At 61.8% G+C, this 56680-nt stretch carries 52 protein-coding genes (1 of these 52 only partly in view); 29 read left to right on the top strand and 23 right to left on the bottom strand.

Annotation, left to right across the window (positions count from 1 at the left end; genetic code table 11):
• Nucleotides 1–125: 125 nt before the first annotated feature.
• The 4 genes from cls to HMPREF0308_RS06270 are packed head-to-tail and all read right to left on the bottom strand — an operon-like array spanning nucleotide 126 to nucleotide 4077.
• Nucleotides 126–1595: a cardiolipin synthase gene (gene cls / locus HMPREF0308_RS06255; RefSeq protein ID WP_005529805.1), complete on the bottom strand. Its 1470-nt coding sequence runs from the start codon at nucleotides 1593–1595 to the stop codon at nucleotides 126–128.
• Between the two features lie 15 nt (nucleotides 1596–1610).
• Nucleotides 1611–2420: an exodeoxyribonuclease III gene (locus HMPREF0308_RS06260; RefSeq protein WP_005529807.1), complete on the bottom strand. Its 810-nt coding sequence runs from the start codon at nucleotides 2418–2420 to the stop codon at nucleotides 1611–1613.
• Nucleotides 2421–2423: 3 nt separating this feature from the next.
• Nucleotides 2424–3434, bottom strand: coding sequence for an N-acetylglutamate synthase, CG3035 family (locus HMPREF0308_RS06265; RefSeq protein ID WP_005529809.1), 1011 nt, complete (start codon nucleotides 3432–3434; stop codon nucleotides 2424–2426).
• 22 nt (nucleotides 3435–3456) lie between these two features.
• Nucleotides 3457–4077, bottom strand: a complete 621-nt coding sequence (locus tag HMPREF0308_RS06270; RefSeq protein WP_005529811.1) for a peptide deformylase — start codon at nucleotides 4075–4077, stop codon at nucleotides 3457–3459.
• On the opposite strand from HMPREF0308_RS06270, the gene HMPREF0308_RS06275 reads away from it, so the two are divergent.
• The 3 genes from HMPREF0308_RS06275 (at nucleotide 4076) to HMPREF0308_RS06285 (ending at nucleotide 6342) form a co-directional block, all read left to right on the top strand.
• A complete protein-coding gene (locus HMPREF0308_RS06275) occupies nucleotides 4076–4357 on the top strand; it encodes a DUF3263 domain-containing protein (protein ID WP_005529813.1) in 282 nt (93 codons plus the stop codon). The genes HMPREF0308_RS06270 and HMPREF0308_RS06275 overlap by 2 nt on opposite strands.
• A gap of 17 nt (nucleotides 4358–4374) precedes the next feature.
• Nucleotides 4375–5124 carry a LytR C-terminal domain-containing protein gene (locus tag HMPREF0308_RS06280; RefSeq protein WP_050765420.1) on the top strand — a complete coding sequence of 250 codons (750 nt, stop codon included), beginning with the start codon at nucleotides 4375–4377 and terminating at the stop codon, nucleotides 5122–5124.
• 72 nt (nucleotides 5125–5196) lie between these two features.
• Nucleotides 5197–6342, top strand: coding sequence for a glutamate--cysteine ligase (locus HMPREF0308_RS06285; protein ID WP_005529817.1), 1146 nt, complete (start codon nucleotides 5197–5199; stop codon nucleotides 6340–6342).
• Nucleotides 6343–6380: 38 nt separating this feature from the next.
• On the opposite strand, the gene HMPREF0308_RS06290 is transcribed toward HMPREF0308_RS06285, so the two are convergent.
• From HMPREF0308_RS06290 to HMPREF0308_RS06325, 8 genes are all read right to left on the bottom strand, one after another.
• Entirely contained in the window at nucleotides 6381–7661 is a 1281-nt protein-coding gene (locus HMPREF0308_RS06290; RefSeq protein WP_115340907.1) for a glycosyltransferase 87 family protein, read from the bottom strand.
• Nucleotides 7662–7676: 15 nt separating this feature from the next.
• Entirely contained in the window at nucleotides 7677–8066 is a 390-nt protein-coding gene (locus HMPREF0308_RS06295; RefSeq protein WP_005529821.1) for a monovalent cation/H(+) antiporter subunit G, read from the bottom strand.
• Complete coding sequence (locus HMPREF0308_RS06300) at nucleotides 8063–8338, bottom strand: monovalent cation/H+ antiporter complex subunit F (protein ID WP_005529823.1); 276 nt, start codon at nucleotides 8336–8338, stop codon at nucleotides 8063–8065. The genes HMPREF0308_RS06295 and HMPREF0308_RS06300 overlap by 4 nt, the downstream gene beginning before the upstream one ends.
• Nucleotides 8338–8856, bottom strand: coding sequence for a Na+/H+ antiporter subunit E (locus tag HMPREF0308_RS06305; RefSeq protein WP_005529825.1), 519 nt, complete (start codon nucleotides 8854–8856; stop codon nucleotides 8338–8340). The genes HMPREF0308_RS06300 and HMPREF0308_RS06305 overlap by 1 nt, the downstream gene beginning before the upstream one ends.
• Nucleotides 8853–10628 carry a Na+/H+ antiporter subunit D gene (locus HMPREF0308_RS06310; RefSeq protein WP_005529827.1) on the bottom strand — a complete coding sequence of 592 codons (1776 nt, stop codon included), beginning with the start codon at nucleotides 10626–10628 and terminating at the stop codon, nucleotides 8853–8855. Before HMPREF0308_RS06310 ends, HMPREF0308_RS06305 begins: the two co-directional genes overlap by 4 nt.
• The gene (locus HMPREF0308_RS06315; RefSeq protein ID WP_005529829.1) at nucleotides 10621–11121 is read right to left on the bottom strand and encodes a Na(+)/H(+) antiporter subunit C; all 501 of its coding nucleotides are present in this window, start codon (nucleotides 11119–11121) and stop codon (nucleotides 10621–10623) included. Before HMPREF0308_RS06315 ends, HMPREF0308_RS06310 begins: the two co-directional genes overlap by 8 nt.
• Nucleotides 11122–11123: 2 nt before the next feature.
• Nucleotides 11124–14129: a Na+/H+ antiporter subunit A gene (locus HMPREF0308_RS06320; RefSeq protein ID WP_005529831.1), complete on the bottom strand. Its 3006-nt coding sequence runs from the start codon at nucleotides 14127–14129 to the stop codon at nucleotides 11124–11126.
• Between the two features lie 480 nt (nucleotides 14130–14609).
• Complete coding sequence (locus tag HMPREF0308_RS06325; RefSeq protein ID WP_034657097.1) at nucleotides 14610–15992, bottom strand: dipeptidase; 1383 nt, start codon at nucleotides 15990–15992, stop codon at nucleotides 14610–14612.
• 123 nt (nucleotides 15993–16115) lie between these two features.
• Here HMPREF0308_RS06325 and HMPREF0308_RS06330 point away from each other — a divergent pair, with 123 nt between their 5' ends.
• From HMPREF0308_RS06330 to HMPREF0308_RS06350, 6 genes are all read left to right on the top strand, one after another.
• The gene (locus HMPREF0308_RS06330) at nucleotides 16116–18110 is read left to right on the top strand and encodes an OPT family oligopeptide transporter (protein ID WP_005529834.1); all 1995 of its coding nucleotides are present in this window, start codon (nucleotides 16116–16118) and stop codon (nucleotides 18108–18110) included.
• A gap of 312 nt (nucleotides 18111–18422) precedes the next feature.
• Nucleotides 18423–20069, top strand: coding sequence for a chaperonin GroEL (groL, locus tag HMPREF0308_RS06335; protein WP_005529836.1), 1647 nt, complete (start codon nucleotides 18423–18425; stop codon nucleotides 20067–20069).
• Nucleotides 20070–20851: 782 nt separating this feature from the next.
• Entirely contained in the window at nucleotides 20852–21031 is a 180-nt protein-coding gene (locus tag HMPREF0308_RS06340; RefSeq protein ID WP_005529837.1) for a hypothetical protein, read from the top strand.
• Between the two features lie 47 nt (nucleotides 21032–21078).
• Nucleotides 21079–21225, top strand: coding sequence for a hypothetical protein (locus tag HMPREF0308_RS13655; protein WP_005529838.1), 147 nt, complete (start codon nucleotides 21079–21081; stop codon nucleotides 21223–21225).
• Between the two features lie 154 nt (nucleotides 21226–21379).
• Nucleotides 21380–22279 (top strand): polyphosphate kinase 2, encoded by a 900-nt coding sequence (gene ppk2, locus HMPREF0308_RS06345; RefSeq protein ID WP_005529839.1) that lies wholly within the window; start codon nucleotides 21380–21382, stop codon nucleotides 22277–22279.
• A 44-nt stretch (nucleotides 22280–22323) separates the two neighbouring features.
• Nucleotides 22324–22992, top strand: a complete 669-nt coding sequence (locus HMPREF0308_RS06350) for an enoyl-CoA hydratase-related protein (RefSeq protein WP_236251978.1) — start codon at nucleotides 22324–22326, stop codon at nucleotides 22990–22992.
• Nucleotides 22993–23191: 199 nt separating this feature from the next.
• On the opposite strand, the gene HMPREF0308_RS06355 is transcribed toward HMPREF0308_RS06350, so the two are convergent.
• From HMPREF0308_RS06355 to HMPREF0308_RS06375, 5 genes are all read right to left on the bottom strand, one after another.
• Nucleotides 23192–27142, bottom strand: coding sequence for a Pls/PosA family non-ribosomal peptide synthetase (locus tag HMPREF0308_RS06355; RefSeq protein ID WP_005529841.1), 3951 nt, complete (start codon nucleotides 27140–27142; stop codon nucleotides 23192–23194).
• On the bottom strand, nucleotides 27143–27595 hold the full coding sequence (locus HMPREF0308_RS06360; RefSeq protein ID WP_005529842.1) for a MarR family winged helix-turn-helix transcriptional regulator: 453 nt from the start codon (nucleotides 27593–27595) through the stop codon (nucleotides 27143–27145). It abuts the gene before it with no gap.
• Nucleotides 27596–27660: 65 nt separating this feature from the next.
• Nucleotides 27661–27963: a rhodanese-like domain-containing protein gene (locus HMPREF0308_RS06365; protein WP_005529843.1), complete on the bottom strand. Its 303-nt coding sequence runs from the start codon at nucleotides 27961–27963 to the stop codon at nucleotides 27661–27663.
• Between the two features lie 203 nt (nucleotides 27964–28166).
• On the bottom strand, nucleotides 28167–28988 hold the full coding sequence (locus HMPREF0308_RS06370; RefSeq protein WP_005529844.1) for a hypothetical protein: 822 nt from the start codon (nucleotides 28986–28988) through the stop codon (nucleotides 28167–28169).
• Between the two features lie 179 nt (nucleotides 28989–29167).
• The gene (locus HMPREF0308_RS06375) at nucleotides 29168–29641 is read right to left on the bottom strand and encodes an inorganic diphosphatase (RefSeq protein WP_034657157.1); all 474 of its coding nucleotides are present in this window, start codon (nucleotides 29639–29641) and stop codon (nucleotides 29168–29170) included.
• Between the two features lie 83 nt (nucleotides 29642–29724).
• Between HMPREF0308_RS06375 and dacB the strand changes: the two genes are divergently transcribed.
• Genes dacB through HMPREF0308_RS06440 form a run of 13 tightly spaced genes read left to right on the top strand, consistent with a single transcriptional unit; the run spans nucleotide 29725 to nucleotide 40916 of the window.
• Complete coding sequence (gene dacB / locus HMPREF0308_RS06380) at nucleotides 29725–30999, top strand: D-alanyl-D-alanine carboxypeptidase/D-alanyl-D-alanine endopeptidase (protein ID WP_005529846.1); 1275 nt, start codon at nucleotides 29725–29727, stop codon at nucleotides 30997–30999.
• Nucleotides 30989–31954: a tRNA lysidine(34) synthetase TilS gene (gene tilS / locus HMPREF0308_RS06385; protein WP_005529847.1), complete on the top strand. Its 966-nt coding sequence runs from the start codon at nucleotides 30989–30991 to the stop codon at nucleotides 31952–31954. Before dacB ends, tilS begins: the two co-directional genes overlap by 11 nt.
• Before the next feature lie 12 nt (nucleotides 31955–31966).
• Nucleotides 31967–32554, top strand: coding sequence for a hypoxanthine phosphoribosyltransferase (gene hpt, locus HMPREF0308_RS06390; RefSeq protein ID WP_005529848.1), 588 nt, complete (start codon nucleotides 31967–31969; stop codon nucleotides 32552–32554).
• A 6-nt stretch (nucleotides 32555–32560) separates the two neighbouring features.
• On the top strand, nucleotides 32561–34813 hold the full coding sequence (ftsH, locus tag HMPREF0308_RS06395) for an ATP-dependent zinc metalloprotease FtsH (RefSeq protein WP_005529849.1): 2253 nt from the start codon (nucleotides 32561–32563) through the stop codon (nucleotides 34811–34813).
• Nucleotides 34803–35393 carry a GTP cyclohydrolase I FolE gene (gene folE / locus HMPREF0308_RS06400; RefSeq protein WP_005529850.1) on the top strand — a complete coding sequence of 197 codons (591 nt, stop codon included), beginning with the start codon at nucleotides 34803–34805 and terminating at the stop codon, nucleotides 35391–35393. The genes ftsH and folE overlap by 11 nt, the downstream gene beginning before the upstream one ends.
• A 2-nt stretch (nucleotides 35394–35395) precedes the next feature.
• A complete protein-coding gene (folP, locus tag HMPREF0308_RS06405) occupies nucleotides 35396–36292 on the top strand; it encodes a dihydropteroate synthase (RefSeq protein WP_005529851.1) in 897 nt (298 codons plus the stop codon).
• Nucleotides 36292–36657 carry a dihydroneopterin aldolase gene (folB, locus tag HMPREF0308_RS06410; protein WP_005529852.1) on the top strand — a complete coding sequence of 122 codons (366 nt, stop codon included), beginning with the start codon at nucleotides 36292–36294 and terminating at the stop codon, nucleotides 36655–36657. Before folP ends, folB begins: the two co-directional genes overlap by 1 nt.
• Complete coding sequence (gene folK, locus HMPREF0308_RS06415) at nucleotides 36657–37124, top strand: 2-amino-4-hydroxy-6-hydroxymethyldihydropteridine diphosphokinase (protein ID WP_005529853.1); 468 nt, start codon at nucleotides 36657–36659, stop codon at nucleotides 37122–37124. The genes folB and folK overlap by 1 nt, the downstream gene beginning before the upstream one ends.
• Nucleotides 37121–37585: a DUF3180 domain-containing protein gene (locus HMPREF0308_RS06420; protein WP_005529854.1), complete on the top strand. Its 465-nt coding sequence runs from the start codon at nucleotides 37121–37123 to the stop codon at nucleotides 37583–37585. Before folK ends, HMPREF0308_RS06420 begins: the two co-directional genes overlap by 4 nt.
• A gap of 37 nt (nucleotides 37586–37622) precedes the next feature.
• Nucleotides 37623–38540 (top strand): DUF6779 domain-containing protein, encoded by a 918-nt coding sequence (locus tag HMPREF0308_RS06425; RefSeq protein ID WP_005529855.1) that lies wholly within the window; start codon nucleotides 37623–37625, stop codon nucleotides 38538–38540.
• Nucleotides 38541–39221, top strand: a complete 681-nt coding sequence (locus HMPREF0308_RS06430) for a 6PGD fold domain-containing protein (protein ID WP_005529856.1) — start codon at nucleotides 38541–38543, stop codon at nucleotides 39219–39221.
• Nucleotides 39218–39985, top strand: coding sequence for a pantoate--beta-alanine ligase (locus HMPREF0308_RS06435; RefSeq protein WP_005529858.1), 768 nt, complete (start codon nucleotides 39218–39220; stop codon nucleotides 39983–39985). Before HMPREF0308_RS06430 ends, HMPREF0308_RS06435 begins: the two co-directional genes overlap by 4 nt.
• A gap of 10 nt (nucleotides 39986–39995) precedes the next feature.
• The gene (locus tag HMPREF0308_RS06440) at nucleotides 39996–40916 is read left to right on the top strand and encodes a 2-dehydropantoate 2-reductase (protein WP_005529860.1); all 921 of its coding nucleotides are present in this window, start codon (nucleotides 39996–39998) and stop codon (nucleotides 40914–40916) included.
• A 344-nt stretch (nucleotides 40917–41260) separates the two neighbouring features.
• Here HMPREF0308_RS06440 and HMPREF0308_RS06445 read toward each other — a convergent pair whose 3' ends face one another.
• Complete coding sequence (locus tag HMPREF0308_RS06445; RefSeq protein WP_005529862.1) at nucleotides 41261–43357, bottom strand: PhoX family protein; 2097 nt, start codon at nucleotides 43355–43357, stop codon at nucleotides 41261–41263.
• Nucleotides 43358–43555: 198 nt separating this feature from the next.
• On the opposite strand from HMPREF0308_RS06445, the gene lysS reads away from it, so the two are divergent.
• Entirely contained in the window at nucleotides 43556–45133 is a 1578-nt protein-coding gene (gene lysS / locus HMPREF0308_RS06450) for a lysine--tRNA ligase (protein ID WP_034657100.1), read from the top strand.
• Nucleotides 45134–45139: 6 nt separating this feature from the next.
• On the opposite strand, the gene HMPREF0308_RS14355 is transcribed toward lysS, so the two are convergent.
• Nucleotides 45140–45262 carry a hypothetical protein gene (locus HMPREF0308_RS14355; protein WP_005529866.1) on the bottom strand — a complete coding sequence of 41 codons (123 nt, stop codon included), beginning with the start codon at nucleotides 45260–45262 and terminating at the stop codon, nucleotides 45140–45142.
• 54 nt (nucleotides 45263–45316) lie between these two features.
• Between HMPREF0308_RS14355 and HMPREF0308_RS06455 the strand changes: the two genes are divergently transcribed.
• A complete protein-coding gene (locus HMPREF0308_RS06455) occupies nucleotides 45317–46750 on the top strand; it encodes an MDR family MFS transporter (RefSeq protein ID WP_050765421.1) in 1434 nt (477 codons plus the stop codon).
• Here HMPREF0308_RS06455 and HMPREF0308_RS06460 read toward each other — a convergent pair.
• The gene (locus HMPREF0308_RS06460) at nucleotides 46747–47373 is read right to left on the bottom strand and encodes a hypothetical protein (RefSeq protein ID WP_005529869.1); all 627 of its coding nucleotides are present in this window, start codon (nucleotides 47371–47373) and stop codon (nucleotides 46747–46749) included. The genes HMPREF0308_RS06455 and HMPREF0308_RS06460 overlap by 4 nt on opposite strands.
• A gap of 13 nt (nucleotides 47374–47386) precedes the next feature.
• Nucleotides 47387–48763: a hypothetical protein gene (locus HMPREF0308_RS06465; protein ID WP_005529871.1), complete on the bottom strand. Its 1377-nt coding sequence runs from the start codon at nucleotides 48761–48763 to the stop codon at nucleotides 47387–47389.
• A gap of 248 nt (nucleotides 48764–49011) precedes the next feature.
• Here HMPREF0308_RS06465 and HMPREF0308_RS06470 point away from each other — a divergent pair, with 248 nt between their 5' ends.
• The 3 genes from HMPREF0308_RS06470 (at nucleotide 49012) to HMPREF0308_RS06475 (ending at nucleotide 53444) form a co-directional block, all read left to right on the top strand.
• Nucleotides 49012–51726: an ATP-dependent Clp protease ATP-binding subunit gene (locus HMPREF0308_RS06470; RefSeq protein ID WP_005529873.1), complete on the top strand. Its 2715-nt coding sequence runs from the start codon at nucleotides 49012–49014 to the stop codon at nucleotides 51724–51726.
• 231 nt (nucleotides 51727–51957) lie between these two features.
• Nucleotides 51958–52128 carry a DUF4236 domain-containing protein gene (locus HMPREF0308_RS13255; RefSeq protein ID WP_005529875.1) on the top strand — a complete coding sequence of 57 codons (171 nt, stop codon included), beginning with the start codon at nucleotides 51958–51960 and terminating at the stop codon, nucleotides 52126–52128.
• A gap of 47 nt (nucleotides 52129–52175) precedes the next feature.
• On the top strand, nucleotides 52176–53444 hold the full coding sequence (locus tag HMPREF0308_RS06475) for a threonine/serine exporter family protein (protein ID WP_005529877.1): 1269 nt from the start codon (nucleotides 52176–52178) through the stop codon (nucleotides 53442–53444).
• Between the two features lie 6 nt (nucleotides 53445–53450).
• On the opposite strand, the gene HMPREF0308_RS06480 is transcribed toward HMPREF0308_RS06475, so the two are convergent.
• Complete coding sequence (locus tag HMPREF0308_RS06480) at nucleotides 53451–54314, bottom strand: HhH-GPD family protein (protein WP_005529879.1); 864 nt, start codon at nucleotides 54312–54314, stop codon at nucleotides 53451–53453.
• A gap of 47 nt (nucleotides 54315–54361) precedes the next feature.
• Between HMPREF0308_RS06480 and HMPREF0308_RS06485 the strand changes: the two genes are divergently transcribed.
• A complete protein-coding gene (locus HMPREF0308_RS06485; protein WP_005529881.1) occupies nucleotides 54362–54988 on the top strand; it encodes a carbonic anhydrase in 627 nt (208 codons plus the stop codon).
• A gap of 104 nt (nucleotides 54989–55092) precedes the next feature.
• Nucleotides 55093–55809, top strand: a complete 717-nt coding sequence (locus tag HMPREF0308_RS06490) for a hypothetical protein (protein WP_034657103.1) — start codon at nucleotides 55093–55095, stop codon at nucleotides 55807–55809.
• On the opposite strand, the gene radA is transcribed toward HMPREF0308_RS06490, so the two are convergent.
• Nucleotides 55806–56680, bottom strand: partial view of a DNA repair protein RadA gene (gene radA, locus HMPREF0308_RS06495; protein WP_005529885.1) — the 3' portion only. It continues 502 nt past the right edge of the window; only the last 875 of its 1377 coding nucleotides appear in the window; the start codon falls outside the window, past its right edge; its stop codon occupies nucleotides 55806–55808. The two genes, HMPREF0308_RS06490 and radA, sit on opposite strands and share 4 nt — an antisense overlap.

The following is a 56680-nucleotide window of genomic DNA, read 5'->3' on the forward strand; positions in this document are numbered from 1 at the left end:
GGTGCCGCCGAGTTGACGGATCCGCGACCTCAGGGTCTGGGTAGCTAGGGCTGGGTATTTGCGGGAGGGAGGGAGCGGGAGGGAGGGAGCGAGAGCGGGGAGGGAAAGCGAGCCTCGCCGCGCGGCTACTGCAGCGCCGAAGTCAAGCGCATCACGTTATCAACATAGCGGCGGATAAAGCCGCGCTCGTTCCATTCCTCCAAAGTCAGCTCGTGGCTCACAGCGCGATAGTTCGACGCCAACTGGTTGAAATCCTCGAGCAAGTTGCCCTTGGCCACGAGCATGGTGGACTCGTAATTCAGGCCGAAGGAGCGCATGTCCATGTTTGAGGAGCCGAACATGCATAGCGGGTCGCGGCCGGGCTGGTCAGGGTCCGCAATGATGAACTTCGAGTGCAGTACGAAAGGTTCCGGGAACTGGAAGATGCGCACGCCCGCCTCCAAAAGTGTCTGGTAATAGGAGGACTGCGCGTGGTTGACCATAAACTGGTCCGCTTTCGCCGAGACATAAAGCTCCACGTCAACGTCGCGATAGCACGCGGTGGTGACCGCCTCGAGCAAGGACTCGTCCGGTACGAAGTAAGGCGAGACCATCACCAAGCGGTCTTTAGCGTGGTGCACCAAAGAGTTGAACATTCGCAGGTTCGGCTCCGTGGTGTAACCAGGACCAGACGGGATGAGCTGGAGGAAGTTGGAGTCGTCGGTGAGTGCGTCGTCGTAAGGCAACGGCTCCAGCGAGAGCGCCTCTTCCGATTCCAGGTACCAGTCCACCGCAAAGACCGCGGACAATGAAGTCACCACCGGCCCCGTGAGTTCCACCATGTAGTCCACCCAATAGCGATTCTTGGATTTATAGCTGCGCTTGATCATGTTCATCGATCCGATGAAGCCAGTGTGGCCATCAACCACCACGAGCTTGCGGTGATTGCGCAGGTCGGGGCGGCGGAAGCGGAACTTGTGCAGCTGCAGCGGCAGCATCAAGTGCCACTCGACGCCGATTTCCGTCAGCTTCTTGCCAAAGCCCCAGTAGCCCTTGTACTTGAAGCTGCCAATCTGGTCTAGGAGCAGCTTGACCTCCACGCCGCGGGCGCGGGCGCGCTTGAGCGCCTGGTAGAACACGTCGGTGACCTCGTCCCAAGACTGGATGTAAATCTCGATGTAGACGTACTTTTCCGCCTTATCCACCGCCCTAGAAATAGCCGCGATGGCTTCTGCATAATCGCTGTAAATGCCCTTGTTGTGTCCAATGAGCGCCGGGAAACCCGTCAGGTTGCGGTTGAGAGTAATCAGAGACTCGACCTCTGGGGAGAGCCGGCCGCGCGGATGGTTAGGAGTATTCGCGGTGACGTCTTCCAGCAGGTCATTGGCTTCTTGCTGGATGCGGTGCCGGCGCCTGTTGATATAAGGCGAGCCCATGAGCAGGAACAGCGGAAGGCCTACGAGCGGCAGCAACAAAATAGCCAGCAGCCACGCCGTGGAGCTGGAAGGGCGGCGGCCTTCAGGGACGAAACCGATGGCGACGATCTTGATGCCGTAATCGAGGATCAAGAAAAACAGCTGCCAGAATGACAGATCGATGTTCAGCGCCAAGTTCATGCCTGAGGAGTGCTCCTAACGCACGGAGTCGAAGTCGGGGAGGTCGTAGTCGGCCAAGAGCAAGCAGTGGTCCGAGGTCTTATCCCCGGCTCGCTCAACCATGTCTACCTGTGCGGACTGCACCGTGGCCGCCAAGGACCGCGACGCCAGTTGGAAGTCGATGCGCATACCCTCGTTCTTTTGGAAGCGCAGCGACTTGTAGTCGAAGTAGGTCCAGCGCTGCTCCTCAGTAAAGCGTCGTGTCACTTCCTCCAGGCCGGCCTCCTCGAGCATCTGGAATGCCGCGCGCTCCGGCTCGGTGACGTGAGTCTTACCGCGGAAGGCCTCGATGTCCCACACGTCTTCGTCGCGTGGGGCGATGTTGAAGTCGCCCGTAAGCAGCAGCTTCGACTGTGCGCGGGACTCCGCGTAGCGAGCCAGCGCGTAGAGGAATTGCAGCTTGTAGGCGTAGTGGCGGTCGGTGATTTCGCGGCCATTGGGCACATACAGTGACCAGATTTCCACCCCGCGAATGCGCGCACCCACCGCACGCGCCTCGAGATTCTGTGGCTTTTCTGGGTCTTTGGCAAAGCCCGGCTGGCCGGGAAAGGAGGTAAAGACCTCCTCCGGCTCCGACTTGGACACGATGGCCACGCCGTTCCACTGGTTCAGGCCATGGTGAGTTACGTGATAGCCCGCGGCCTCGAAGTCCATGACGGGGAACTTATCGTCGGCAACCTTGGTCTCCTGCAGGCACAACACGTCGATGTCGTGTTTCGCCAGCAGGTCCACCGCGCGCTGGACGCGGGTGCGGACCGAGTTGATGTTCCAAGTGGCTATGCGCATGGACTACAGGTTACCGCCTTTGCGCATGGCGTACCTATGTCGATGCTGTTCAATGAATCCGAGCTTGCCGTACATGGCCACGCCCGCGCTATTCGACGCCACCACCTGCAGGTATGCCTTTTCCGCGCCGTTGTCTTTGCCCCAGCCCAACATGTGGGAACCGAGGACGGTGCCGAGGCCGCGGCGTCGCCAAGCAGCAGCGACTTCGACGGCAGAGAATCCTAACCACACCGTACCGTCGCCAGACTCGGTGAGGGTGCCGCGGGTGATCGCGATGGTCTCGCCGCTCGGGGCGAGTAGGCGGCCAAATCCCATGGTGCCGTCGATGCGGCTGCGCAGATACTCCAGCGCCTCAGGCGGCAGAGCCCGGCCGCGGAAGTGGTAGAGGTCGAGCCACTCTTGGTCTGGCTGTGCGTCCACGCGGAAAGTGATGCCCTCTGGAAGTGGGGCGCCAGCTACCTCTCCCTCGAGTAGTCGCACCATGACGATGACCTCGGGCTCTAGCTCCCAGTTTTCTGGGGACGCTGCGATGACGCGCTCGGCAGGCTTGCCGATTCGCGCGGGAATAGCCAGGCGAGTGGGGAGATCGTGGCGGGCGTAGAACTCATCGATCTCGTCCATCGGAACCGGGGTGAAGCCCGCCGAGGGACCCAGTGGAACCGCGGAATTGGAGCGGCCAGTCACGCCGTCACCCGCGCGCATGAGCCACTGCCCATCCTTGGTCCACGTGTGTTCCTTTCCGGGGAACGCTGCGGCGGTGGCCACCTCGACGGCCCGGATGTCGGAGTTGCGGACCATGCGCGGGGACAGGCGTTTGATGATCTTCAGTTCCTCCGCCGGGATCTCCACCGCTTCCAGCGAGGAGGGATAGCCGCCCACTTCTTGGGGGCGGATGACCAGTGGATCGAGGGAGAGGACGTGGCCGATGACGTCGGTGTGCATGCCGTCGATTTCGCGCCGGGCGACGACGCGCTCGCCGACCTCGACGGCGTCAGAACGGAAGATGTAGCTCATGTCGATTAAGAGTGCGGCCTATTTACGCGCCGTGGCCGAAGGGATCTTCGTCCTCGCCCGGCATCCAGGTCCAGCCGGCCTCGGTCCACCCGTTGCGCTTGATGATCTTCTTGGCCTGGCGCTTGAAACGGCCGGTGAGCACGTCGGTGTAGACGAAACCGTCGAGGTGGCCGGTCTCGTGCTGGAGCATACGGGCGAAGAAGCCGTAGCCCTCGATGGAGATGTCATTACCGTGTTCATCCTTGCCGGTGACGCGTGCCCAGTCGGCGCGGCCGGTGGGGAAACCCTCGCCCGGCACGGAGAGGCAGCCCTCGTCCTCGGAGCCGTCGTCGGCAGGCATGCCCTCAGGAATCTCGGAGGTTTCCAAAACCGGGTTGATAACGCAGCCCTTGCGCATGCCGGCCTTGTCGGCCGGCAGCTCGGTACCTTCGGGGCCGTCGGTGTCAGGGCAGTGGTAGACGAAGAGGCGCTTGTTGATGCCTACCTGGTTGGCAGCGAGGCCGACGCCGTGGGCGACGTCCATGGTCTCGTACATGTCCGCGATGAGCTCCTGGAGCTCCGGGGAATCGATGGGCTCAGTGACCGGTTCAGTGGGATTGTGGAGAACCGGGTCGCCGTGGATAACGATGGGGCGAATAGTCATGCCCTACAGTTTAGGCATGCACTCCTTGTCAGACCTAGACGCCGCCATCTTGGAGTTCGAATCCCACGCGCCGCGCGGTATCGGACCCAAGGAGGAGGCCATCCGCACCCAGCTGGATATCTCACCGGTGCGCTATCACCAGCGCTTGAACGTGCTTCTCGACGCCCCCGCTGCCGCCGAGGCCTATCCGGTGCTGGTGGCGCGCTTGCGGCGGGTGCGTGACCAGCGCGAAGAGGTGCGGCGCGCCGCAAGGGGGAATGCCCCAGATCTCGACAGCTAGACGCTAGAGTTACTGTTGTGACTAATGTGAATTCAGATAACTCGGCAGAATCCACCCCTACTGATGCCTCGACCGATGCATCTTCTGGTGCATCGACCGGCGCTGCTGCCGGCGGAGCAAGCGGCCTGCCACTGCGCGGCCTTGCGATGGTGCTCATCGCCGTTGCAGTCATGCTCGGCATGTGGGGTCTGTACAAGTTGACCTCCGAGGACTCTAGCGATACCGCGTCTCAAACTGGTGCCTCTGAGGCCGCCACGCTTCCAGCTCCAGCAGAAGGCGAGCCGGGCGCACAGGGCGGAAAACCTGGATCCGCGGCTCAGCAGGCTCCGGGCGAGTCTGCGCAGGCTTCCGACCCAGCCGCCGCAGGTGCGGCGGGCGAGGGGGAAAACGCAGCAGATCGAGATGGCTACGATGGAGCCCAGGGCGAGGCTGCTAAGCGCGCGCCCAAAGATATTCCGGTCAACGTCTTTAACAACTCGGGCCGCGCGGGCTATGCAGATGAGGAATCCACCAAGCTCAAGGACCGCGGCTTCAAGGTGGGCGAGGTGGGCAACCTGCCTGGCGACGTCCTCACCGTCCCGCAGACCATGGTCTTCTACCCAGCCGGTGACAAAGACGCAGAGGCACTGGCTCGCCAGACTGCAGCCGAGTTTTATGGCGCTACTGCCGTCCCAGAAGGCGCTGTTGCAGAATACCCAGCTGAGCTAGGTGAAAACTACACCAAGGGCAACGCGGTTGTAGCTGTCCTGGCAATTCCGCAGGCCTAGTGCAGCAGGAATAAGTGCAGCAATATAAATTTAAATGCCCAGTATGGTGACTGTGAAAGTTAGACTGAACGGGTGAATACTCCGGAAGAGTCCTTCGCCCGTTCTGCTGAACCCACACTGGGCGTTGAGTGGGAAGTCGCCCTCGTCGACCCCACCACGTGGGATCTCGTGCCCCGTGGCGCTGAACTGATTGAACGCGTCCACGCCGCTGCGCCTGAGATTCACTTGGAGAAGGAATTCCTCCAAAACACCGTTGAGCTCGTCACCGGCATCTGCCACACGGTTCCAGAAGCCGTGGCTGACCTTGCTCACAAGCTTTCCCACGTCCGAGCCGCCGCCGATGAGATGGGCGTTAAGTTGTGGGCTTCGGGTGGACACCCCTTCACTGATTTTCGTGAAAACCCCGTCTCCGCTAAGGAGAGCTATTCCGAAATCATCAACCGCACCCAGTACTGGGGCAAGCAGATGCTGTTGTGGGGCACCCATGTCCACGTAGGAATTCGCCACGAGGATCGCGTCTGGCCCATCATCAACGCATTGATGACCAAGTACCCGCACCTGCTGGCAATTTCGGCGTGCTCCCCGGCTTGGGAGGGCCTTGACACCGGATACGCCTCCAACCGCACGATGCTCTATCAGCAGCTGCCCACCGCTGGCATGCCGTACCAGTTCCAAAGCTGGGAAGAATGGCAGTCCTACATGCGGGACCAGGCCATCTCGGGAGTGATTAACCACACCGGCTCGATGCATTTCGACATCCGCCCGGCTTCCAAGTGGGGCACCGTCGAGGTGCGCATTTCCGACGCCTCCTCCAATCTGCGCGAGCTCTCCGCCGTGGCGGCACTGACTCACTGCTTGGTTGTTCACTACGACCGCATGATTGATCGCGGCGAGGAGTTGCCAATTCTGCAGCCGTGGCACGTGGCGGAGAATAAATGGCGCGGCGCGCGCTATGGCATGGATGCCTTGGTGGTTACGTCGCGCGAGACGGATGAGCGCTGGATTAAGGATGAACTGGCAGACCTCGTGGAGGAGCTAACTCCGCTGGCCCGCGAGCTGGGCTGCGCCGAGGAGCTGGCCCTTATCCACGAAATTATCGATGATGGCGCAGGCTATGAGCGTCAGCGTGCCTTGTACGAAGAGACCGGCAGCTGGCAAAAGGTAGTCGAGGCGACCTGCCAGGAGATGCTGGACCGCCAGCCGTTGGAGCGCAATTAGCGCCCTTCAACGCGGGAGGCGGCGCTTCGGCGCGCAAGCTACTTGACGCGAACGGTAGGGATCCTGGTCGTAGGCGCAGCGTCTAGTTCGGTGGTGTGCTTTTGTGGCATGAAACCCCAAATTGCGTACACCGCGATGTAGAGGAAGCAAGCTAGTGGCCACACCAGGGAGGCCAATGGCTGGAAGGTTTCCAATGCGTCGAGGGTGCGCGAGGAGCCCCCTAGCCAGACCGGTGCGGCCACGAAAGGCAGTTCCACGATAAGCAGAGCCAGGAAGGACGCTACCGCGGCTAGTTGTGCGCCCCAGACTGTGCGCAGGCGCGTTCCGATGGCCTCGTTGACCGCCAGCATTACCCAAATGCCGAAGGGCACAACCCACACGAAGTGGTGGTACCAGGAGAAGGGCGAAACCAAGCAAGCGCTCAAGCCGGTTAGAGCAAAGGCTGCGGTGCTGTTCTTTCGAATCCACGCCGTACGCAGTGCCAACATGGTCACCATGACAATGATGACCACGCCCAGCAGCCACAGCGCGGTATCGTCTTCGCCGGTGAGACGGGCGAGGACAGAACGCAGGGACTTAGCGCCTGGGGCATCGATTTCCCCGATACGGTTGGAGTTGAAAACCTTGTCCGTCCAGAAATCCTTTGCGTCGGGGACGAAGGCAACACCGATGCCGATAGTGACTGCGAAAGCGGCAATGGAGCCAATGGCCGCCCACCAGCGCTTCTGGAAGAGCAACGCGAGGCCCATGTAAGCCGGGGTGAGCTTCATGCCAGCGGCAATACCAATGCCGATTCCGGGCAGGCGGAGCTTGGTGGGGAGGAGGAAATCCAGGGACACCAAGAACATCAGCAGGATATTGATCTGTCCGTAGTAGAAGGTGCCGTTGATTGGTTCGGCAGCAAGACTGCTAACCAGCAGCGCAATTCCCACCAGCCAGGTCAGCGGCCCGAGCCGATAGTCACGCTCGCGAATGACAAGCATGATGACAATGAAGAGGGCGATTCCCGTGACCCATTGCCAAATCACCATGAGATCGTGGTCACTGAAATCAGCCATCCATTCGAAAAACCAGCCAGCAAACGGCGGGTAGGTGAAGGGAAACTCATGGATATAGGGGGCGTCGTAAAGCTGGCCTCCCGCTTTCAAATCCTTGCCCGCCATTTGGTAAATCTTCAAGTCGAACGGGATCTTGCCAAAGAAAGCGCGGTCGCGGCCGGGATAAATGCTGAAGCGGTAAATTACCAAAGCCGTAAATGCCAGTAAAAGAGTCAACAGTGTGGGCATACCGTAGAGCTTCTTGCCCTGTTTTCTCTTCATTCTGTGCATTAGCTTCTATGAATCCTTTTTCCGACGCATTGAACGAGTCGCTGGCTTGTCGTTGCGAGACATATTTTCAGCGGTACCGTACAGGCCTTCACGTCGTGCAATTCGTGAGGTGCGCTGTGCAGTCACCGGGCTGGTGATCATTGCAAAGAGTACCAGTAACAATAAAATCCCTAAATCGCCACGCTCAGTCACGCTGAAGGAATCGGAGCCTGTGACGCGGAAAAACGCACCGAGAATAGTGAGAATCAAGCCGGTGGTTTGGGGCTTCGAAATGGCGTGCACGCGTGACATTGTGTCCGGGAAACGCGCCACGCCGATCGCTGCGGCGAGGACGAGCAAGGAGCCGATGAGAATCAAGACAATCGAGATGACGTCAGCGAAAAGGTGATAGCTCATTGCGGGTCCCTCTTTCTAAACCTGGTGACCGAAACAGTGGAGATGAAGCCCAGCAGAGCCACCACTAGCATCGCTGAGACCACCGTTGTGTTGAGCGTCCAGCAAATATAAGTGGCCAGCGCGCACTGGAACATGGCCACGAGGCCATCCATACCCACCAGGCGATCCAGCGAGTTGGGGCCCACGATGATGCGCCAGACAGTGATCAAGAACGCCACTACCAAAAGCCCTGCCGCAATGGTGAGCAAAATGCCATAAAGCTGCGGATCCATCAGGGGTGGCTCCTTTCAAAAATCTCAATCATGGATGCTTCGAGCTGTGCCACGTTGGCAACCTCCTTTTCGATCTCGGCTTCCGACGCCGCGTCCAGAATGTGGATAGTCAGCATGCGGTTCGCGATATCGATGTCGGTGACGGTTCCACCCGGCTGCAGGTTGTACAGGCTCACCGCGAGGGAGAGGATGAACTCGCTGTCGAGGCGCATCGGCAATTCCAGAATCGCCGTCTTGGGCGGTTCCTGGGGGCGCACCGCCAACCAGCCCACCTTCAGGGAAGCGTGGAAAAGGTCCCACGTCCAATGCAGCATGAAAAGGACGAGCTTGCCCCACGAGACTTTCACCCCGGAAATCGGCATCTTTGGAAGTGGTAGCGCTAAGACCACGAAGAGGCCTACCAACAAGCCACCCACGAGGTTGGCCACGGTGACCTCGCCCATGAGCAGGCACCACATGACGGTGATCCAAGCTATGAACCACGGGCGGAAGCGGTGGCGAATGCCAGAAAATTTCATCGCTGCCCCTCCTTCTTTTCTGGTGCGCCGGTGGGTGCGGCGGGAGCCACGGAATCGACGCCGGGCTGCGGCTGCTCAATGGGGGAGCGGCGCTGCTCGAAGGAGTCAGCGTCGTTTTTGTATCGATCCTTCTGGATCAGGGTTCGGGAAGGATTATCAGCGTTGTCGCCCAGCACCGCATAGCGGTAGATGGTGTCATCCTGCGCAGACTCGGCCGCGCGGCTGGTCACACCGGAAATGGGGCCGGCTAGGAAAGTAATTGATACTGACGCCAGCACCAACAGGGAGGTGGAAGCCAGCATGCCGAAAGGCACCTTGCCCACGTCCTGGCGCTCTTCGAGCTCGATGACATCCGTGACGTCGGAAAGCGGCGAAGGGTGCGCCAATGCCATGTTGCCTTCTGGGGCATCGGCGCGGTCGCGCAAGAATCCCTTAGCCCACACCAGAACCATGACGTAGAGCGTGAGCAGCGAGGTCAGGACCGCGCCGCCAATCAGGACCCAGGCCTGCCATGAGCCCTCGTTCGCGCCGGCCTGCAGCAAGATGACCTTGCCGAGGAAGCCGGAAAATGGCGGGATGCCGCCCAGGTTCATGGCCGGGATGAAGTACAAAATTGCGATGAGCGGGGCGCTGTAAATCAGCGAGCCCAAGCGGCGCAGGGAGGAGGTACCCGCCTGACGCTCGATGAGGCCCACCACCAGGAAGAGCGCGGTCTGGACCAGAATGTGGTGTACCGCGTAGAAGATGGCGCCGGACAGACCCTGTGCGGTGCCGAGGGACACCCCAAAGATCATGTAGCCGATGTGGCTCACCAGCGTAAATGACAAAAGTCGTTTGATGTCAGACTGCGCCATCGCACCTAAGATACCCACGAGCATCGTGGCCAGCGCTACCCACATGAGCAACTGATCAAGGCCGCCGCCGGTAAAGATGGAGGTGCGTGCACGAATGATGGCGTAGACGCCGACCTTGGTGAGCAAGCCCGCAAAGACTGCCGTGACCAGGGAAGGCGCGGTGGGGTAGGAGTCCGGCAGCCAGGCATCCAGCGGGAAGATAGCGGCCTTGATGCCGAAGGCGATGAGCAGCACCGAGAAGATCGCCGTACGGGTGCCCTCCGGGATGTTCTCCATGCGCATGCCGATTTGCGCCATGTTCATGGTGCCCACTGCCGCGTAGACATATGCGAGGGCGAGCACGAAGATGAGAGAGGAGGCCATCGAGACCATAACGTAGCCCACGCCGGCGCGCACGCGGGCGGGCGAGGCGCCCAGCGTGAGCAGAACATAGGAGGCCACGAGGAAGATCTCGAATCCCACATACAGGTTGAACAGATCACCGGCCAAGAAGGAGACGTTCACGCCCATGGTCAGCAGCATGTACGTCGGCAGGAAGACGGCGACGGGCTCGTCCTTGGAACCGTCGCGAATACCCTGCGAGATGGCGTACCACATCACTGAGAACAAGACCACGGACGAGGTAAAGAGCATCACCGTGGAGAGACGATCGGCCACCAGCGTGATGCCTACGGGTGCGTCCCAGCCGCCGACTTGCAGGGTCTGAATGCCCGCGGTGTCGGCGATCAAGATCAGCAGCGCATTGACCGCTGCCAGCAAAAGCAAAGAGAAGAATGCGATCTGGCGCTGGGCGCCGGGGAAGCGGGCGCACAGCATCGACAAGGCTGCGGCGAGCGCCGGGATGACCACGGGCATGGGGATGAGGAAGCCCGTATAAGGAAGCAGGAAGCTAACCAGCGGAAGCAGGGTCTCAGTCATCGTTTGCCTCCTTTACGGGTTCCTCGAAGAAGGCTGGGCCAAAGGCGTCGCCTTCCTTAGTGGCGCGGCCGGTGGCTGGGTCGTTGGACGCGTCATGATCAGGGGCCGCGGCGGCGTTGCCCGGGCGGGCGGCCAGGGCCGCGATTGCGGTATCTTCCGCGTCGTCCTCAATGACGTCGGCGGTGCGGTAGCGGTACTGGCGGTAGGCCAGGGTCAGGATAAATCCTGTCAGCGCCATGGAGATCACGATGGCTGTCAGGATCATGCCTTGGGCCAGTGGGTCCGCGATGTTCTCACCGTATTGGGCGGTCTCGCGGCCGTCGATAGGCGGCGATCCCGCCTGCCCACCAGCCTGCAGAAGCAGCAGGTTGGCGCCATTGCCCAGCAGCAGGATGCCAAGCAGCATCTTGGTCATGGCGCGGTCAAGCATGAGATACACGCCAGAGCCGCACAGCACGCCTGCGGCGAGGAGAAGGAACAGATTGGCTTCCATTCTTAGCTCTCCTTTCCGGTGGTGTGGGCTTGCGTTGTGCTTGGAGTATCGGGTTGCGCTGCGCTTGACGACGCCCGCGTGGCGCCCGCCGCGTTCTTCTCACGGGAGGAGGCTCGTTCTTTCTGGCGGCGCGCGAGCGAGCGGGCACGGTCACGGGCACGCTGTTTACGCATCTCCTCTTCCTCGTCAAGCTTGCCGCCGAGCGAGTTGAGGATGTACAAGGTCAGGCCCACCACGATGAGGTAGACACCCGCGTCGAAGACCAACGCGGAGGGCAGCGAGACATCGCCTATGAGCGGCACCGCCACCTTGGTGTAGCCGGTGGTCAAAGGCGGGTGGTTGAAAGCCAGCGGCACAACCACCGAGCCCACCGAGATGAGCAATCCGGTGCCCATGGTGCGCCCGCCGTCGATGGGTAGCGCCTCCTCGAGCTCAGCGCGGCCACCTGCCAGGTAACGCAGGATAAGAGCCAGCGCCGCGACCAAGCCGCCGGCGAAGCCGCCGCCGGGTGCATTGTGGCCGGAGAAGTAGAAGTACAGCGAGAGCGCGATCATCGAGGGGAAGAGCAGGCGCGTGGCGACATCCACCATGAGGGAGCGGTTGAGGGCCTGTTCTGATTCCACGCCTGCCGCCAGCCAGCGGCGCCCAGTGACCTGCAGGGTGGGGCGGCGCGAGTCGCGGGTGAAGGACTGGGTGCGATAAATCAGCGATGCGATACCCGTGGCGGCGATAACCAACACGGTGATCTCACCGAAGGTATCCCAGGCGCGCAGGTCCACCAACAGTACGTTCACGGTGTTGGCGCCGTGGCCGATTTCTTTGGCCAGTTCCGGCATGAACTCGGAAATGGGGTTGGAGCGGCGGGCATTGATAGCAAACATTCCCACGAGCGTCACGGTAAGGCCCACGCCAACCGCGAGCCAGGCGCGCAGGCGACCCATCTTGGGGTCCTGCTTCCACTCGGTATTAGCCGGCATGCGGCGCAGAACCAGCATGAACAAGACCATGATGATGGTCTCCACGAGCAACTGGGTCAGGGCTAAGTCAGGTGCGCCATGCAGCGCAAAGAGGAAGGACAGTGCGTAGCCGGTGACGCCAACGATGATGACGCCAGACAGCCTATTGTCCGTCACGGTGGCAGCGACAGCACAGACGATGATGATGAGCGCAGCAACGATCTGCCACGGGTTTTCCGCCACGATCATGCGTACGTTGGTGAGGTCGCCGCGGATGAGCATGATGACCGGCAGCACCATGAGGGTGGCGAAGATGATCGACATGTTCATCTGCAGGGAGCCGCGCTGCGTGGAAGCGGTGGTGTGCAGCGAGAGCTGACGCAGGCTGTTGATGACGGTGTCGTAGGCCTGGTCTGCTGAGCCCAAAGCCGGGTACTGGAACTGCCACTTGGCCAGTTCTGCGCGCTGCCAGTGGAGGATGATACCGGCCACGACGATGACTACGGAGATGCCCAGCGGTACTGTCCAGCCGTGCCACAGAGCGAGGTAGGTGTGCTCGTCAGCGCCGAAGATGTTGTTGAGGTGCTGGTTGATGCCGAGGGAAAGCGGCTGTGGATTGACGCCGAAGAAGATGGTCAGGGCCGTGAGGCCCGCAGGCGGAATCCACAACAGCGGGGAGAGCGCATGCATGTCGGCCACGGCGTCGGAAGTGCCGCGGCTTTGGCCCGCAGCGTCTTTCTTCGTGGCGAAGGCGCCCCACAGGAAGCGCAGCGCGTAGGCCATGGTCAGCATGGAGCCCACGACGACGCCCACCAAGAGCATGTTGCGTGGCATGCCAACGAGCAGCTCCTCGTGAAGGATGGTTTCAAGCGTGGCTTCCTTGGCCACAAAGCCCAGCAGGGGAGGGATGCCCGCCATGGACAGTGCCGGGATGATGGCAAGCAGGTATAGGCCGGGCTTTGCCTTGCCGAGGCCAGAGAGCTTGTCGATGTCGCGCGTTCCCGACGCATGGTCGATGGCACCAACGATCATAAACAGCGCAGCCTTGAACAGGGAATGCGCAAAGGTCAGCGCGAGGCCTGCCTGCAATGCCTCGCGTGAGCCAATGGCCACGATGGCGGTGATGAAGCCCAACTGCGAGACGGTGCCATAAGCCAAGATGAGCTTGAGGTCGCGCTGCTTGAGGGCCATCCAACCGCCCAACAGCATCGTTAAGGTGCCAAGCGGCAGCACGACGAGATGCCAGGTGGCCACCTCGTGGAACTCCGGTGCCAAGCGCGCAACCAGGTAGATACCGGCCTTCACCATCGCAGCGGAGTGCAGGTAGGCAGAGACCGGCGTCGGCGCGGCCATGGCGCCGGGCAGCCAGAAGTGCGCGGGGGCGATGGCGGATTTACTCAGTGCGCCGGCCAAGATGAACACGATGGCAATCGTGATGTACGGGGTCTGGGCGAGGCGGTCGAAATCCTCGATCTCACTAAACGTCCACGTGCCCGTTTGGCGGCCGAGCAGGATGATGCCCATGAGCATGGCGAGGCCGCCCAGGGTGGTGACCATGAGCGCCTGCTGCGCGGCGCGACGCGAGGAGGCGCGTTCGCCGTAGTAGCTCACCAGGAGGTAGGACAACAGGGAGGTCACTTCCCAGAACACGTACATCATCAGGAAGCTATCGGAGATGACCAGCCCATACATCGCGGTGGCAAAGCAGACCATCTGGGAGCCAAACATGGCCAGCCGCCGGGGAGTCTGGTCGAAGTAACCCCAGCAATAGAGCAGAACCAAAGCGCCGACGCCCAAAATGATGAGGCTAAAGAGGGCAGAGAGCGCGTCCATGCGCAGATCGACGTTGAGGTTCGCGTCCGGCATCCACTCCATGGTGTAGCGCAGCGTGGCACCGTCACGGAAGGCGCCGGTGGTGAGTTGTTTGAGGACCCAGAAAAAGCCCGCGCCGGGGACAATAGCGAGTGCGCCAAAAGCAGGACGGCCAACAAAAAATATGAGGAAGGGCGCGATGATGGTGGCCAGCACCAAGGCACTCAAGACAGCTATCACAGCTAGGCTCAGGTCTCCTTCTCGTTCGGAGCCGCACGAACACAGTGGCGCACGTGTGACATGTATTCAAATTCAAGCATGCGCCGATGAACTCATCGCGGGCCGAAGCAGAGGCATCTGGCCGGTTAATGAACCACTTTGAAAGGAACCTAGGAAGGTGCCACTGGCAGCGTCAGCGCCCCCTTTTCTCACCGCATTGACGCCGCGGGTGCAAGGGTGGATGTATGGAAGTCATGCTCCAAGCATTCACCGCAAGCGTTGAAAATTGGAGAAAACAGGTTTGGGGACGCATCACGAATGGCGCAGCCAATACTGGCGACTATACCTGCCGACTTTCTAAAAGTCACAGATTTTTAAGGAGGCAGTTATATATGGGGCTAGTTTGGCAGCACACAGGGGCACGCCGTCATGGCGTACCCCTGAATAAAAGTACCTTTTGCTCTCTTAACTTGCTCTCTTAACTGATCTGGCAGGTTGGTTTTAGGCGAAGCGCTGGAGGAAGTAAGCCTCGGCAGTAGCAATCTTTTCGATCTCCGTTGGATCCACAGACTCGTTGGCGGAGTGGATGGTGGCCTTCGGATCCTCAACGCCGAAGAGTGCGATCTCGGCATTCGGGTGCTTCTCCTGCAGCTCCACGGTCAGTGGGATGGAACCGCCCATGCCCTGGGAGATGGTTTCTGTGCCGTAGGCTTCGGCGAGGCACTCGCCGAGCAGCGTTGCGGCTGGCTTTTCCGGATCAGTTTCAAAGCCGCGGTTAGCCTCGAGGATCTCGACCTTGATGTGCGCGCCCCACGGCACGTGCTTCTTCAGGTGCTCGGCCACGGCCTCCGCGGTAGAGCGGGGGTCCATGGTGGCTGGGGTGCGCAGGTTGAGGTTTGCAGCAGCGGTAGCCGGAACTGCGTTGACGGCCTCGGCAACCGGGGTGGAGGTGAAGCCGGTAACGGTAATTGCCGGGCGAGCCCAGATCATGTCGGCGATCTCGGTGGCGCCTGCCGGATCCTGGGAACCCATGATCTCGGTGCCGTCGAGCATCTGTGCATCGGAACGGAAGTCCTCCGGAGCGTAGGCACTGGTCTGGCCTTCCGCCAGCGGCCAGGAGCCTGCGCAGTCGACGCCATCGATAACCGTGCGACCATGCTCGTCGCTGAGAGAATCGAGTGCGCGCATGAGTGCCTTGACGGCGTCGGGAGCTGCGCCGCCAAACTGACCGGAGTGCACGCCCGCCTCGAGGGTGTCAACCTGCACGTAGATCTGCGCGCCGCCGCGCAGGGAGGTGGTCAGGGTAGGCAGGCCGGCCTTGGCATTGCCGGCGTCGGCGATGAGGATGGCGTCGGCAGCAAACAGCTCCGGGCGCTCCTCGATGAGGGCGGACAGGCCCTCGCCGCCGCGCTCCTCGGAGCCTTCGATGAGGAAGGTGAGGTTGAGGTCGGTGCCACCGTTGGCGTCGATCGCGCGCAGGGCAGCCAAGTGCATTGCGACGTTGCCCTTGCAGTCCGCTGCGCCGCGGCCGTACCAACGCACCTCGCCGGAGGCGGATGGGCGCTCGGTTAGGGTCAGCGGATCGGACTCCCACGGTTCACGCGGGCCGACGGGGACAACATCGTAGTGGGAGTAGAGCAGCACGGTCTTGGCGCCCTCTTTGCCCGCGCGCTTGCCGACGAGCGCGGTGGAGCCGTCAGCAGTAGGAATGGCCTCGACGTCGACGCCTGCTTCGGTCAATGCGGAGCGGACCCATGCGGCGGCCTTGGCGCACTCTTCTTCCAGACCTGGCTCATTGTGAACGGAGTTGAAGGAGACGAGCTCCTTGAGCTGAGCGAAGATGCGCTCGCGGTCGGCGGTGATGAATTCAGAAATAGTAGTCATGCTCACTAACATACCTGCCGCGTAGGAATGCCCGAACGTTTGAGTTTTCTGCCCGTGTGGACTAGGGTTTATGAGTACTTAATTACAGAATCTAAATAGATTTCTCACTAGAAGGAATTCGGCATGGCACACAACGCCGCCCCCGCCTCGTCCTCGCCCGCTTCTGCTGGTCCAGCACTGCGCGAGCTCACACTGCGTGGCATTCTCATCGGTGGACTGATCACACTGGTATTCACCGCTGCCAACGTCTACCTCGGCCTCAAAGTCGGCCTGACTTTTGCTACCTCGATTCCGGCAGCCGTCATCTCCATGGCCGTGCTGCGCAGGTTCGCTGGTCACAACATCAAAGAGAACAACATCGTGCAGACCATTGCGTCTGCCGCTGGCACCCTCTCTGCCATCATCTTCGTCCTGCCGGGCTTGGTCATGGTGGGTTATTGGAAGGGCTTTAGCTTCTGGGAGACTGCTGCGGTCTGCGCCATCGGTGGCGTACTCGGCGTGATGTACTCCATCCCGCTGCGCCGTGCCTTGGTGACGGGCTCCGACCTGCCTTACCCGGAGGGCGTCGCCGCCGCGGAGGTGCTCAAGGTCGGCGCCGACAACGGCGCTTCCGCAGCCGCCCATGAAGAAAACGCCAAGGGCCTGCGCGTCATCCTCGTTGGCGGCATCATCTCCGCAGCGATGGCTCTGCTTGCCGCGATGAAAGCCGTGGCCTCGTCAGTGTCTACCTACTTCAAGCTGGGCTCCGGTGCCACCACCCTGGGCACCTCGCTGTCCATGGCGCTCATCGGTGTGGGTCACCTGGTTGGCCTGTCCGTGGGTATCGCAATGCTCGTGGGCGTTGTCATCTCCTTCTTCATCCTGTTGCCGATGCACACTGCCGGCGATATCGGCGGGCTCGATGCCACCGCGCTTGCCGATACCGTCGACTCCGTATTCTCTGGTGAGATTCGCTTCATCGGCGTGGGCGCCATGGCTATCGCCGCCATCTGGACGCTCCTCAAGATCACCGGCCCAATCGTCAAGGGCATCTCCGAGTCCCTGGCCTCTTCCCGCCAGCGCAAAGCCGGCCAAAACGTGGACGTGGCTGAGCGCGACATCCCATTCCCTTATGTCCTAGGCACCATCGTCATTTTGATGGTCCCGATTGCGCTGCTGCTGTGGGACTTTATCTCGGGCACTGATATCCACGAGCACATGGGCGTGCTCATTACGGTCTCCGTCCTGTTCACCCTGTTGGTGGGCCTCATCGTGGCCTCTGTGTGTGGCTACATGGCGGGCCTTATCGGTGCGTCGAACTCGCCGATTTCCTCCGTGGGCATCATTGCTGTGCTCGCGGCCTCGCTGCTTATCGCCGCTGTTACCCGCGGTACCTCTGCGGAGCCGCTTTCGCTCGTGGCCTACACCTTGTTCACCGCGGCGATTGTCTTTGGCATCGCCACGATTTCCAACGACAACTTGCAGGATCTCAAGACCGGCCAGCTCGTCGGCGCGACCCCGTGGAAGCAGCAGGTGGCACTCATCATCGGTGTGCTGTTTGGCTCTGTGGCCATCCCGCCGATTCTGCAGGTCATGCTCACCGGCTTTGGCTTCCAGGGCATGGAAGGCGCTGGCGAGGATGCCCTCGCTGCGCCGCAGGCTGCGCTTATGTCGTCAGTGGCTTCTGGCATCTTTGATAGCTCGCTGGATTGGAACCTTATCTTTACCGGTGCGGCTATCGGCGCTGTGCTCATCGTCATCGACGAGGTCTTGCGCAAGACCACTAGCAAGTACTCGCTGTCTCCGCTGGCTGTTGGCATGGGCATGTACCTGCCGGCCTCGCTGACCATCATCATCCCGATCGGCGCCATCTTGGGCTACTTCTATGACAAGTGGGCCGCCAAGCAATCCAACCCTGACTTCTCTAAGCGCATGGGCACCCTGCTGGCAACCGGCCTCATTGTTGGTGAGTCCCTGTTCGGCGTGGTCAATGCCGCCATCATCGCCGCCTCCGGCGGGGAGTCCCCGCTGGAGATTTTCGAAGGTGGCACCGTCTCCAACGTCCTGGGCATCATCTTGTTCGTGGTGGGCATCGGCTTTGCTTACCGCTGGACCAAGTCAAAGGTCACCAAGAGCTAGCGCTTTCCGGCGCTGCCTACGCCCTCGCCGTTCTTTTTCACACCCGCGCCGTTTCACACCCGCGCCTTTTTACACCCGCGCCGTTTACCGGCGCGGGTGTTCGCTTATAGCGTGCCGGGCAGCTCGTGTCCTACCTTGCACTCGTAGTAGGGGAGTGCCAGAATGGTCGCTAGCACTCCCATAGGGCAAGTGCCAGAAAACCCCATCTATGTGGTTGAGGCTGGTCCACACTCACCAGCCGTGCCGTCGCGGGCGTCCGTATAGATACAGACGTGAGTGTCGTCCTAAACAAAACTAAGGAGCACAAACACAATGGCAAAGATTATTGCCTTCGATGAAGAGGCACGTCGCGGCCTTGAGCGTGGTCTGAACACGCTGGCCGACGCAGTTAAGGTCACCCTCGGCCCTAAGGGCCGCAACGTCGTCCTGGAGAAGTCCTGGGGCGCCCCGACCATTACTAACGATGGTGTCTCCATCGCTCGCGAGATCGAGCTGGAAGATCCTTACGAGAAGATCGGCGCTGAGCTGGTTAAGGAAGTCGCCAAGAAGACTGACGACGTTGCCGGTGACGGCACTACCACCGCTACCGTTCTCGCACAGGCACTGGTTCGTGAGGGCCTGCGCAACGTAGCCGCTGGTTCTAACCCCATGGGCATCAAGCGCGGTATCGAGTCCGCAACCAAGGCTGTTGTTGACTCTCTGCTCTCCTCCGCGAAGGAGATTGAGACCCAGGAAGAAATCGCAACCACCGCGGGCATCTCCGCGGCTGACCCGGCAATCGGTGCCAAGATTGCTGAGGCTATGTACACCGTGGGCAACGGATCCGTGAACAAGGATTCCGTTATCACCGTTGAAGAGTCCAACACCTTTGGCGTGGACCTCGAGGTTACTGAGGGTATGCGCTTCGACAAGGGCTACATCTCCGGTTACTTCGCAACCGACATGGAGCGCCAGGAGGCAGTCCTCGAGGATCCGTACATCCTGCTCGTTTCCTCCAAGATCTCCAACATCAAGGACCTCGTTCCGCTGCTGGAGAAGGTCATGCAGACCGGCAAGCCGCTGCTGATCATCGCCGAGGACGTTGAGGGCGAAGCACTGTCCACCCTCGTCGTGAACAAGATCCGTGGCACCTTCAAGTCCGTTGCTGTTAAGGCTCCGGGCTTCGGTGACCGCCGCAAAGCTACCCTGCAGGATATGGCTATTCTGACCGGCGGCCAGGTCATCTCCGAAGAGGTTGGTCTTTCCCTCGAGACCGCTGAGATTGAGTACCTCGGCCAGGCGCGCAAGGTTGTTGTCACCAAGGATGACACCACCATCGTCCAGGGTGCTGGCAACCAGGAGCAGATCGACGGCCGCATCAAGCAGATCCGCGCTGAGATTGAGAACTCCGATTCTGATTACGACCGTGAGAAGCTGCAGGAGCGCCTGGCCAAGCTGGCTGGCGGCGTTGCTGTCCTGAAGGTCGGCGCTGCAACTGAGGTTGAGCTCAAGGAGCGCAAGCACCGCATTGAGGACGCAGTCCGCAACGCAAAGGCTGCCGTTGAAGAGGGCATCGTTGCCGGTGGTGGCGTCGCCCTCCTGCAGGCTGCTTCCGCTCTTGATGCGCTGGATAACCTCACCGGCGACGAAGCAACCGGTGTGAAGATCGTTCGTGAGGCACTGTCTGCACCGCTGAAGCAGATTGCTCACAACGCTGGCCTGGAGCCGGGCGTTGTTGCTGACAAGGTTGCATCCCTGCCTGCTGGCCAGGGTCTGAATGCTGCAACCGGCGAGTACGTTGACCTGATGTCTGCTGGCATCAATGACCCGGTCAAGGTCACCCGCTCCGCACTGCAGAACGCTGCTTCCATCGCAGCGCTGTTCCTGACCACTGAGGCTGTTGTCGCTGACAAGCCGCAGCCGGCTGGCGCTGGTGCTGGCATGCCAGATGCTGATGCTATGGGCGGTATGGGCTTCTAATAGTCAGTAGACGCACCGCTTAGTAATAAGGCGCGCTGATGCCCCGTGAGGGGCGTTGGCGCGCTTTTGTCATGCTGTAAGCACCATGGGAAGGTCGGCGGGCAAAAGGGGTCAGGGGGCGCCTGGAGCTACTTTCCGATGTTTCATCGCGCGTGTCGCTACCAACCTTTTGACAAAAGTGTGCGGGGCGCGGCAGACGCCGCTAAATCGAGACGTGTACGGCTGGGTGACGGTCGCCGTGGGGGCGCCCCTTGCGGGGCCGTGCGCACTGCCTTCTCGGCAGCGATGGGGAAATCTCCGCGCTGTTGCTGATGTGGCGCAAGTGAATCGAATGAGACTTGCGAAATCAATTTCTATCCCATGCACCCCATCGGTCAAGTCGGTGTGGCGGCTTCTGGCGGGGTCAATTCGCCCCCGTTGTAGGGTAAAAAGTGAGGGGTGAAAAAAAGTTTTCTGAAGTGATTTCGAGCGGTTTTGCTATGTCGAAAACTAGCCAGGATCCGTTACGGGTGCGCATATATTCTTAAGCTGAGTCGGTGATCGGATCATTATTTTCGCTGGTAAATAAGTTTCGCCATCAATGTGTTTAATGTCATAGCCTCAAATCTGTAACGCGGCTTATTGCAAACTGGCGAAAATCTCACTCGCGTTTCAACTTGTCTTGGCGCCAGATTGTGACAGAATAGTTTCCCGTGACGCCCACAGAGGGTGTCTGCAAAACCGCAAACCCCTCCGGGCGTATCAAACTTTGATTCCCGGAATTCACATATAGGAGCTTCATAATGGATCTCTCCCTCGTTCAGACCCACCTCGACAACTTCGTTGACACCTGGAAGGGCTGGAACAGCGTGTTCACTGGCCTGAACGGTTTCCTGAACCTGTTCCTGGGCGGCGACGCTGCTCCGATCAAGGGCCTCTCCTCCACCTGGGAAGCCTTCAAGGGCCTCCACTCTTCCAAGTAAGACTTGGTTTCAATCTTCATTCGATTTTTTAAATTTAAGGAGACACTATGTCTGACTTCTCTTCCCAGTTCGCAGCCTCCTCTGAGGGCATCCTCCAGCCGCTGAAGTTCATCTTCGACCTGGCCTACAAGATCGTTGGCCCGCTGGTTGAAGCTGCTGACGGCGCTTCCAAGCTGATCGGTATGTTCGTCTAAGAACATCCCTATCGCGTAAGCGATTTCTAAGAGCCTCACCTTTTGGTGGGGCTCTTTTGCTATGTCTGGGTGGGGGAGGACTTAGGGGTAAATCGGTGGAGTTGCAGTGTAATTCAACGCGCCGAATGGTTGGGTGACCGGTAAACTTTTAAGTATGGCTGACATTAAAGACGACGAACTTCCTGAGATTGACCTTGCTAAGACCGACGGCTACGTCGTCGATGATTCTGACGAGGACGACCCGGCCCTCATCATGCCGGATGGTTCGCCAATTGAAACCTGGCGAGAGAACTACCCGTACGAAGAGCGCTTGTCGCGCGATGAGTATGAGAGCACCAAGCGTGCGCTCCAAATCGAGCTGCTGAAGTGGCAGAACTGGACCAAAGAAACCGGTCAGCGCCACATCATCTTGTTTGAGGGCCGTGACGCAGCCGGCAAGGGTGGCACCATCAAGCGCTTTAATGAGCACCTCAACCCACGTGGTGCGCGCACCGTCGCATTGGAAAAGCCGTCCCCACGTGAGTCGACCTCTTGGTACTTCCAGCGCTATATTCAGCACTTCCCAGCCGGCGGCGAAATCGTTTTCTTCGACCGCTCCTGGTACAACCGTTCCGGCGTCGAACGCGTCATGGGTTTTTGCACCGAGTCCCAGCACGCAGAGTTCCTGCGCGAAGTCCCGATGCTTGAAAACATGATTCTTGGCTCTGGTATTTCCCTGACCAAGCTGTGGTTCTCCGTCACTCGTAAGGAACAGCGCACCCGCTTCGCTATTCGCCAGATTGACCCAGTGCGCCAGTGGAAGCTTTCCCCGATGGATCTGGCTTCCCTCGATAAGTGGGATGATTACACCCGCGCCAAGGAAGAGCAGTTCCGCTACACGGATACCGAAGAGTCCCCGTGGATCACCATCAAGTCCAACGACAAGAAGCGCGCCCGCATCAACGCTATGCGCTACGTGCTCTCTAAGTTTGAGTACACCAACAAGGACCACGAGGTAGTTGGCGAGCCTGACCCGCAAATCGTTATGCGTGGTCGCGATCAAATTGGTGATTAAATTCGATGTCTAGCCTCGTCGCCGCCGTCGAACTCGAGAGTGGCATGTGGAGCGTACGCCTCACGCGTGCAGAAAAACGCAACGCGTTAAGCGTGGCGCTCTGCAAGGACTTGTCAATGGCATTAGACGCTGCGGTTGAAGCAGGCGCGTCGACAGTTCTACTTGAAGCAGACGGCCCCGTGTTCAGCGCGGGCGCTGATCTGACTTCCCAAAATTTTCAAGGCGAGTTGTACCCGACCCTTGAGGCACTCTTCGCAAAGATTGCCCGATTACCGGTCCCTGTCATCGCTTGGATCGAAGGCCCCGCTATCGGTGCCGGAATGATGCTCGCCATGGCTTGCGATATCCGCTTTGTAGCCCCGGCGGCATCCGCCGCCCAAGCCATCAGCTTTAGCTTGCCGGTAGCCAAAATGGGCATCGGCGTTGATCCTGCGACTGTGCGCAATCTTCAGCTGCTTGTCGGCGGCTCATGGGCCCGCCGGATGCTGATTGCCGGGGAGATTCTTAGCTTAGAAGACGCACTGTCTACTGGATTCGCGATCAGCGCAGGTGGTCGCGAGGAAGTTATGGCAGCGGCAGCGCAAATCGGCAAAGGCTCCCCACATACCTTGCTTAATCTCAAGATGGAGTTTGCCACGTCGTCGTCAAGCCCCTTCTCTGAAGAAGAGCGTAACGCTGCCCGTGTAGAAGCGTGGCGGGCGCGTCAGCAGTAAACCGTCCGATACCCCTAGCTGCTAGAGCGGGGGGATTTCCTGCCGGAATTCCGAGACTATGTAGCAGTTAGGGGCGGTCGTAGTTCTAAGGGGCATGCAAGAGAAAGCCGCCCTGATTGCCAAATCGTGGCGCAAATGTGAAAGAAATCGGCGCCAATTTGGCAATCAGGGCGGCTAAGGGGTGAAGCAGCAGCGGGGGCTAAGCCCAGGGCTCAATCGGGTTACCCTGCCATACCGAGTTGGCGGGCACGCGGTCACCGCGCATAACCAGCGAGCCTGGGCCCACGGTGGCGGCCTTGCCCACCAGCGACGCGGGCAGTGCCACGGAGTGGGACGCTAGCGTGGAGCCGGCCTCAATGGTGACCGTGTCGAGGCTCATCACGCGGTCCTGGAAGAGGTGCGTCTGCACCACGGTGCCTGGACCCACGGAGGCGCCGGCGCCCACAACACACAAGTCGGTTTCCGGGAACCAGTAGGAATCAATCCACGCGCCACCGCCAATCTTGACGCCAAGAGCGCGCAGGCCGAGGTTAATCTCACCGGTGCCCAGCGTGTGCTGGAAGTACCACGGCGCAGCGACTGCCTCCACGAAGGCGTCTTGGAGCTCGTTGAGCCACACGAAGGCGGACCACAGCGGGTGGTCACCCGAGCGGTGTTGGCCCACGCAGATCCACTTCACGGCCACGGTGATCGCCATGCCGACGCCCCCGACGGCCATCAAGATGAGACCGGAGAGCAGCCAGGCGACAGCGATGCCAAAGGAATCGACAAGGGCGTAAAGGCTGGCCAGAACACCGGCCAAGAGCATCGCAGAGGTCATTGGCGCGAGCAAGCGCATCGTCTCCACGACGCCGCGCGCTGCCTTGACCCCGAAGCCCGGGTTGTAGGTCAAAGACTCGCCCTGCACGCCGTCCACGTGTGCTTCGACGCGACGCATGCGCTCCGGCGGGGAGCCCCACCAGTTGGAACCGGACTTGGACTTCTTTGGCGTCGACGAGAGCACTGCAACCAGTGAGTTCTTCGACAGCTTGCGGCCTGGGCCCGTGATTCCGGAGTTGCCCACGAAGGAGCGCTTGCCCACCTTGGTCTCGCCAGTGAGCATCCAGCCGCCGCCGAGTTCGTAGCCGCCGATCATGGTGTCGTCGGCGAGGAACGCACCGTCCTTGATGTCCGTGAGCTTGGGGATCATCACCGCGGTGGAAATCTCCGTGTCCTTGCCGATCTTGGCACCGAGCGTGCGGAACCACAGGGGAGTCAGCTGCGAGGCGTAGAGCGGGAACAAGGTGGTGCGGGCATCGTCCATGAGGCGCTCGATGGACCACAGGCGCCAGCCTGCGGCCGAACGCACCGGAACGACGCCCGGCTTGAGCCCGATGGACAGAATCCGCACGCCCAGCCAGGTCTGCGCCATGTAGAAGGCGAAGGCCACCAGCGCGCCGAATGGGGCGAAGAAGAGGGAGCCGATGAAGTCGTTGCCTTCGGTTACGTGGAGACCCCACGCGACCAACGCCGCGCCGAGACCCAGCGCCACGATGGGCTGGATTGCGAGCAGAATCGAGGTCAGGCCGTAGAAGGCCACCCACCATGGGCGGCGTTTCGGCAGCTCGGAAGGGAATCGGTGCTTGGAGCGGCCCACCTTCTTGGCCGGCGAGCCGGACCAGCGCTGGCCGTCCTTGATTTTCTTCTTGCCGGTAACCGTGGAACCGGCCTCCACGTGGGAGTACTTGCCCACGTTGGTGCCCGGCAGCAGCGTCGAGCGCGCACCGACGCGCGCGCCTTCGGCAACGTTGATGGCGCCGACGTGGAGGATATCGCCGTCGAGCCAGTAGCCGGAGAGGTCCACCTCCGGCTCGATGGCGGCGTGGTCGCCGAGGGCCAGCAGGCCCGTGACCGGCGGCAGGGAGTGCAAGTCGACGCCGCGGCCAATCTTCACGCCCAAGGTGCGGGCATAGTTGTTGACCCAGGTGGCGCCGGCAATAGACCGTGATCCGGAGGCATCGGCCCAGCGCTCAGCGGCCCAGATGCGCAGGTGCGTCGAGCCGCCGCGCGGATAGTCACCGGGCTCAATTCCGCTGGTGAGAAGGCGTGCTCCGTAGCCGCCGATAGGGATGCGGCCAATTGGGGTGGTGAAGACGATGACCATGACAGCCACCATCCACCACGGGGTGGTCAGCGCCCAGTCCGCGCCGACGGCGTGGGCGAGGTTGGAGCCCAGCAGCAGCCAGGCCAGCCAGGAGGTGGCAGCCAGGGTCATCACCGGGACCTGGATGAGGGTCTGCAGCGCGCGGGTGCGGCCGCTGACCTTGCGCACGGAGCGCGGGGCGACGGTGGCGGGGCGCTCCTCAGCGCCTCCGATGTGCTCGGCGAGGGAGCCGAGGCGTGGGTGGTCGTAGAGATCCCGCACGGCCACGGTGGGGTAGCGCTCGCGGATGCGGCCCACGAGCGTCGCGGCGGCCAGGGAGGTGCCGCCCAAGGAGAAGAAGTCCGCGTTCTCGTCGGAGACGGAAACACCGAGGGTTTCGACCCACAGCTGCGCCAGCCACTCCTCGGTCTGGGTAAGACCTGCAGCTTCCACACCAACGCCTGGCAGCGGCCACGGCAGGGCCTTCTTGTCCACTTTGCCGGAGGTGCGGATGGGCAGCTCCTCCATCACACAGATGCGAGGGACCAAGGCTGCAGGCATGGTCTCAGCGAGACGATCGTGCGCGGCTTGCTGGTCGAAGCCCTTTGCTTCGTCCTCGAGGGACACATAGCCCACCAGCACGGATTCGCCGCCTGGCGTCTTTTGTACGGCTACGGCCGAGTTATAGACGTTGGGCAACGCGGCGACGTTGGCCTCGACCTCACCGAGCTCGATGCGGCGGCCGCCAATCTTGACTTGGTCGTCCACGCGGCCCACGAAGTAAAGGCCGTCTTCCTCCAAGCGCACGTGGTCGCCCGTGCGGTAGGCACGCTGCCACGCCATGGACTGCAGCGGCGCGTACTTTTCTGCGTCCTTGGCTGGGTCCAGGTAGCGGGCGAGTCCCACGCCACCGATGACGAGTTCGCCGACCTCGCCGAGGCCCACGGGGAAGCCTTGCTTGTCGACGACCACCAAGTCCCAGCCGTTCAAAGGCAAACCGATGGACACGGGGTGGCCTGGCAGCATGCGCTGCGCGCAGGCCACGACGGTGGCCTCGGTCGGGCCGTAGGTATTCCACATCTCACGGTCATCGGTTGCCAGACGATCCACCAGTTCCTGGGAGCAGGCTTCGCCGCCGACGATGAGCAGGCGAATGTTGTCGAGCGCCTCGGCTGGCCACAGGCCCGCCAAGGTAGGGACGGTGGACACGACGGTGATGTCGCGGCGGATGAGCCAGGGCCCTAAGTCCATGCCGGAGCGGACCAGGGAACGTGGCGCGGGTACCAGACAGGCGCCGTGGCCCCAGGCTAGCCACATCTCTTCGCAGGAGGCGTCAAAGGCTACGGAGAGGCCTGCGAGGACGCGGTCGTCGGGGCCGAGCGGGCCGTGCGGATGATCCACGAGGAAAAGGGCCGCCTCAGCGTCGACAAACGCGGCCGCGGAGCGGTGGCTGACGGCCACACCCTTGGGCTTGCCGGTGGAGCCGGAGGTAAAGATGATCCAGGCGGTATCGTCCGGGGTCGGCACGCCGGCCTCGTCGCCTCTTGCTGCGGGGCGCTGCGGACGCAGGGAGCGGAAGCCTTCGTCGCTGAACACGCCGTCGATGTCGGCCTCGCCGAAGACCATCTCGGCGCGCTCGTCGGGGTCGTCCGCGTCGACCGGCACATAGGCTGCGCCCGCAGCCAAGGTGGCCAGAATCGCGAGATAGAGCTCTCGCTTGCCGGAGGTCATGCGGATGCCGATGCGGTCGCCGCGGCGTACGCCGTTGGCGCGCAGCTCGCTGGCCCACGCCTCGACATCGGTGATCAGCTCGGAATAGGTGAGCACCTCGCCGTCGTCAAGCGCGGCGGCGTCGGGATGCAGCTCAGCAGTAGTGCAAATGATGTCCCAGAGCGTGCGTTCGCGTGGGGCATGCTCGCCCAGCAGGTACTGCTCGGGGACGTGAATGATTCCGGCGCCAGGCTGGTGCGCGTCTAAGGGGTCCTCGGGCAGCGCGTGGCGCCCGGTACTCTTTTCATCTTCCGCCATTTAAGCATCATCCTCGTTAGGGCCGATGATGGCGGTGGCGAGCTTACGCAGGTGCTTGAGCTGCTTGGAGGTGGACTCGTCGAGGGCGGCGTCCTCGGCGGCCGCGACGAGATCGGCAAGCTCCTTGTGCGCCTTGACGCCCTTCTTGGTCGACGCCACGATTTGGCGGCGGCGATCCTTGGGGTCGCGCTCGCGCTTGGCCCAGCTGCGCTCCTCGAGAGAGTCGATGAGGCGAACCATGTCGGAGGCGTCGATGGCTAGGGTCTCCGAAAGGGCCGACTGGGAGGCGACGTCGCCGTCGACGAGGCAGGTCAATACCCAGTACTCGCGGATGGTGGTCTGGCGGGCGCTGAGCGCTTGCTCGACGCCGTCGCGGGTGCGGCGGCGGAGGCGCTCGAGCTGGAAGGAAGGAGATTCGAGGAGAGCGTTGGGGATTGAAATAGTCGTAGCCATACAGATAAGGCTAGACGCCCCAACGTAAGAATCCTAAATTATGGGTAAGTCCCCATTGTTTATTTTCATTTGTCGTCGTAGACGGTGGGCATGCCCTGCGCAATCCAGGCGTCGGTGCCGCCGAGCACGTTGATGACGTCCCAGCCGCGAGCCTGCTCGAGGTACTGGCCCACTTGGACGCTGCGGCCGCCGGCGTGGCAGATCAAAAAGATGTCGCGGTCCAGATCGATTTCGTCGAGGCGACCCACGATTTCACTCATCGGAATATGAGTCGCGCCCTTCGCGTGCTCTACCTCCCACTCGTGCTGCTCGCGGACGTCGATGAGCTGTGCGCCTTCTGGTACCTGGTTTGGTTCAACGTTTTCCATAGGCCCCAGCCTACCGGTGCGGCGAGCTGGGGGACTCCCATACGCAATTTGCCAAATAGTGCCCTTGAAACTGCAGTTTTTGAAGCCTTAGATGGCAAAATGTGCCTTAAAGGGAGAGTTAGCGGTTTGCGGAGAGGAGTGCGCGCCACGGTGGGGCTACCTCACCGTGGCGGCGACTATTGCGCTGCTTGCGTTGGCCGCCGCTAGTAAAACCCTCCTTGCTCGTGGCTCCAGAGAAAGTGCCAGTCCCACGGCGGGCGGAGATAGCTCTTCTTGCCGTGGGCAATGGCGAGTACTTGCTGCACTACTTTGTCGCAGTGGTGCTTTATGGTCGTGGCCGTGTAGTGGAGAGGAATCCAGCCGCGGTGGGTGGCGTCGTTAAGCTTTTGGCGATCTAGTTCGAAACGCTGTCTAGTCTCGCCGCTGTGATAGGCATAGCCGTCCACCTCGATGGCGATGCGATGCTTATCGAGTCGCAGGTCCCAGCGGTAGGGGCCAATCATTGCGTTGTTGCGGACCTCAAAGTACGGCTCGAGGGCGCGGGTGAGCCGGCGCTCGGGCACCGAATCCGCGCCGAGGATGGCCCGTTCCAACACGCGCCGGGTGTGGGCTGGAAACCTCGGGAAGTCCAGCTCCCAGAGCTTGAGCCGCTCCCGTGCGTGCTTGCCGGGTAGCAGATGCTCGAGGAAATCCACCGCGTGATTTTCTTCCATTATTTCGAGGGCCTGGAGCGGGTTGCACACGTTGACTTCGTCGTAGGGGAATACGCCCTTGGGCTGTGCGCGGCGGCTTTTGAAGTAGGTGCTCTCGGGCAGCCGGTTGGCGCGGATTAGCTGCAGCGGAAACTTAAGGCGCTGGTTTAGGTGCTTGGCCGCGGCGGAGTAGCCGTCGAGCGCGCTATCGGGCCAACGCCGGGTGAGGATCTCCGCGAGTTGGTGCGGGCTTGGCTCCGCAGAGAGGTAGAGCCCGTGGCAGATCTTGAGCCCGCCGCGGCGTGAGGCATTTCTGCCCGTGTAAATTTCCATCGCTTCCCCCCTCGATGGTGCTTCTAGGCCTTCGCGTTGTTCCCCTGAAAACGCGAAAGGTACATTTTGCCAAATAGTGGGCGAAAATCCGCGGGTTTCAAGCCCTTACTTGGCAAAATGTACCTCAGAAGTGCGAAGCTGTCGCGCCAGGGGGCGCCAGAGGCGCTCGGCCCCAAGCCTTACTTGTGGCGAGCGATAGCCTCTTCGAGGATCTTTTCCGCCTCAGCCTTGTCGCCCCAGCCGGAACCGGTAACTTCCTTGTTCGGCTCCAGGTCCTTGTAGTGGACGAAGAAGTGCTCGATCTCGTCCTTGATGGAGTCCTCAACATCGTTGATGTCCTGGTAGCGCTCCCAGCGCGGATCATCGATGACGCAAAGCAGCTTGTCGTCGCCGCCAGCCTCGTCGGTCATCTTGAAGACGCCGAGGACGCGAGCCTCAACAACAACGCCCGGGAAAACTGGCTCCGGCAGGATGACCAGCGCATCGAGCGGGTCGCCGTCCTCACCGAGGGTGTGGTCGATGAAACCGTAGTCAGCCGGGTAGGCCATCGGGGTGAACAGGTAACGGTCAAGGAAGACCTTGCCGGTCTCGTGGTCAACCTCGTACTTGTTGCGGGAGCCCTTTGGGATCTCGATGGTAACTTGCACGCTCACTGCGAATTCCTCCATTGGGAAGTTGTCTGTCAATTGCTCCCAATAGTCTACCGTGCCGTGCAATCGCGCTAGGGTGAAAGGCGATGAAAGCGAAGCACATGTGGTGGACAGGCACGGCCGTGGTGATGGCCGCTGCCATTGCAGGCACGGCTGTCCTAGGCGTAAACATCCAGCGCACCTACAACGGACTGGACCACGGCACGCCCTACTCGCAGGAGGCGCCGGTGACTCCCTTGCAGGTCGCGGAACCAGGCGAGGTGGATTTGATGGCGTTGAAGGGCAGGCTCAATGAGTTGGGCAAGGACCCGGCCTTGGCCACCTTTGGCGGGCAGGTCATCGACACCACCACTGGCGAGGTCGTGTGGGACCGCGATGCCGCGCGCCCCCTGACACCCGCTTCCTCCACGAAGGTCCTCACGCTGGCTGCCGCGACGTTGGCGCTCGACGAGGACGAGCGGATAATCACCCAGGTCATGCAGGGGGAGAAGGAAGGCACCGTGGTGCTGCGCGCGGCTGGCGACGTCTGGATGACCTCCGAACAGCTCGACGATTTGGCCTCGCAGGTGGGTAAGGCTGACGAGGTCATTCTCGACACCAGCGCCTGGGCGGGCGCCCCGCAGGCACCGGGCTGGGACCCGGAGAATGTCGATGAGGGATTCGTCGCACCGATGGAGCCCATCATGCTCTACGGCGGTCGCCTGGGCAAGACCACTGGCGACGTCCCGCGCAGCCACACCCCTGCCCAGGACCTAGCGAAGGCCCTGGCCAAGCGGCTGGGGACCGACAAAGTCAGCCAGGGCACTGCGCCGCAGGCCGGCGTGGTGCTGGGCGAGGTGCAGTCCGCGCCGCTGTCTGAGCGCGCGCAGGACGCCGCGAAGGATTCGGACAACGTCATGGCTGAGGCCATCGGACGCGAGCTGGCGATCGCGCGCGGCAAGGAGCCGAGCTTCGCCGGTGCTGCCGAGGCCACCCTCGAGGTGCTGAAGGTTAACAAGATTGACGTCACGGGGGTGACGATCAAGGACAACTCTGGCCTCTCCACCGAAAACCGCATATCGGCCGCGGTGCTCACGCAAATCATGAACATGGCCACAGAGACCGACGAGCTGCGCCCATTGCTAGGCTACCTGCCGCTGGCTGGTGGCGACGGAACGCTGTACACCCGCTATGGCGATTCCGGAGCACGCGGCTTCGTGCGCGCCAAGACCGGCACGCTGACTGGCGTCTCCGCCTTGGCCGGCACTGCGCAGGGCAACTCCGGCCGCGTGTACGCCTTCGCTTTCCTAGTCAACGACGGAGACATCCTTGGCGCCCGCAAGGCGCAAGACGCCCTGGCCAGCGCGCTCCATGACTTCTAGGTTCACGGGCACGCCATTTTGGCCGCGGGTCTCGCCAAACTTTCTGGCCTGCCGACGCGCGGTCGCTGACTTCGCCGCGTGCCGGGAAATCGCTGTGGGGCTTTCGGGAGGCGCCGACTCGCTGGCGCTGACTGCCGCGCTGGTAGCCGAGGGCTTCGACGTCGAGGCGTTGTGCATCGACCATGGTCTGCAGGACGGATCGGCCGAGCAGGCGGCGAAGGCCGCGGCGCAGGCTGAGACCTTGGGGGCGCGTGCGCGGGTGCTGAAGGTGGACGTCGCGAAGCAAGGCTCCATGGAGGCTGCCGCGCGAGTGGCTCGCTACCGCGCGTTCGCGGCTGCTACCGACGCCCCCGTTGCCGTGGCACACACCGCCGACGACCAAGCAGAAACCCTGTTGCTGGGCGCGCTGCGCGGCAAGGTCGCCGGCATGCTGCCCACGGCCGAGATTGAGGGCGTGCAGGTGGTACGCCCTCTGCTCACCGTGCGCCGCGCGCAGACCCTCGGCGCCTGCGAGGAACTGGGGCTTGAGCCCTGGTACGACCCGCAGAATTCCGACACCAACTTCCGCCGGGTGGCTCTGCGCCACGACATCATTCCGCGGCTCACGGATCTGGTCGGTGGGGACGTGGTGCCAGCACTCGCGCAGGCGGCTGCCGACGCCGCCCGCGACGACGAGTTCCTCAGCGTCAGTATGGATATCGCTGCGCCCGAAATGGATGCAGCCGAGCTCGCTGCCCTTGCTGAGCCGGTGCGCCGTCGCACCATCGCCGCGTGGCTGAACGCGCAGGGCGTGGAGGTGACGCGGGAGGCTGTGCGCGGAGTCGACAAGCTGTGCGTCGACTGGCACGGGCAAGGGGGAGTAGCTGTGAGTTACCCGCAAACAATCAAAACTATGGGGCAAAGGTTGGAAGTGTCACGCGTTGGTGGCAAACTGGCACTATTGTCCGGTCACTAAAGGAGCGCACGCGTGCACGACAAGAAAGATTTCAACGTCCCAGCAAACCCCTACGGCGAAGACGTCGAAGCAATCCTCATCGGCGAGGATGAACTGCAAGCCAGGATTCAAGAGATGGCGGACAGCGTTTCCGCTAAATATAAGGACGCAGAGGATGAGCTGATTCTCGTTTGCGTGCTCAAGGGAGCCGTCTTCTTCATGACGGACTTTGCGCGCAAGCTGTCGATTCCGTCCCAGCTGGAATTCATGGCTGTGTCCTCCTACGGCAATGCCACATCCTCCTCCGGCGTGGTCCGCATTCTCAAGGACTTGGACCGCGACATCGAGGATTGCGACGTTCTCATCGTTGAGGACATCATCGACTCCGGCCTGACCTTGTCGTGGCTCATCCGCAACCTGAAGGGCCGCAACCCGCGTTCCCTCGAGGTTGTCACCTTGCTGCGTAAGCCTGAAGTTATCCGCGCAGAGATCGATCTGCTCGACGTCGGATTCGATATCCCTAACGAGTTCGTCATCGGTTACGGCCTCGATTATGCGGAGCGTTACCGCGACCTGCCCTACGTCGGCACTTTGCACCCTGACGTGTACACCAACAAATAGGTACTGATGAAAAACAAGAATGTCCTCCGCTACGGCGGAATCGCAGCGCTCGTTTTGGTTGCGCTGTATGCATTTACCTTCTTCACTAATGACTCCCGCAGCTACATGCGGGTGGATACTTCTGTGGCGATGAAGCAGCTCAGCGATAAGAACGTCGCTGAGGCGCAAATCGACGACCGCGAACAACAGGTACGCCTCAAGCTCAAGAAACCGGTCACGGTGGAGGAACGCGAGGGCGTTGAAGAGGTCATCGCCAAGTATCCGGCACGTGCCTCCGAGCAGATTTTCAACTCGGTAGAGGACTCCGGGGCGGAGAAGTACCAGACCAAGGTCACCCAGGAATCCTTCTTGGGCTCCATGGTCAGCTTCTTGCTGCCGATGATCATCTTGTTCGCGTTCCTCTTCTGGTTTATGTCCCGCATGCAGCAAAACGGCGGCGGCATGTTCGGCATCGGAGGTAACAAGGCCAAGCAACTGACCAAGGACATGCCCACCAACACGTTTGCGGACGTCGCTGGCGCGGACGAGGCAGTTGACGAGCTGCAGGAAATCAAGGACTTCTTGGATGACCCAGAGCGCTACCATGCACTCGGTGCGAAGATTCCGCGCGGCGTGCTGCTTTATGGCCCTCCGGGAACCGGTAAGACGCTGCTGGCGCGCGCCGTCGCGGGTGAGGCGGGCGTTCCTTTCTTCTCCATCTCGGGTTCCGACTTCGTGGAGATGTTCGTTGGCGTGGGCGCCTCCCGCGTGCGCGATCTGTTCAAGCAGGCGAAGGAAAACAGCCCCTGCATCATCTTCGTCGATGAGATCGACGCCGTGGGTCGCCAGCGCGGCTCCGGCACCGGCGGTGGACACGATGAGCGCGAGCAGACCCTGAACCAGCTGCTCGTGGAGATGGACGGCTTCGGCGACCGTGAGGGTGTCATCCTCATTGCCGCGACCAACCGTCCGGATATTCTGGACCCGGCGTTGCTGCGCCCGGGCCGCTTCGACCGCCAGATTCCGGTCACTAACCCAGACCTGGCTGGCCGCGAGGAGATTCTGCGCGTCCACGCTAAGGACAAGCCTTTGGCCAAGGAAGTCGATGTGGCGCAGCTGGCCAAGCGCACTGCCGGTATGTCCGGCGCTGACTTGGCTAACGTTCTTAACGAGGCGGCACTGTTGACCGCGCGTATCGGCGGCAACGTCATTACTTATGACGCCCTCGAAGAGGCCACCGACCGCGTGGTGGGCGGCCCGCGCCGCCAGGGCAAGATCATCTCCGAGCACGAGAAGAAGGTCACGGCCTACCACGAGGGCGGCCACACCTTGGCCGCTTGGGCGCTCAAGGACATCGAGCGCGTTTACAAGGTCACCATCCTGGCCCGTGGCCGCACCGGTGGCCACGCGATGACCTCGCAGGAAGACGACAAGGGTATGTACACCCGCGACGAGCTCTTCTCCCGCTTGGTCTTCGCCATGGGCGGACGTGCCGCTGAGGAACTCGTATTCGGTGCGCCGACCACGGGTGCTTCTTCCGATATTGAGAACGCCACCAAGATTGCACGCTCCATGCTCACCGAGTACGGCTTCTCACCGGACCTGGGCACCGTGAAGTACGGCAAGGAACAGGGCGACCCATTCGGCTACGGCATGGGTGGCGGCTCCATTGAGTACTCCGACGATGTGGCCGCACGCATCGACGAGCAGATGCGCTACCTGCTCGACCGTGCGCACCAGCAGGCCTACGACATCCTGGCGGAAAACCGTGACTACCTGGATAAGCTCGCGGAAATGCTGTTGGACAAGGAGACCCTGCGTCGTCCGGACCTGGAGGGCATCTTCGAAGGCATCGAGCCGCGCGCGGCTTTCGACGTCTTCCCGAACGAAGATGATCGCTTCCCGCGCCAGGCTGGCCGCGAGCCGGTTAAGACCCCGGCCGAGTTGGCCAAAGAACGCGGGGAGGAGCTTCCGAAGCGCATGACGCTGGTGGAGGCTTCCCGCGCGGCCCGCGAGCGCCGCCTTGCCGGTGAAAGCCAGGCCGAGGGCGAGATTGGCTTCAGCTTTGGCCAGCACGCCGGCGACAAGGTGGAGGGTAAAAACACCTTCTTCGCGCCGGAAGAGGCCGCGCCGAGCGATCGCCCCACCTCCGAGATCCCACGCGTCGGTGGCCGCCACTCCAAGCCGCAGGAACCAAGCGATCAGTGGTCCAGCTACGGCGAGGAACAGCGCGCGAATAACCCTTACAACGGCACTAAGAAGGACGACAATGAGCGATAACATCCCAGCTAAGGGAGAATTCGACCAAGCCCGCGCCGAAGCGGCCGTGCGGGAACTGCTCATTGCGGTGGGCGAGGACCCCGACCGCGAAGGCCTCCAAGAGACCCCGGCCCGCGTCGCCCGCGCCTATAAGGAAGTCTTCGCCGGGCTGCACGCCGACCCCACCGAGGTCCTCCACAAGACCTTCGCGGAAGAGCACCAGGAGCTGGTCCTCGTGCGTGATATCCCGATTTATTCCACCTGCGAGCACCACCTCGTGCCTTTCTACGGCGTGGCACACATCGGCTACATCCCTGGCCCCGACGGTCAGGTCACCGGCCTGTCCAAGTTGGCTCGCCTGGCGGACATGTACGCCAAGCGCCCGCAGGTCCAGGAGCGCCTGACCTCCCAAATCGCTAATGCGCTTGTCGACGTCCTCCATGCCCAATCCGTCATCGTGGTCATCGAATGCGAGCACCTGTGCATGGCGATGCGCGGCATCCGCAAGCCAGGCGCCACCACCACAACCTCGGCTGTGCGCGGCGGTTTCAAGAGCAACGCCGCATCCCGCGCCGAGGTTATGAGCCTCATTAGGAGCTAGCAATGGCAGTTAGTGACTTGACCGTCCCCGGCCGCACCTTGGTCATGGGAATCGTGAACGTCACCGAAGATTCTTTTTCCGACGGTGGGCGCTGGATCGACGTCGATGCCGCGCTCGCGCATGCTCACGAGCTGGTCGCCGCGGGCGCTGACATGATCGACGTCGGCGGCGAATCCACCAGGCCGGGAGCGGTGCGTGTGGAGGAGGACGTCGAGAAGCAGCGCGTGGTTCCGGTGATCCGTGCGCTCCACGAAGAGGGAATCAAGACCTCCGTCGACACCATGCGCGCTTCCGTGGCCAGTGCCGCGGCCGAGGCCGGCGTAGACCTCATCAATGATGTCTCTGGCGGCCTCGCGGATAAAGAGATGTACGCCGTGATGGCCGATTCCGGGCTGCCCGTGTGCCTGATGCATTGGCGCACCGTGCAGTTCGGTTCCGCGGCCGGTAGTGCTGACCACGGCGGTGACGTGGTGCGCGACGTGCACGAACGCCTAGCGCAGCTTTCCAGCGCCGCCCTTAAAGCAGGAGTTTCCGCAGACAACATCGTCCTCGACCCGGGCCTGGGCTTTGCCAAGACCCCGCAGGACAACTGGGCGCTGCTCAAGGCACTCCCGAGCTTCCTCGAGGGCGAGTTCCCCATCCTGGTGGGGGCGTCGCGCAAGCGCTTCCTTGCTGCTATCCGCGAGGACCGCGGCGTGGAGTCCTCGCCGCTCCTGGCGGACCCGGCCACTGCTGCGGTGACCGCAATCTCTGCGCAGATGGGCGCGTGGGGCGTGCGCGTGCACGAGGTCGGCGTCTCCCGTGACGCCGTGGACGTGGCCGCCGCCTGGAACGCCGGTCTGGAGTATTCTGGCGGGCTAAACGCCACGGGCAGTTACACCAATGGAAAGGGCAACTGATGGCAGACCGCATTGAACTCACCGGCCTCGAATGCTTTGGTTACCATGGGGTCTTCCCGGAGGAAAAGCGTGAGGGCCAGCCCTTCATCGTGGACGTGACCTGTTGGACGGAATTCCCCACCACCGATGACTTGGCGGGCACGGTTAATTACGCAGAGCTTGCCGACGTCGCGGCCACCATCGTGGAGGGCCCGTCCCGGGACCTCATCGAGACCGTGGCCAACGAGGTCGCGGACACCATCATGCAGCGATTCGACCTGCTGCACGCGGTCGAGGTGACCATCCATAAACCGAAGGCGCCGATTCCGCGCACCTTCGCTGACGTGGCTGTTGTGGCACGGCGTTCCCGAAAGAAGATGGGCTGATGCGCGCGGTATTGTCGATTGGCTCCAACATGGATGACCGCCGCGCGCTGTTGCAGACGGTCTTTGATGAGTTCGCGGAAGAGACCGTCGCGGTCTCGCCCGTGTATTCCACACCGCCGTGGGGAGTGGAGGACCAAGACGAGTTTCTCAATGCAGTGCTCATCGTGGAGGTGAATTCCACACCGATGGAGTTGCTGCGCCGCGGGCAGGGATTGGAACAGGATGCGGAACGCGTGCGCGTGCGCCACTGGGGACCGCGCACGCTCGACGTCGATATCGTGCAGGTAGACGGCATTACTTCCGAAGACCCGGAACTGACCCTCCCGCATCCTTTTGCCCGCGAGCGCGCTTTCGTTCTGGTGCCGTGGTTGGCCGCGGACCCTAAGGCCCGCTTGGGTGATACTGCCGTGGCTGATCTCGTCGCAGGGCTCGACCCGCACGAGGTGGAGCAGGTGAAACCGCTATGAAGCGGACGTCGATTGGCTGGCTCGTGGGCACTGGTCTGTTTGTTGCCGCAGCGGCAGCTATCCTGACCACCCGCTTTTACGGTTCCATGTTGGCCATTCCGGCCACGGTGTCTATTTCGTTGTGGGCCATGGCGTTAGTGTGTGCGTTCCTGACGTGGAAAGTGCGAAGCGCCAAGGAAGACGAGCATGGGATTGGACTGGACAAATCGCAGCTCAACCCGCTGACCATCGCGCAGTTCCTGCTGGTGGGTAAGGCCTCGGCGTGGACGGGTGCCATCGTCGGCGGTGCTTATGCGGGCATGCTGGTTTATGTGTTCCCGCGCGCGGGCGAACTTGTGGCCGCGTCGAGTGACTTGGCTGGGGTTCTCACCTCGGCGCTGGGCGGCGTGGCGTTGTCCGTGGCAGGAGTGGTTTTGGAACGCCATTGTGAGGTCCCGCCCGACGCGCTGGGGAATACTTAGTAAGTCTTTTTCAGCTACGGAATGTAGATTAGTGGGCATGACTGCTCCGAACCCTAATGCTATAAATTCCGCGCCGAAGAAGGCAGATGCTGGTTCTATCGGACTCATTGTCCTAGTGATTCTGGCCGTCATCGCTAGCATGGTCATGCTGATTTCGGGTTCTGCGAGCGCATTGAAGCTGGCGCTCATCGCGGCGTTGTGGGCTGCGGTCTTGGGCTTCTTCTTGGTGGTTCGTTACCGCCGCGAGGCAGCCGAGTCTGCGGCGTTGCTGGAGGCGGAGCGCTCACGTCAGCCTGCGCCGGTGCAGCAGGACTCCGACATCATGGAGGAGATCCGCCGCGAGCTGGCCTCCATTCGCGCCCAGATCGAGGAGCTGTCGGGCCGCGAGTTCACGTATGAGCCGGCCGCGCTGCACGCAGAGGCCCGCCGCATCATGGAGCTGGAGGAAAAGACCCGCGAGCCGGAGGTCAACTTCACCCAGGCTTCCAAGGGAGCACCTACTGCCGACGCCGTCGCTGGTCGCCTTGGCTCGCAGCCATCCGCGCCGCGCACGCCGCAGCACAATCCGCTGGACGACATCATTGCGCAGCGAGTCCAGCAGCGAAATGAACAAAAGGCGCCTGCCCAACAGCCGGTGCCGCCTCAGACCGCACCGAAGCAGCACTTCCCGGCGGGCCAGTCCGCGCAGGTCTCGCCACAGTCCACATTCGATACTGCTTCCTTCCAAACCGTCCGCTGGGACGGCCAGCAGTCCACGCACGCTAAGCAGGAAGCGCCTGCGCAGCAGCGCAGTTGGCAGCAAGCGACGTCGGAAAGCCAGCAGCCTAAGCCAGCGAGCCATAAGCACCGCGCCCCAGAGCAGACCGAGTCCCGTGGACGTCGCCGCAGCGACGAGCCGCGCGAGGGTGCTGTCTCCGTGGCGGAGCTCATGGCGGCGATGAAAAAGAAGAAGTAGATGCGCGCCCCGCGGATGCGCGTGGCGGTCTTCGGCACGTCTAATGCCGGCCGTTTGCTCGCCGTCGAAATGCGAACGGCGGGCCACACCGTCGAGGCGCTTAGCGACCTTAGCGAACTGAGCAACTACCAGGCCCTCATCGTCGCTGTCGGGGACGCGCGCCTTGCACAGGCAGTGGACCTTCTCGAGAGCTACGTGCACAAAGGTCTCATCGTCTTCCACACTTGCCTCTCCCGCGGCGTGCAGGTGCTTGACCCGCTAGAGACCAAGGGCTGCGTCGTGGCCGCAGTCGCCCCATACTCGGCGGAGCGCTGGGCAGTGACCACTGTCGACGAGCTAGGGGAGACCGTCGCCGAGCTGGTCTTGGGGGAGGCGCAGTTCACGGCGGCGTCGTTTAGCGATATCGAAAGGCCCGCCCTCGCCGCCCGCGTGTACTATGCCCAAATGCTGACTCTTCTCGCGGTTGACGCCAACGCGGACGTCTTTGGCGACGGTGCCGATGTCACGGCCGCCCACGGCGACGCACTGACGGCACTCGAAAGCTCCGAGGTCATCGCGGCGTTCCGCAGCCTCGAGGAGCCCGGCATGCGCCGCGCCTACCTCGAAGCCGCCCGCCGCGTTGGCGAGGTCTATCACCGCGAAGAACTAGAAATGTGGGCACTACAGGAGGAAACCCGATGAACGTCGTTGAGGACATCGACCGCATCCGCATGGTGGGCAGCGCCTACCGCAAGACCGGCCGCCGCGTCGTTCTCGTGCCGCTGGGCAAGGGCGTGCACGCGGGCCACCTCGCCCTCATTCAGGCCGCCCGTCGCATCCGCGGCGCCGTTGTGGTCGTCGCGCTCAGCGACCTTACCGATGTGGATGTGCTGGGGGAAGTGGACGTCGTCTGGCATGCCCCCGCTACGCCCGAGCGCACACGCGTCGTCCCGCAGTTTCACGGCATGGAGGACGTGAGCGCAGAACTGACCCGCATCGTGGGGCTCATCGGTGCACTTGCGCCAAGCGACGTCGTCATGGGCGAGAAGGACTACGAGCTCCTCGTGGCCACGCAGCAGGCGTGTACGGACCTGCACCTTGGCGTGCGCGTGCAGGGCGTGCCGGCCGTGCGCATGGCGGACGGCGTGGTGATGAGCCTGCGCAATGCCGACGTGGCGCCGGAAGCCCGCGAGCAGGCGAGCGCCCTGTCCGCCGCACTGACCGCCGGTGCTTATGCCGCGGAGGCGGGCGCCGAGAAGGTGCTGGAGGTCGCCAGCGAGGTGCTGAGCGCCGCGGGCGTGGAGCCGGAGTACCTGGAGCTGCGTGGACGCGACCTCGGCGAGCCGCCCGCGGAGGGGGACGCGCGCCTTTTCGTCGCCGCCACCCTGGGTGGAGTGCGCTTGATCGACAGCGTGGGCCTGCCGCTGGGTATCGGTTTCCGCAATTTGGACAATCAAGACAGCTAGTCTGGAATCCATGAAGATTGGATTCCTTGGCGCGGGAGCCATCGGTGGATATTTTGGCGGCATTCTCGCGCAGGCAGGCCATGAGGTGGGCTTTGTGGCCCGGGGCGAGACGCTGCAGACGCTGCGCACCACGGGTCTGACGCTTATCGACGCCGACGACAAAGAAACTATCCTCCCCGGCCTGCTGGTGGCGGAGACCTTCGCGGAACTCAAGGATCTGCTTGGCGGGCTCGACGTGGCGATTATCGCCTCGAAGGCGCTACCGGGTAACGCGACTTTCGGCCCGGACCCGGAGTCATTGGCGGGGATTCCCGTGGTGACGACCCACAACTCCGTGGAGATTCCCTACCTTGCCGCGGATCTGTTCGGGGAGGAGAATGTTCTGGCCGGCGTCGCCCGCGTGTACGCCACCCGCTTGGGTGCGGCGAAGGTCAAGCGCAATCCCGGTCCGCTGTCGCTGGCGTTTGGGCCGATGGTGCCGGGTACGCTGCCGCAGGGCCAAGCGCTTGCCAGCGCCCTCAACGACGCCGGCGCCCGCGGCAAGTTCCACCCCACGCCGTTGGTGGATGTGTGGGCCAAGGCAATGTTTGTGACCACCACAGGAACGCTGGGCGCGCTGGTGGATAAGCCGATCGGCTATCTCTGCAAAGAGATTCCCGAGCAGCTGGATGCGTTTATGCGCGAGGTGGAGACCGTGGGCCGCGCCATGGGCGTGGAGCTGCCAGAGAAGGTGGTCGAAGAAACCATGGTCTTTGCCCGCCAGCAATACCCGGAGGCCACCTCTTCCATGCAGCGCGACATCAAGGATCGCCTGCCTAACGAACTCGACGCGCAGGTGGGCGCCATTCGCCGCATGGGCCAGCGCGCTGGAGTTGTGACCCCGCTCTTCGACTTTGCTCAGGACGTGTTGGAGGCCCAGCTCCGCAACTAGCGCGCCCGCCCTCAGTAAGCAAATACCCAGGCCTGGAATTGCACCCCTGGAAACCCAGAACTCCTGTTCGCGGTGCGCTGTTACTATTCGCGGTCGGACCGCGACCTTGAGGTCTTGGTAACCAGGCCTGGGTAAATGGAAAGTGGTGGAGTAGCGGCGAGGTAGTGCGCGCCACAAATGCAAATGGTGAGGTCACCCCATAACCACTGAGACCTGTGTTGGCCAGTGTGATTATTGTTGGGTGACCTCACCATTGCGTCCTCACCATTTAGGTTCGCGGTGTCCAAATGGTGAGGACGCTGCGCAAGTGGTGAGGACGCGGTGCGAAGCCGGGCTAGCAGCTCCTAGTTGACGCCAATTTTGCCGTCCTTCTTCCACACCACAACCACTGCCGGGCGTGGGGTGGACTTGCCACCGTCAGGCCAGTGCGAGGTGGCGGCCTCGAAGGTGGCGTCGTCAGCTTCGCCTGGGTGCTGGACGTTGACCATCACTCGATCGTCGTCCACGATGGGGCCGCAGGTCTCCGCGCCAGCCGGCACGGTGAGGAAGCACTTGAGCTCGCCGCGGGTCTCGCCCTCGGTGGTCACGGCGTAGAGGCCGTCGTTGGAGTCCAGCGCGTTGCCGTCGGTGGAAATCCACAGGTTGCCGTGGTTGTCGAAGGCCAGGTTATCCGGGCAGGAGATTGGGGAAACCTTGGACTTGTCGAAGCCGCCGAAGTAGGTGTTAGCCACCTTCGGATCGCCGCAGACCAGGAAGAGGTTCCAGGTGAATTCCTCGCCCGCGTGGTCGTCCTCGATTTCCATGACCATGCCGTTCTTGTTCTCCTTCACGGGAGCCCATTCCTTGACATCTTCCTTGTTCTTCTTGGCGTTCTCGCCGGTGGCCCCGCGGTAGGAGTTGTTAGTCAGGGCAACGTAGACCTTGTGGCTATCCGGGTGGACCTGGACATCCTCGGGGCGGTCCATCTTGGTGGCGCCCACCTTGTCGGCAGCCTCGCGGGTAAATACGGCGACCTCTTCGGCGCTGAAGCCGTCAACGTGGGAGGTAAACTTGTTGTTCTCGGTGTCGGAAGTCAGCAGCTTGACCCACTTGCCCTTACCGTCGAACTTGCCGTCCTCCGGCAGGACGCCGGAGCCGTCGATTTCCTCGGCAGGCGAGTTGCCCTCGAGGACCGCCACGTACAGGGTGCCGTGGTCCAGTATGGAAAGGTTGTGCTCGAGGTTGCCCTCCTCAAACTTCTTGGTGGAGATGAACTTGTAGATGTACTCGAAGCGGGAGTCGTCGCCGGAGTAGCACACGACGGTGCCGTCCTCAGCGATGTGAATGTTGCCGGCCTCGTGCTTGAAGCGGCCGAGGGCGGTGTGCTTGATCGGCGTGGATTTCGGGTCCAGCGGGTTGATCTCAACGACCCAGCCGAAGCGATTCGGCTCGTTCGGCTCCTTGGAGCAGTCGAAGCGGTCGTCGAAGCGCTCCCACTTGCGGTCGGTCTCTTTGTCTTTGATGCCGAAGCGCTCGAGGGACTTCTTGGCTTTCTCATCTTTGATGTCGCCAGCAGCGAAGTACTGGTCAAAGTTCTCCTCGCCGGAGAGCATGGTGTTCCACGGGGTCACGCCGCCGGAGCAGTTGTTCAGGGTGCCCAGGACGGTCTCGCCCTTGGGATCGGCCTTGGTCTTGACCAGGCTGCTGCCCTTCGCCGGGCCGACGAGCTTAAACGGGGTCGTGGCGGTGATACGGCGGTTGAGGGGTCCGAACTCGCGCTTGAGCTCACCGGTGCCCTCGACCTTGGAGACCTCCAGAATGGTGTGGCCGTGGCCAGCCCAGCCGATCTTGACCTGCTCCTCGGTAGGGTTGTCCGCGTCGTAGTTCGGGAACATCATTGGCTCGGTGGTGTACTCGTGGGAGCACATGTAGACCATGCGGGAGTCGTCGGAAGGGTGCTCGATGAGGCCCGCGAAGTCGTTGTTGAAGCCGAACTGCTTCTCGGCATCGGCTGCGGTCTGCTTGTTGACGTCGAACTTTGGAGCACCCTCGATGACTGGGTCGCCCCACGCGATGAGCACGGACTGCTCGTAGCCGGCAGGGATGACGACCTCGTCCTTGGTGTTGGGCTGGACGGCGTCGAAAAGCATGCCCTGTGCGGAGGTCAACTCAACCTTGGCGTCGGAAGTCTTGCCGCCGCCCGCAGCGGTGGAGGAGCTAGCAGCAGAATCGGTGGAGGAAGGCGAGCACGCTGCAAGCGCCGCGGAGCCGCCGACGGCGACCACGGTCAGGCCGCCGGCGCGCAGGGCGGTGCGGCGGGAGATTTGGTCACCGAAGTATTCGTTATCAGAGGTGTTTTCGCATTCACCCAAGCAGGCGTTGCCGCACTTATAGGTGCAGGTAAGGCTTGAACGGGAGGAAGTAAAACGGGAAGGAAGTAGATTTTTACCGAGTAGTGCCATGCTGAGTGCTCCTAGGTCATGGGGGGGATTTTGCCAAGGAGTTATGTAAGCTCATGATTATGACAAGACTATGTAATCAGAATGTCATTTGAATGAACTATTCGTTAAAGGGTGGGGCGCCGCGCGCTTGACGACGCCCCACCGAAAGCCATCTCCTCAACATAGGACCTCACCTTGCTATGGGCTATTCTTGTCAGCGTGAGTGAGCAGAAGAATTCCCCCGAAGTAAACGACGTACCCGAGCAGCTGCGCATCCGCCGCGAAAAGCGCGAGCGCCTGCTGGACTCCGGCGTTGAGGCCTATCCAGTAACCGTCGACCGGACGATCTCCATGCGCGACCTGCGCCACGAGTTCCAGGTCGTTGCTGAAGGCGAGGAACCCGGAACCGAGGAAGGCGTTACCTACCTCACCGCGGGCGAGGAGACTGATACCGAGCACGCCATCGCCGGCCGCCTCATCTTCATGCGCAACACCGGCAAGCTGTGTTTTGCCACCCTGCAGGACGGCGACGGCACCCAGGTGCAGGCAATGCTCTCCCTGGCTGAGATCGGCGAGGAGCAGCTCGCTGCCTGGAAGTCCGACGTGGACCTGGGTGACTTTATCTCCGTGCGCGGCCGCGTCATCGCTTCTCGCCGCGGCGAGCTGTCCATCATGGCTACCAAGTGGACCATGGCCGCAAAGTCGCTGCGCCCGTTGCCGGTTGCCTTCGCGGACATGAATGAAGAGACCCGCGTGCGCCAGCGCTACAACGACCTCATCGTGCGCGAAGAGGCCCGCAAGAACGCGATGACCCGCGTGAAGGTCATGCGCGCCCTGCGCAACTACCTGGAGGACCAGGGTTTCGTGGAGATCGAGACCCCGATGCTGCAGACCCTGCACGGTGGCGCGGCTGCTCGCCCGTTCGTCACGCACTCCAACGCGCTCGACATCGACCTCTACCTGCGTATCGCGCCGGAGTTGTACTTGAAGCGCGCCGTCGTCGGCGGCATTGACCGCGTCTTTGAGATCAACCGCAACTTCCGCAACGAGGGTGTCGACCGCTCGCACTCCCCAGAGTTCGCCATGCTCGAGACCTACGCCGCATGGGGCGACTACAACGACTGCGCCCGCACCACCCGCGAGTCCATCCAGGCGGTTGCTCAGGCGGTCTTCGGTTCCCACAAGGTCACCCTGGCCGACGGCACCGAGTACGACTTCGGCGGCGAAGAGTGGCCGGAGATCGAAATGTACCCGTCCCTCAACGAGGCCCTGCAGCGCAAGTTCCCAGGCCAGCCTGAGGTCACCATCGACACCGACGTTGAGACCCTCAAGGGCATCGCCGACGTCATCGGCCTCGACGTCCCAAAGAACGGCGGCTGGGGCCACGGCAAGCTCGTCGAGGAGATCTGGGAGGTGCTCTGCGAGGATCAGCTTGAAGGCCCAATCTTCGTCAAGAACTTCCCGGTCGAGACCTCCCCGCTGACCCGCCAGCACCGCTCCATCCCGGGCGTTACCGAGAAGTGGGACCTCTACGTCCGCGGCTTCGAGCTGGCTACCGGCTACTCCGAGCTGGTTGACCCGGTCATCCAGCGCGAGCGCTTCGAGGATCAGGCTCGTCTGGCCGCCGGCGGCGACGATGAAGCCATGGTCCTCGACGAGGACTTCCTGGCCGCCATGGAGCAGGGCATGCCTCCGACAGCCGGTACCGGCATGGGCATGGACCGCCTGCTCATGGCCCTGACCGGCCTGGGTATTCGCGAGACGGTCCTCTTCCCAATCGTGAAACCGGAAAAGTAGACGGTCTTAGCAGGTTGGAATCTCGGCTGCGGATTCCGAGTTACCCCGATAAAAGACGGCATAGTCGGTGTGCTTGCCGGCGGGGTAAAAGCCGGTGAGGTCACCGGAGTTGGAAGTGTCTTTGCTCACAAACCCGATCTTGAACTTACGAAGTGGTGGGCGTGTCACCTAACGTGACACTTCGTGTCTCAAGAATCTAATAATGCAGCTAGTTCGAATCGTCTGTCCCGCGACGTAGTTATCAACCTCTCGATTTTGGTCCTAGGGGCCATGATCATGATTCTCAATGAGACTTCCTTGTCTGTCGCCTTGCCCGCGATCATGGCGGACTTCAGTATTCCTGCCACCTCTGCGCAGTGGTTGACTACCGGTTTCATGCTCACCATGGGCGTGACTATCCCGACGACGGGTTTCTTGCTCGAGCGTTTCACAACTCGCCAGATTTTCCTCGCCTCTACCGGGATGTTTCTTGCCGGTACAGTCATTGCAGCGCTGGCGCCAGTCTTCATCGTCTTGCTTGCTGGCCGCGTGGTGCAGGCTGCCGGAACAGCATTGATGATTCCGACGCTGATGACAGTAGCGATGACGCTAGTGCCACCACAGCGACGTGGCTCAGTAATGGGAATTATCTCTATTGTCATCTCGGTTGCGCCAGCCCTAGGCCCGACGGTTGGTGGCGCAATCCTCAATGCCTTGAGCTGGCACTTCATCTTCTGGGCAATGGTTCCCTTGGTGGCTCTTATTCTGTTTGCCGGTGTGATCAAGCTGGTTAACGTGGGCGAGAACCGCAACACCCCGTTGGATCCATTCTCTGTGGTGCTTTCGGTCCTAGCTTTCGGAGGTTTGGTGTATGGCCTTTCCTCCATCGAGAAGATGCTCGAAGGAAAGGGCATGGTGGAGATCATCGTTTCGGTGGTCGGCGTCGTAGCGCTCATCATCTTCACCCGCCGTCAGATGAGCCTGGCAAAGGATAATCGTGCGCTGTTGGATCTGCGCCCGTTCCGCGTGCGCAACTACACCATCGCGGTGGCCATCATGCTCATCTCATTCGGTCTGATGCTGGGCTCGGTGACGGTGCTGCCTATTTACCTCCAGACCTCCGTGGGTGTTTCCGCCCTAGTGACGGGCCTTGTGGTGATGCCCGGCGGTTTGTTGCAGGGCATCATCTCTCCGTTCGTGGGCCGTATTTTTGACGCGCGTGGTCCGCGGCCGCTGATGATTCCGGGCGCCATCCTGCTGGTTGCGGGCCTGTTCTTGATGACGACTCTCGACGCCGAATCCCAGGTGTGGATGGTTGTTGCCATGCACGTCACCTTTGCCTTGGGCATGGGTTTGATGATGACGCCGCTGATGACCACGGCTTTGTCTTCGCTGCCGCATGAGCTTTACTCGCATGGCTCGGCGATCATGAACACCCTGCAGCAGCTCGCGGGCGCGACGGGAACGGCTTTCTTGGTTGTATTCCTGACTCGTGGCACCGTGGCCGGCATGCAGTCGGGAATGGACGAGGCCGCCGCGATCGCGCAGGGCGCCCACTGGGCTTTCCTGTTCGCCGGCGCGGCGTCGATTGTGGTGCTCGTGCTGGCGCCGCTGCTGCGTCCGGTCCCACAGGACTAACAGGGGGAGAGGAACTCCGCGCGGGTGGAGAGGATACGCGGGTTGCCACCCAGGCGGGAAGCAGCGTAGCACAGCGCATCGGTGTCGAAGCCATAGTCGATGACCACCGGGTAGACCTTGCCCTCTGCTACCTCGCCGCGTAGCGACGGGCAGATTCCCGGGTTGTAGTACTCCGCGCCGGGGTTGTTAGCAACAGATCGTAGGATTTGCGGAAGGGCCTCTGCGGGGCTGTTGGCCACGACGGAATCGACGATCAGCACGCCGCGGCCGTCGCAAGCAACGGCGGAAGGATTAAATCCAGCGGGTAAGTCCGAGCTGGAGTCTTTAGTTGCAGGCGCCGTGTATTCCTGTGTGACCGTCTGCTCCACGGTCGTGGTCATGGTTGCAGCTTCTTCAGATTTCTCGCTCTCCGAGCGTTGGCTGCTTTCTGAATTCTCATCCTCTTGCGCGGTGCTCTCAGTTGCAGGGACTTCGGCAAGTGGGGCTAGCTGAGACTGCGCATTTTCTTTGGCACCGCCCAGCATTCGCATGGCCAGGACACTGCCGCCAACCAGTGCAATTAGTGCTAGGACTGTGACGGCAATCGCGATGTAGATGGTCTTGTTTTCCTGCGAATTATCCATGGCTGCTGCTCCTTTAGGCGCACAATTGCATCTTTAGGCGCGCGTCCTCCGCGTTTGCACCCCAGATAATGAAGGCGGACTGAGTGCCAGGCACTGCCATGTAATAGGTCGGCTCCTCGGCGTTCGGGGCTTCGAAGCTCTGGATGGTGCACTGGCCATTGGAAAGCTCGGTTGGATCAGAAGGCAGGATGGCGTCGCGGGCTTCCACGGATTCGTAGGAGGCGACAGCATAGCTTAAGTCGTCGCCCTCACAGGTGATCTTCGCCAGCTGGCCTTCCTCCGGCTCGCGGTGGTGGCACTTGGTATCGCCGTAGCCGGAGGTGCCGCTGCGCGAGCCCAGCAGTCCAGGGTAGGCCTCTGCGAGGTTGCTTTCATCATCGTTCCAGCCCGGGTACTGGTTGAAGAAGAAGATGCCGGCGGCGGCGAGAACGACCACTGCCAGTGCGGCGCATAGCGCGATGAGGCCGGTCTTCTTGCCAGAGCCGGACTTCTTTTCTGCAACCGGTGCAGCAAATCCCGCACCGTTTGGTTGGCCCTGCATCTGCCCCTGCGGCTGGCCTTGCTGGAACCCCTGCTGGTACTGGCCTTGCTGCATCATCGGCTGCTGCTGCGGCATGTACTGCGGTGGCATCTGCTGCTGCGGGGCCTGCTGCGCTGGCTGAGGCTGCGTCTGCGGGTGGGTTTGCTCGCGGGGTGCCGCAGCTTGCGGGCTGGCGAACTGGGAAGCAAAACCTGCGGCTGCGGCACCAGCTGCTCCCGCTGCAGCGGTGCCGGTGGAAGTAGAGGCGTTACGCAGGGCGTCGATAACCGTGCCAGCTGAGTTGAACTGGGAATTTGGCTTGAACTCCGGATGTGCAGACTTAATGAGCTCCGCAAAGCGCTGCGTGACCTGCTCAGCGGTGGCGTTGCCCACGCCCGGGCCTGCCGCACACAGCACCGCATTGCTGCGCGAACCCGTAACCATGATGCGGCGCGGATGCAGCGCATGCATGGCAAAGCCCGTCTGGTTGTTCTGCAACAGGTAATCCACTGCCTCGGCCAAAGGAGTAAAAACTGAAAGCGCCTCTGTCTTGGTGAGGTGCTGCGCGCCTAGGCCAGAGCCGGTGAAGGTAGAAAGTGGCTCGCCGGAAAGTACGGCGCGCACCAGAAAGTCTTGGCCCTTTTCTGTGGTTCCGGTGCCGACGAGCGGGACGATGGAGCGATGGTGGACGTCGGCAAGCGCGGAGGCTTGCTTAACCGCACCGCGGTGGTTGGCCTCAAAAAGCTCGACCGTCATTGGCTTATTAGAGGAGTCCACGACACCGAAAAGCGTGGAGACCGAGGATTCGTCCATTACGGAAAGCTGACGGAGTTGATGCTGAGTAGAGAAGAACTCAGGGAGCTTTTTCACAGGGATTCATCCTTTTAAATAATGGTTTTGGGCCTTTTCGCATTTAAGAGTAACGGCAACCGAGTCAAACTCCAGTAGCGAGGTGTAAAGAAACCTTCTGAAAGGCCTGTTCGCTACCGGCGTACAGTGCCCTGAGCTGGGAAAAGGTGCCTTCTGGAGAGTTGGTTCTAAAAACCGTGAATTGCATGTCCAGTCGGCGCGTTAGAGTGGGTGACACATTATTAGCGAAAGCATAGAGGTATAAGGCAATGTTCGAGAGGTTTACCGACCGTGCCCGCCGCGTCATCGTCCTGGCGCAGGAGGAAGCACGCATGCTCAACCACAACTACATCGGCACCGAGCACATTTTGCTCGGCCTCATCCACGAGGGTGAAGGCGTTGCCGCCAAGGCACTGGAGTCCATGGGCATCTCGCTTGAGGACGTCCGCCGCGAAGTAGAGGAAATTATCGGTCACGGCTCCCAGCCACACACCGGTCACATTCCGTTTACACCGCGCGCGAAGAAGGTGCTGGAGCTTTCCCTACGTGAGGGCCTGCAGATGGGCCACAAGTACATCGGTACTGAGTTCCTGCTGCTGGGCCTCATCCGCGAGGGCGAGGGCGTGGCAGCGCAGGTACTCATCAAGCTTGGCGCTGACCTGCCGCGCGTTCGTCAGCAGGTTATCCAGCTGTTGTCTGGTTACGAGGGCGGCAATGGTGAAAACGACGGCCAGTCCCAGGGCGGGCCAGTCGGTGCTGGTGCCGGCGCGGGCGCAGGCCTGGGTGGCCGCACCGCACCGTCCGGCGCGGGCGAGCGCTCCAATTCCTTGGTTCTTGACCAGTTTGGTCGCAACCTGACCCAGGCCGCCAAGGATGGCAAGCTCGACCCAGTTGTGGGCCGCGATTCCGAGATTGAGCGCATCATGCAGGTGCTCTCCCGCCGTACCAAGAACAACCCGGTTCTCATTGGTGAGCCTGGTGTTGGTAAGACCTCAGTTGTGGAGGGCCTGGCTCTCGACATCGTTAACGGTAAAGTCCCTGAGACCCTCAAGGACAAGCAGCTGTACTCGCTTGACCTTGGTTCTTTGGTTGCGGGTTCCCGCTACCGTGGTGATTTCGAGGAACGCCTGAAGAAGGTCCTCAAGGAGATTAACCAGCGCGGTGACATCATCCTGTTTATCGATGAGATTCACACCCTGGTCGGCGCAGGTGCAGCAGAGGGCGCAATCGACGCCGCTTCGCTGCTGAAGCCGAAGCTGGCCCGCGGTGAGCTCCAGACCATCGGTGCTACCACCTTGGACGAGTACCGCAAGCACATTGAGAAGGATGCCGCGCTGGAGCGTCGTTTCCAGCCGGTCAAGGTCGACGAGCCTTCCCTGGATGACACCATCCTCATCCTCAAGGGCCTGCGCGATAAGTACGAGGCACACCACCGCGTTTCTTACACTGACGAGGCTCTGAAGGCTGCGGCCTCCCTGTCTGACCGCTACATCAATGACCGCTTCCTGCCGGATAAGGCCGTTGACCTCCTCGACGAGGCTGGTGCCCGCATGCGCATTAAGCGCATGACTGCTCCGGAAGGCCTGCGTGAGGTCGATGACCGCATCGCTGAGGTCCGCCGCGAGAAGGAAGCGGCTATCGACGCCCAGGACTTCGAGAAGGCAGCCGGCTTGCGCGACAAGGAGCGCAAACTCGGTGAAGAGCGCGCTGAGAAGGAAAAGCAGTGGCGCACCGGCGACCTCGAGGAAATCGCTGAGGTCGGCGAGGAACAAATCGCTGAGGTCCTGGCACACTGGACCGGCATCCCTGTGCTCAAGCTGACGGAGAAGGAATCTTCCCGCTTGCTGCACATGGAAGATGAGCTGCACAAGCGCATCATTGGTCAGGACGAGGCAGTCAAGGCAGTGTCCCGCGCTATCCGCCGTACCCGCGCAGGTCTCAAGGACCCGCGTCGTCCTTCCGGTTCCTTCATCTTCGCCGGTCCGTCCGGTGTTGGTAAGACGGAGCTTTCGAAGTCCCTGGCTAACTTCCTGTTCGGCTCTGATGATGACCTCATCCAGATCGACATGGGCGAGTTCCACGACCGCTTCACCGCATCCCGTCTCTTCGGTGCTCCTCCGGGATACGTTGGCTACGAAGAGGGTGGCCAGCTGACGGAGAAGGTTCGCCGCAAGCCATTCTCCGTGGTTCTCTTCGACGAGATTGAGAAGGCCCACAAGGAGATTTACAACACCTTGCTGCAGGTTCTCGAGGACGGCCGCCTTACCGACGGCCAGGGTCGCATCGTGGACTTTAAGAACACGGTCCTGATTTTCACCTCAAACCTGGGTACGCAAGATATCTCTAAGGCTGTGGGCTTGGGCTTTAGCGGTTCCTCCGAACCGGATAGCGATGCTCAGTACGAGCGCATGAAGAATAAGGTCAACGACGAGCTGAAGAAGCATTTCCGCCCAGAGTTCCTCAACCGTATCGACGAGATTGTGGTCTTCCACCAGCTCACTCAGGAGCAGATCGTTGAGATGGTCGAGCTGCTCATTGGCCGTGTGGAAAAGCAGCTGGCAGAGCGCGACATGGGCATCGAGCTGACCCAGAAAGCTAAGGATCTACTGGCAAAGCGCGGATTCGATCCAGTCTTGGGTGCTCGTCCGCTGCGCCGTACCATTCAGCGCGAGATTGAGGATCAGCTCTCCGAGAAGATCCTCTTCGGTGAAATCGGTGCTGGTGAAATCATCACCGTTGACGTGGAGAACTGGGACGGCGAGTCCAAGGACAACTCTTCTGCGACCTTTACCTTCAGCCCGCGCCCGCGTCCGTTGCCGGAGGGCACGTTCGAGGAGGAACTCGAGGATGCCGAGGTACGCGAGGCTGACGAGGAGCTCATGGCAGAGCAGAACGACGGTCCTGATTCCATCACCAGCGATGTCTTGCCAGAGCCAACTGACGACGATAACCCGCCAGCTGCCGGTGCTGGCCAGCCTATCTAGGCTGAACTAGACGTGGTGCCGCCCCTTGCAGGCGGCACCTTTGTCGTTTTCCCGGGGCAGCCAACTGCGCAGCCGCCCTAAGTGCCAAATTGTGGGCGAAAAATCTGACATCTCGCCCACAATTTGGCAATTAGGGCGGCAGTGAGTACCGCGGCCGCGATGAGACGAGGGAACTTCACGCACTAAACTCTAGCGGCCAGCGCAACTGGGGGTGCGCTAAAATTTGTCACCATGGGCATTCAATACCGTTCACGCAAGAAAACCGGCAAGAATAGCTGGATTAATATCTCCGGCTCCGGGGCATCCATGTCCACCAAAGTTGGGCCCGTGACCTTCAATTCCCGCGGCGGCATGTGGATCAACCTGCCCGGTGGCCTGAACTTCCGGGGTCGCTGGCGCTAAAGACCAGCGCTTTAGCCATGCGAGAGCCAACTCCTGACTATGTCCGGATGGGCATCGAAGCCGACGTCATTTTGCGCTTGGGCATGTTGCTCATGGGCGCAGGTACGTCCGGCTACCGCGTGCTGCGCGGCATGAAGCGCGCGGCCCGTGCCCTGGGCTTCGACCGGCTCGACGCCAACGTGGGCGTTACGCAGATTACCTGCACCTTCCACAAGGGCCGCGCATTTCGCACGGTGGTGGCGCAGCAGCATTCGCCGGCTGTCGACGCCTCCCGCATCGAGGCCCTCGAGGACCTCACCCACCATCGGCTGTATGCCGGCATTACCGCTGAGGAACTCGATGCTTTCCTCGACGACATCGAATCGCACGTCGTCAAGCGCTGGAACGGCTGGGTCCTGGCTAGCGCTGCGGGCGTGGCCTGCGCTTCCTTCGCGGTACTTAACTACTTCCAGTCTTATGTGGTGCTGCTGGTTGCCTTGGCCGCGTTCTGCGGGCAGTTCACCCGCTGGGCCTTGCATCACAGGCATGTGCACCAGCTGGGTTGCATCGTTGCCGGCGGTGCGGTCTCGAGCATGGTCTACTTCCTCACCACGGAGGCCCTCGCGCTTATCGGCTGGGCGGATCCCGCCGAATTCTCTTCGGGCTACGTGGCGGCGGTGCTATTCCTCATACCAGGTTTCCCGTTGTTCTCCGCCATCATCGATTTGGCCCGTTTCGACTTCGACGCCGGCATGGCGCGCCTGAGTTACTCGCTCACCGTCATCATCGCGGCCACGTTCACAGTGGCCATGGTCAGCTGGTTCACCGAACTGACCCCAATCCCGCCTGCCCCAGCTCCTGACGCCACCTGGTACGCCGCCGCGGTAGTCGCCAGCTTCTCAGGCATCGCCGGCTTTGCGTTCCTGTTTAACTCCTCGCGCCGCATGGTGCTGGCCGCGGCCCTCGTGGGCACGGTGGCGAACATGGCGCGCCTTGGCATTTTATCGCTGGGCACCACGAGCTACTTCGCGGCATTCGTGGGCGGCGTCATCATCGGCCTGCTGGGCGCGCAGGTGGCTCGCAAGATGCATCTGCCGCGCATTACCACCACGGTCCCCGCCGCAGTCATCATGATTCCCGGCACCGCGATGTTCCGCGCGGTATTCCACCTTAACGCGGGCAACATGGACCAGTCGCTTTCGAACCTCGCCACCGCGACGATGGTCGTCATGTCCATCGGTTGCGGCCTCGTCTTTGCCCGCCTGCTCTCCGACCGGGATTGGGCGCTTGGCAGACTCATCGACTTCAGCCGCCCGCCGCACGACTCTAGGTACTAGAGCGTATTAAGCCGGCAAGTGGAACAGGCCCTGGGAATCTTGCTCCGCGAGGCCGTCGTTAAGCAGCGATGCCAAAGCCCTGGAACGCTGCGCTGCATCGGGCCACACCACGTCGATGGAACTTTGCGGCACCGGCCCCGATGCCCCGCGCAGCACGTCGAGGATGAGCCCGCGCACTTGGCGGTCGGTTCCCTTGAACTTCTGTATGCGTTTCTTTGCACGCGTGAGCTCCTCCTCGCTGGGCTGCGGGCAGCCCGCGAGTTGCCACGCGCAGCCCGTGCGCAGCGGGCACTCCTCGCACTTCGGCGACTTCGCCGTGCACACGAGAGCTCCGAGCTCCATCAACGCGGCGGAAAAGCGTGGGCCATTTACCGCGGGTAGGAGTGCCTCCACCTGCGCCAACTCCTTCTTGGACGGTTGCGGCTGGAGGAACTGCCCATCCACGGCGCGGGCGTAGACGCGGCGCACGTTGGTGTCCACCACCGGCACGTTGCGTCCGTAATGGAAGCACGCCACGGCCCGCGCGGTGTACTCGCCGATGCCGGGCAGGGCCAGCAGCTTGGCGACGTCGCTTGGCACCGGCTCCTCACCAATCTCCTGCGCGCACTCCCACAAGCGCAGCGCGCGGCGGGGATAGCCGAGCTTGCCCCAAGCGCGCAGGACCTCAGCTCGGGAGGCCGCGGCGAAGTCCGCCGGGGTGGGCCAGCGCTCCATCCATTCCTCCCATACCGGAGCCACACGCGCGACGGGCGTTTGCTGGCTCATGACCTCGCTGAGCAGAACGCCCCACGCGGAGGTCCCGGGGCGTCGCCAAGGCAGCGGGCGTTCGGCGGAGTCGAACCATGTGAGGAGGGCGGCGGTATCAATCATCGGGAATCAGTGTAGGACAGCGGTGGTAGGGGACTACAGTTAGTGACATGCCACTTTCTAAAGTTCCACAAGATCCACAAAAGGTTTGGGAAGCTCTGCAAGCGGGCAACCAGCGCCTAGTAACCGGCAACGTCATCTCCGTCAACGATGACGCCCACATTCGCGCCGGGCTCACCAAGGGCCAGGATCCGCGCGTCATCGTGCTTTCGTGCTCCGACTCGCGCGCCCCTATTGAGCACGTATTCAACATTGGCTTTGGCGACGCCTTCGTCATCCGCACCGCCGGTCACATCCTCGATAACGCGGTACTGGCTTCGTTGGATTACGCCCTGGAGAATCTGAACGCCAACTTGCTCGTGGTCATGGGCCACCAGTCCTGCGGCGCGGTTGCTGCGGCTTCCGCGTTCCTCAACGGCGACATGAATCTGCCGACCGGCCTGCAGCGCCCGATCATTGAGAAGGTAGCTGCGTCTGCGCTGCAGTCGCGCCGTGAGGGCCGCGACTCCACTCCGGACTTCGAGCGGGAGAACACTGCACAGACGGTTTCACAGATCATCGCGGATGTGCCTGCGGCCCGCCGGCTTCTCGACGCCGGAACCCTCGGCGTCGTGGGCTTGCGCTATCTGCTGGAGGATTCCAGTGTGGAGACCGTAGTACTGCACGGTGTGCAGTAGCTTAGTGCTGCACTCGCTCTCTCCCCAGTTGAGTCCCGCCATTTAGTCAGACACGCGGCGAGGGTTAGTGCAGGTTAGGGGCGTGGCCCCTTAAAATCAAGAACGTGACTGAGAACCGACGCAACCCGCTGCCCCAAGAGATCTACATGCGCCGCCGAGTGGCCGCGCTGATTGGACTCCTGGTTGTCGTGGGCCTGCTCTTGTGGGCTGCGACCTCGATGTTTGGCGGCTCGGATGAATCGGTTCCGGCGGCTTCGACAAGTGCACGTGGCTCCGCAGCGGCGCCGGAGACGAAGGCCACCTCGAAGGCGGAAAAGACCAGCGAGGCGACTAGCTCCAAGGAGTCGAGCACGCAGCCGGCCTCAGACAGCGCCCCGGCATCGGCCACCAACCCGAGCGAGGAGCCGAAGAAGAACACGTGCACTCTTGCAGACCTGCAACTGACGGGCTCTGTCAGCAAGCCAACCTATGGCCCGGGCGAGCAGCCGACTTTCTACATGGAGGTCAACAACCCCACGGCCGTCGACTGTGTCATTGATTTGGAAGCCGACACCATGCGCTTCGAAGTCTATGACTTGAAGACCAACCAGAAGATGTGGACCGACACCGACTGCTACCCGCCGGTCGAGGGGAAGACACAGACCTTCAAGCCGGGCGAGCCACGCAAGTTCGAAGCCGTGTGGTCGCGCAAGATGTCCCAGCCGGGCCAGTGCGTGGACCGTCAGGAATCGCCGATGGGTGGATACTTCATGCACGTGGTCATCGGCGATAACGCAGCACCGGCTCAGACGTTCAACCTCGTGGATGCGAACGACGCTTAGCTCAGCAGTGCGATGGCCTCGCTGAGCGTAGCAGCCTGACGCACCCGAATCCCGGTGGCATCTACCTTGCCAGCCGGGACGATTGCGTTTTTATAGCCCAAGCGCGCGGCTTCGGCGAGGCGACGGTCCAGGTTTGGCACTCGGCGCAGCTCGCCGGCCAGGCCCACCTCGCCGATGACCACGGTCTTAGCCGGCAGCGGCTTTTCGTGTAGCGAGGACCATGTTGCCAGCGCCACCGCGAGGTCCGTGGCTGTCTCCTGAATGCGCACGCCGCCCACCGTGGCAACGTAAGCGTCCTTGTCATTGGTGCGCTGGCCCGCGCGTGCCTGCAGCACTGCTAGCACCATCGGCACACGGTTGGAGTCCAAGCCCGTGACCACGCGGCGCGGGTTCTTGGCCACAGGATCCACGGTCAGCGCCTGGACCTCCGCCAGGATGGGACGAACGCCATCCATGGCCACGGTCACCGCTGAGCCATCGGGCGTGCTGCCGCGGTGGGAGAGGAAGAGACCGGAAGGATCGGTGACCTCGCGGATGCCGCCGGAGGTCTGTTCGAAGCAGCCCACCTCATCGGTAGCGCCGAAGCGGTTCTTGATGCCGCGCAGCATGCGCAGGCTGGATTGGCGGTCTCCTTCGAAGTTGAGCACAACGTCGACAAGATGCTCCAGCACGCGCGGGCCCGCCACGTTGCCGTCTTTAGTCACGTGGCCCACCAAGAGAACCGGAATGCCGGTGGACTTGGCTAAGGTGGTCAAAGCCGCGGTCACGGCACGGGACTGTGCCACGCCGCCGGCCACGCCCTCGACGCCCGCGGCGTGCATGGTCTGCACCGAGTCCACGATGATGAGGCTGGGCTTGAGCTGCTCAACGT

The sequence above is a fragment of the Corynebacterium striatum ATCC 6940 genome, from assembly GCF_000159135.1.
GTDB lineage: Bacteria > Actinomycetota > Actinomycetes > Mycobacteriales > Mycobacteriaceae > Corynebacterium > Corynebacterium striatum.

Bases quoted from the DNA above. Each gene is read 5' to 3' on its own strand.
- cls (WP_005529805.1), bottom strand. From the start codon at position 1,595: ATGAACTTGGCGCTGAACATCGATCTGTCATTCTGGCAGCTGTTTTTC.
- HMPREF0308_RS06260 (WP_005529807.1), bottom strand. From the start codon at position 2,420: ATGCGCATAGCCACTTGGAACATCAACTCGGTCCGCACCCGCGTCCAG.
- HMPREF0308_RS06265 (WP_005529809.1), bottom strand. From the start codon at position 3,434: ATGAGCTACATCTTCCGTTCTGACGCCGTCGAGGTCGGCGAGCGCGTC.
- HMPREF0308_RS06275 (WP_005529813.1), top strand. From the start codon at position 4,076: ATGCCCTACAGTTTAGGCATGCACTCCTTGTCAGACCTAGACGCCGCC.
- HMPREF0308_RS06270 (WP_005529811.1), bottom strand. From the start codon at position 4,077: ATGACTATTCGCCCCATCGTTATCCACGGCGACCCGGTTCTCCACAAT.
- HMPREF0308_RS06290 (WP_115340907.1), bottom strand. From the start codon at position 7,661: ATGAAGAGAAAACAGGGCAAGAAGCTCTACGGTATGCCCACACTGTTG.
- HMPREF0308_RS06295 (WP_005529821.1), bottom strand. From the start codon at position 8,066: ATGAGCTATCACCTTTTCGCTGACGTCATCTCGATTGTCTTGATTCTC.
- HMPREF0308_RS06300 (WP_005529823.1), bottom strand. From the start codon at position 8,338: ATGGATCCGCAGCTTTATGGCATTTTGCTCACCATTGCGGCAGGGCTT.
- HMPREF0308_RS06305 (WP_005529825.1), bottom strand. From the start codon at position 8,856: ATGAAATTTTCTGGCATTCGCCACCGCTTCCGCCCGTGGTTCATAGCT.
- HMPREF0308_RS06310 (WP_005529827.1), bottom strand. From the start codon at position 10,628: ATGACTGAGACCCTGCTTCCGCTGGTTAGCTTCCTGCTTCCTTATACG.
- HMPREF0308_RS06315 (WP_005529829.1), bottom strand. From the start codon at position 11,121: ATGGAAGCCAATCTGTTCCTTCTCCTCGCCGCAGGCGTGCTGTGCGGC.
- HMPREF0308_RS06325 (WP_034657097.1), bottom strand. From the start codon at position 15,992: ATGACTACTATTTCTGAATTCATCACCGCCGACCGCGAGCGCATCTTC.
- HMPREF0308_RS06330 (WP_005529834.1), top strand. From the start codon at position 16,116: ATGGCACACAACGCCGCCCCCGCCTCGTCCTCGCCCGCTTCTGCTGGT.
- groL (WP_005529836.1), top strand. From the start codon at position 18,423: ATGGCAAAGATTATTGCCTTCGATGAAGAGGCACGTCGCGGCCTTGAG.
- HMPREF0308_RS06340 (WP_005529837.1), top strand. From the start codon at position 20,852: ATGGATCTCTCCCTCGTTCAGACCCACCTCGACAACTTCGTTGACACC.
- HMPREF0308_RS13655 (WP_005529838.1), top strand. From the start codon at position 21,079: ATGTCTGACTTCTCTTCCCAGTTCGCAGCCTCCTCTGAGGGCATCCTC.
- ppk2 (WP_005529839.1), top strand. From the start codon at position 21,380: ATGGCTGACATTAAAGACGACGAACTTCCTGAGATTGACCTTGCTAAG.
- HMPREF0308_RS06350 (WP_236251978.1), top strand. From the start codon at position 22,324: ATGTGGAGCGTACGCCTCACGCGTGCAGAAAAACGCAACGCGTTAAGC.
- HMPREF0308_RS06355 (WP_005529841.1), bottom strand. From the start codon at position 27,142: ATGGCGGAAGATGAAAAGAGTACCGGGCGCCACGCGCTGCCCGAGGAC.
- HMPREF0308_RS06360 (WP_005529842.1), bottom strand. From the start codon at position 27,595: ATGGCTACGACTATTTCAATCCCCAACGCTCTCCTCGAATCTCCTTCC.
- HMPREF0308_RS06365 (WP_005529843.1), bottom strand. From the start codon at position 27,963: ATGGAAAACGTTGAACCAAACCAGGTACCAGAAGGCGCACAGCTCATC.
- HMPREF0308_RS06370 (WP_005529844.1), bottom strand. From the start codon at position 28,988: ATGGAAATTTACACGGGCAGAAATGCCTCACGCCGCGGCGGGCTCAAG.
- dacB (WP_005529846.1), top strand. From the start codon at position 29,725: ATGAAAGCGAAGCACATGTGGTGGACAGGCACGGCCGTGGTGATGGCC.
- tilS (WP_005529847.1), top strand. From the start codon at position 30,989: ATGACTTCTAGGTTCACGGGCACGCCATTTTGGCCGCGGGTCTCGCCA.
- ftsH (WP_005529849.1), top strand. From the start codon at position 32,561: ATGAAAAACAAGAATGTCCTCCGCTACGGCGGAATCGCAGCGCTCGTT.
- folE (WP_005529850.1), top strand. From the start codon at position 34,803: ATGAGCGATAACATCCCAGCTAAGGGAGAATTCGACCAAGCCCGCGCC.
- folP (WP_005529851.1), top strand. From the start codon at position 35,396: ATGGCAGTTAGTGACTTGACCGTCCCCGGCCGCACCTTGGTCATGGGA.
- folB (WP_005529852.1), top strand. From the start codon at position 36,292: ATGGCAGACCGCATTGAACTCACCGGCCTCGAATGCTTTGGTTACCAT.
- folK (WP_005529853.1), top strand. From the start codon at position 36,657: ATGCGCGCGGTATTGTCGATTGGCTCCAACATGGATGACCGCCGCGCG.
- HMPREF0308_RS06420 (WP_005529854.1), top strand. From the start codon at position 37,121: ATGAAGCGGACGTCGATTGGCTGGCTCGTGGGCACTGGTCTGTTTGTT.
- HMPREF0308_RS06425 (WP_005529855.1), top strand. From the start codon at position 37,623: ATGACTGCTCCGAACCCTAATGCTATAAATTCCGCGCCGAAGAAGGCA.
- HMPREF0308_RS06430 (WP_005529856.1), top strand. From the start codon at position 38,541: ATGCGCGCCCCGCGGATGCGCGTGGCGGTCTTCGGCACGTCTAATGCC.
- HMPREF0308_RS06435 (WP_005529858.1), top strand. From the start codon at position 39,218: ATGAACGTCGTTGAGGACATCGACCGCATCCGCATGGTGGGCAGCGCC.
- HMPREF0308_RS06440 (WP_005529860.1), top strand. From the start codon at position 39,996: ATGAAGATTGGATTCCTTGGCGCGGGAGCCATCGGTGGATATTTTGGC.
- HMPREF0308_RS06445 (WP_005529862.1), bottom strand. From the start codon at position 43,357: ATGGCACTACTCGGTAAAAATCTACTTCCTTCCCGTTTTACTTCCTCC.
- HMPREF0308_RS06460 (WP_005529869.1), bottom strand. From the start codon at position 47,373: ATGGATAATTCGCAGGAAAACAAGACCATCTACATCGCGATTGCCGTC.
- HMPREF0308_RS06470 (WP_005529873.1), top strand. From the start codon at position 49,012: ATGTTCGAGAGGTTTACCGACCGTGCCCGCCGCGTCATCGTCCTGGCG.
- HMPREF0308_RS13255 (WP_005529875.1), top strand. From the start codon at position 51,958: ATGGGCATTCAATACCGTTCACGCAAGAAAACCGGCAAGAATAGCTGG.
- HMPREF0308_RS06475 (WP_005529877.1), top strand. From the start codon at position 52,176: ATGGGCATCGAAGCCGACGTCATTTTGCGCTTGGGCATGTTGCTCATG.
- HMPREF0308_RS06480 (WP_005529879.1), bottom strand. From the start codon at position 54,314: ATGATTGATACCGCCGCCCTCCTCACATGGTTCGACTCCGCCGAACGC.
- HMPREF0308_RS06485 (WP_005529881.1), top strand. From the start codon at position 54,362: ATGCCACTTTCTAAAGTTCCACAAGATCCACAAAAGGTTTGGGAAGCT.